The 56,223-nt window shown below is 61.0% G+C and carries 53 protein-coding genes and 2 riboswitches (2 of these 55 running past the window's edge); of the genes, 18 read left to right on the top strand and 35 right to left on the bottom strand.

All coding sequences use genetic code 11. The features are described from left to right. The 3 genes from AC1DNK_RS11545 to AC1DNK_RS11535 form a co-directional block, all read left to right on the top strand. Positions 1-874, top strand: the 3' portion of a protein-coding gene (locus tag AC1DNK_RS11545; RefSeq protein ID WP_477941159.1) for a LysR family transcriptional regulator. Its footprint begins 17 nt before the window's first position; the window shows 874 of its 891 coding nt (coding positions 18-891); its start codon lies beyond the left edge, outside the window; the stop codon is at positions 872-874. Between the two features lie 64 nt (positions 875-938). Then, positions 939-1,175, top strand: a complete 237-nt coding sequence (locus tag AC1DNK_RS11540) for an Lrp/AsnC ligand binding domain-containing protein (protein WP_112385869.1) — start codon at positions 939-941, stop codon at positions 1,173-1,175. Positions 1,176-1,296: 121 nt separating this feature from the next. Next, positions 1,297-2,466, top strand: coding sequence for a glycosyltransferase family 4 protein (locus tag AC1DNK_RS11535; RefSeq protein WP_477941157.1), 1,170 nt, complete (start codon positions 1,297-1,299; stop codon positions 2,464-2,466). Here the strand turns inward: AC1DNK_RS11535 and AC1DNK_RS11530 are convergent. From AC1DNK_RS11530 to epmA, 9 genes are all read right to left on the bottom strand, one after another. Continuing rightward, positions 2,463-5,768, bottom strand: coding sequence for an alpha/beta fold hydrolase (locus AC1DNK_RS11530; RefSeq protein ID WP_477941155.1), 3,306 nt, complete (start codon positions 5,766-5,768; stop codon positions 2,463-2,465). The genes AC1DNK_RS11535 and AC1DNK_RS11530 overlap by 4 nt on opposite strands. A gap of 69 nt (positions 5,769-5,837) precedes the next feature. Next, positions 5,838-7,013, bottom strand: a complete 1,176-nt coding sequence (locus AC1DNK_RS11525; protein WP_477941413.1) for a glycosyltransferase — start codon at positions 7,011-7,013, stop codon at positions 5,838-5,840. 13 nt (positions 7,014-7,026) lie between these two features. Beyond that, entirely contained in the window at positions 7,027-9,504 is a 2,478-nt protein-coding gene (locus tag AC1DNK_RS11520) for a glycoside hydrolase family 2 protein (protein WP_477941153.1), read from the bottom strand. A gap of 16 nt (positions 9,505-9,520) precedes the next feature. Then, positions 9,521-10,483: a DUF1839 family protein gene (locus AC1DNK_RS11515; protein ID WP_477941152.1), complete on the bottom strand. Its 963-nt coding sequence runs from the start codon at positions 10,481-10,483 to the stop codon at positions 9,521-9,523. A gap of 8 nt (positions 10,484-10,491) precedes the next feature. Then, a complete protein-coding gene (locus tag AC1DNK_RS11510) occupies positions 10,492-11,400 on the bottom strand; it encodes an amino acid--[acyl-carrier-protein] ligase (protein WP_112540445.1) in 909 nt (302 codons plus the stop codon). 5 nt (positions 11,401-11,405) lie between these two features. After that, on the bottom strand, positions 11,406-12,587 hold the full coding sequence (locus AC1DNK_RS11505; RefSeq protein ID WP_477941149.1) for an acyl-CoA dehydrogenase family protein: 1,182 nt from the start codon (positions 12,585-12,587) through the stop codon (positions 11,406-11,408). Beyond that, positions 12,587-12,838, bottom strand: coding sequence for an acyl carrier protein (locus AC1DNK_RS11500; RefSeq protein ID WP_112385876.1), 252 nt, complete (start codon positions 12,836-12,838; stop codon positions 12,587-12,589). Before AC1DNK_RS11500 ends, AC1DNK_RS11505 begins: the two co-directional genes overlap by 1 nt. A 256-nt stretch (positions 12,839-13,094) precedes the next feature. Further along, positions 13,095-14,147, bottom strand: coding sequence for a lysine-2,3-aminomutase-like protein (locus AC1DNK_RS11495; protein WP_477941147.1), 1,053 nt, complete (start codon positions 14,145-14,147; stop codon positions 13,095-13,097). Then, a complete protein-coding gene (gene epmA / locus AC1DNK_RS11490) occupies positions 14,144-15,208 on the bottom strand; it encodes an EF-P lysine aminoacylase EpmA (protein ID WP_477941145.1) in 1,065 nt (354 codons plus the stop codon). Before epmA ends, AC1DNK_RS11495 begins: the two co-directional genes overlap by 4 nt. Before the next feature lie 150 nt (positions 15,209-15,358). Here epmA and efp point away from each other — a divergent pair, with 150 nt between their 5' ends. Continuing rightward, complete coding sequence (gene efp, locus AC1DNK_RS11485; RefSeq protein ID WP_112385879.1) at positions 15,359-15,928, top strand: elongation factor P; 570 nt, start codon at positions 15,359-15,361, stop codon at positions 15,926-15,928. Positions 15,929-15,980: 52 nt separating this feature from the next. On the opposite strand, the gene AC1DNK_RS11480 is transcribed toward efp, so the two are convergent. The 6 genes from AC1DNK_RS11480 to metA all read right to left on the bottom strand — a co-directional run bounded on the left by AC1DNK_RS11480 (position 15,981) and on the right by metA (position 21,862). Then, positions 15,981-16,709 (bottom strand): SIS domain-containing protein, encoded by a 729-nt coding sequence (locus AC1DNK_RS11480; protein WP_477941143.1) that lies wholly within the window; start codon positions 16,707-16,709, stop codon positions 15,981-15,983. Between the two features lie 2 nt (positions 16,710-16,711). Continuing rightward, the gene (nagA, locus tag AC1DNK_RS11475; protein ID WP_477941142.1) at positions 16,712-17,863 is read right to left on the bottom strand and encodes an N-acetylglucosamine-6-phosphate deacetylase; all 1,152 of its coding nucleotides are present in this window, start codon (positions 17,861-17,863) and stop codon (positions 16,712-16,714) included. Beyond that, entirely contained in the window at positions 17,863-18,894 is a 1,032-nt protein-coding gene (locus tag AC1DNK_RS11470) for an SIS domain-containing protein (RefSeq protein ID WP_477941140.1), read from the bottom strand. Before AC1DNK_RS11470 ends, nagA begins: the two co-directional genes overlap by 1 nt. Beyond that, positions 18,891-19,664: a GntR family transcriptional regulator gene (locus AC1DNK_RS11465; RefSeq protein WP_477941138.1), complete on the bottom strand. Its 774-nt coding sequence runs from the start codon at positions 19,662-19,664 to the stop codon at positions 18,891-18,893. The genes AC1DNK_RS11470 and AC1DNK_RS11465 overlap by 4 nt, the downstream gene beginning before the upstream one ends. A gap of 114 nt (positions 19,665-19,778) precedes the next feature. After that, positions 19,779-20,801, bottom strand: coding sequence for an aldose epimerase family protein (locus AC1DNK_RS11460; protein ID WP_477941136.1), 1,023 nt, complete (start codon positions 20,799-20,801; stop codon positions 19,779-19,781). A 137-nt stretch (positions 20,802-20,938) separates the two neighbouring features. Then, positions 20,939-21,862 (bottom strand): homoserine O-acetyltransferase MetA, encoded by a 924-nt coding sequence (gene metA, locus AC1DNK_RS11455; protein WP_477941134.1) that lies wholly within the window; start codon positions 21,860-21,862, stop codon positions 20,939-20,941. A gap of 65 nt (positions 21,863-21,927) precedes the next feature. Next, a riboswitch (SAM riboswitch) is annotated at positions 21,928-22,005 on the bottom strand. A gap of 146 nt (positions 22,006-22,151) precedes the next feature. Between metA and AC1DNK_RS11450 the strand changes: the two genes are divergently transcribed. Further along, positions 22,152-23,990 (top strand): ABC transporter ATP-binding protein/permease, encoded by a 1,839-nt coding sequence (locus tag AC1DNK_RS11450; protein ID WP_477941411.1) that lies wholly within the window; start codon positions 22,152-22,154, stop codon positions 23,988-23,990. A gap of 3 nt (positions 23,991-23,993) precedes the next feature. Here the strand turns inward: AC1DNK_RS11450 and AC1DNK_RS11445 are convergent, their stop codons facing one another. The 4 genes from AC1DNK_RS11445 to AC1DNK_RS11430 all read right to left on the bottom strand — a co-directional run bounded on the left by AC1DNK_RS11445 (position 23,994) and on the right by AC1DNK_RS11430 (position 27,771). Continuing rightward, positions 23,994-24,617, bottom strand: coding sequence for a hypothetical protein (locus AC1DNK_RS11445; RefSeq protein ID WP_477941132.1), 624 nt, complete (start codon positions 24,615-24,617; stop codon positions 23,994-23,996). A 100-nt stretch (positions 24,618-24,717) separates the two neighbouring features. Continuing rightward, a complete protein-coding gene (locus tag AC1DNK_RS11440; RefSeq protein ID WP_477941130.1) occupies positions 24,718-26,541 on the bottom strand; it encodes an ABC-F family ATP-binding cassette domain-containing protein in 1,824 nt (607 codons plus the stop codon). 3 nt (positions 26,542-26,544) lie between these two features. Then, positions 26,545-27,195 (bottom strand): thiamine diphosphokinase, encoded by a 651-nt coding sequence (locus AC1DNK_RS11435; RefSeq protein WP_112385888.1) that lies wholly within the window; start codon positions 27,193-27,195, stop codon positions 26,545-26,547. Between the two features lie 48 nt (positions 27,196-27,243). Then, the gene (locus tag AC1DNK_RS11430; RefSeq protein ID WP_477941128.1) at positions 27,244-27,771 is read right to left on the bottom strand and encodes a MarR family winged helix-turn-helix transcriptional regulator; all 528 of its coding nucleotides are present in this window, start codon (positions 27,769-27,771) and stop codon (positions 27,244-27,246) included. 115 nt (positions 27,772-27,886) lie between these two features. Here AC1DNK_RS11430 and AC1DNK_RS11425 point away from each other — a divergent pair, with 115 nt between their 5' ends. From AC1DNK_RS11425 to AC1DNK_RS11405, 5 genes are all read left to right on the top strand, one after another. After that, positions 27,887-29,422: an MDR family MFS transporter gene (locus tag AC1DNK_RS11425; RefSeq protein WP_477941126.1), complete on the top strand. Its 1,536-nt coding sequence runs from the start codon at positions 27,887-27,889 to the stop codon at positions 29,420-29,422. Between the two features lie 54 nt (positions 29,423-29,476). Next, a riboswitch (TPP riboswitch) is annotated at positions 29,477-29,591 on the top strand. Between the two features lie 48 nt (positions 29,592-29,639). After that, entirely contained in the window at positions 29,640-30,662 is a 1,023-nt protein-coding gene (gene thiB / locus AC1DNK_RS11420) for a thiamine ABC transporter substrate binding subunit (protein WP_477941124.1), read from the top strand. After that, positions 30,662-32,299 (top strand): thiamine/thiamine pyrophosphate ABC transporter permease ThiP, encoded by a 1,638-nt coding sequence (gene thiP, locus AC1DNK_RS11415; RefSeq protein ID WP_477941409.1) that lies wholly within the window; start codon positions 30,662-30,664, stop codon positions 32,297-32,299. Before thiB ends, thiP begins: the two co-directional genes overlap by 1 nt. Next, on the top strand, positions 32,286-32,996 hold the full coding sequence (locus AC1DNK_RS11410) for a thiamine ABC transporter ATP-binding protein (protein WP_477941123.1): 711 nt from the start codon (positions 32,286-32,288) through the stop codon (positions 32,994-32,996). The genes thiP and AC1DNK_RS11410 overlap by 14 nt, the downstream gene beginning before the upstream one ends. Before the next feature lie 252 nt (positions 32,997-33,248). Beyond that, a complete protein-coding gene (locus AC1DNK_RS11405) occupies positions 33,249-34,793 on the top strand; it encodes a M48 family metalloprotease (protein WP_310296464.1) in 1,545 nt (514 codons plus the stop codon). 54 nt (positions 34,794-34,847) lie between these two features. Here the strand turns inward: AC1DNK_RS11405 and AC1DNK_RS11400 are convergent, their stop codons facing one another. The 5 genes from AC1DNK_RS11400 to AC1DNK_RS11380 all read right to left on the bottom strand — a co-directional run bounded on the left by AC1DNK_RS11400 (position 34,848) and on the right by AC1DNK_RS11380 (position 41,083). Then, positions 34,848-35,711, bottom strand: coding sequence for an RNA polymerase factor sigma-32 (locus AC1DNK_RS11400; RefSeq protein ID WP_112385893.1), 864 nt, complete (start codon positions 35,709-35,711; stop codon positions 34,848-34,850). Positions 35,712-36,086: 375 nt separating this feature from the next. Beyond that, entirely contained in the window at positions 36,087-36,659 is a 573-nt protein-coding gene (locus tag AC1DNK_RS11395; protein ID WP_112385894.1) for a CarD family transcriptional regulator, read from the bottom strand. A gap of 397 nt (positions 36,660-37,056) precedes the next feature. Further along, positions 37,057-37,395, bottom strand: coding sequence for a ferredoxin FdxA (gene fdxA, locus AC1DNK_RS11390; protein WP_310296467.1), 339 nt, complete (start codon positions 37,393-37,395; stop codon positions 37,057-37,059). A 193-nt stretch (positions 37,396-37,588) separates the two neighbouring features. Further along, complete coding sequence (locus AC1DNK_RS11385) at positions 37,589-37,993, bottom strand: RNA-binding S4 domain-containing protein (RefSeq protein WP_112540431.1); 405 nt, start codon at positions 37,991-37,993, stop codon at positions 37,589-37,591. Positions 37,994-37,996: 3 nt separating this feature from the next. Then, positions 37,997-41,083 carry a helicase-related protein gene (locus tag AC1DNK_RS11380; protein ID WP_477941120.1) on the bottom strand — a complete coding sequence of 1,029 codons (3,087 nt, stop codon included), beginning with the start codon at positions 41,081-41,083 and terminating at the stop codon, positions 37,997-37,999. A gap of 729 nt (positions 41,084-41,812) precedes the next feature. On the opposite strand from AC1DNK_RS11380, the gene AC1DNK_RS11375 reads away from it, so the two are divergent. Both AC1DNK_RS11375 and AC1DNK_RS11370 read left to right on the top strand, forming a co-directional pair. After that, positions 41,813-41,968: a DUF3309 family protein gene (locus AC1DNK_RS11375; protein ID WP_112385898.1), complete on the top strand. Its 156-nt coding sequence runs from the start codon at positions 41,813-41,815 to the stop codon at positions 41,966-41,968. Between the two features lie 28 nt (positions 41,969-41,996). Further along, positions 41,997-42,290, top strand: coding sequence for a YMGG-like glycine zipper-containing protein (locus AC1DNK_RS11370; protein ID WP_112385899.1), 294 nt, complete (start codon positions 41,997-41,999; stop codon positions 42,288-42,290). A gap of 100 nt (positions 42,291-42,390) precedes the next feature. On the opposite strand, the gene phbB is transcribed toward AC1DNK_RS11370, so the two are convergent. Both phbB and AC1DNK_RS11360 read right to left on the bottom strand, forming a co-directional pair. Next, positions 42,391-43,116, bottom strand: a complete 726-nt coding sequence (phbB, locus tag AC1DNK_RS11365; RefSeq protein ID WP_112385900.1) for a beta-ketoacyl-ACP reductase — start codon at positions 43,114-43,116, stop codon at positions 42,391-42,393. Between the two features lie 59 nt (positions 43,117-43,175). Beyond that, positions 43,176-44,357, bottom strand: a complete 1,182-nt coding sequence (locus AC1DNK_RS11360) for an acetyl-CoA C-acetyltransferase (RefSeq protein ID WP_477941119.1) — start codon at positions 44,355-44,357, stop codon at positions 43,176-43,178. Between the two features lie 239 nt (positions 44,358-44,596). On the opposite strand from AC1DNK_RS11360, the gene phaR reads away from it, so the two are divergent. Further along, entirely contained in the window at positions 44,597-45,169 is a 573-nt protein-coding gene (gene phaR, locus AC1DNK_RS11355; RefSeq protein ID WP_112385902.1) for a polyhydroxyalkanoate synthesis repressor PhaR, read from the top strand. A 26-nt stretch (positions 45,170-45,195) separates the two neighbouring features. Here the strand turns inward: phaR and AC1DNK_RS11350 are convergent, their stop codons facing one another. From AC1DNK_RS11350 to mtgA, 4 genes are all read right to left on the bottom strand, one after another. Next, positions 45,196-45,603, bottom strand: coding sequence for a hypothetical protein (locus AC1DNK_RS11350; protein WP_112385903.1), 408 nt, complete (start codon positions 45,601-45,603; stop codon positions 45,196-45,198). A 144-nt stretch (positions 45,604-45,747) separates the two neighbouring features. Then, entirely contained in the window at positions 45,748-45,933 is a 186-nt protein-coding gene (gene rpmF, locus AC1DNK_RS11345; RefSeq protein ID WP_006724402.1) for a 50S ribosomal protein L32, read from the bottom strand. A gap of 153 nt (positions 45,934-46,086) precedes the next feature. After that, positions 46,087-46,734, bottom strand: coding sequence for a glutathione S-transferase family protein (locus tag AC1DNK_RS11340; RefSeq protein WP_477941118.1), 648 nt, complete (start codon positions 46,732-46,734; stop codon positions 46,087-46,089). 72 nt (positions 46,735-46,806) lie between these two features. After that, positions 46,807-47,553: a monofunctional biosynthetic peptidoglycan transglycosylase gene (mtgA, locus tag AC1DNK_RS11335; protein ID WP_477941115.1), complete on the bottom strand. Its 747-nt coding sequence runs from the start codon at positions 47,551-47,553 to the stop codon at positions 46,807-46,809. A 134-nt stretch (positions 47,554-47,687) separates the two neighbouring features. On the opposite strand from mtgA, the gene AC1DNK_RS11330 reads away from it, so the two are divergent. Both AC1DNK_RS11330 and AC1DNK_RS11325 read left to right on the top strand, forming a co-directional pair. Continuing rightward, positions 47,688-48,602, top strand: a complete 915-nt coding sequence (locus tag AC1DNK_RS11330) for a polyprenyl synthetase family protein (protein ID WP_477941113.1) — start codon at positions 47,688-47,690, stop codon at positions 48,600-48,602. 113 nt (positions 48,603-48,715) lie between these two features. Next, positions 48,716-49,354, top strand: a complete 639-nt coding sequence (locus AC1DNK_RS11325) for a LysE family translocator (RefSeq protein ID WP_477941112.1) — start codon at positions 48,716-48,718, stop codon at positions 49,352-49,354. Between the two features lie 10 nt (positions 49,355-49,364). Here the strand turns inward: AC1DNK_RS11325 and ispG are convergent, their stop codons facing one another. The 3 genes from ispG to AC1DNK_RS11310 all read right to left on the bottom strand — a co-directional run bounded on the left by ispG (position 49,365) and on the right by AC1DNK_RS11310 (position 52,730). Beyond that, positions 49,365-50,615, bottom strand: coding sequence for a flavodoxin-dependent (E)-4-hydroxy-3-methylbut-2-enyl-diphosphate synthase (gene ispG, locus AC1DNK_RS11320; protein WP_112517835.1), 1,251 nt, complete (start codon positions 50,613-50,615; stop codon positions 49,365-49,367). A 95-nt stretch (positions 50,616-50,710) separates the two neighbouring features. Further along, on the bottom strand, positions 50,711-51,904 hold the full coding sequence (locus tag AC1DNK_RS11315; RefSeq protein ID WP_477941110.1) for an MFS transporter: 1,194 nt from the start codon (positions 51,902-51,904) through the stop codon (positions 50,711-50,713). Positions 51,905-51,953: 49 nt separating this feature from the next. Continuing rightward, a complete protein-coding gene (locus tag AC1DNK_RS11310; RefSeq protein ID WP_477941407.1) occupies positions 51,954-52,730 on the bottom strand; it encodes a DeoR/GlpR family DNA-binding transcription regulator in 777 nt (258 codons plus the stop codon). 247 nt (positions 52,731-52,977) lie between these two features. Here AC1DNK_RS11310 and AC1DNK_RS11305 point away from each other — a divergent pair, with 247 nt between their 5' ends. The 3 genes from AC1DNK_RS11305 to AC1DNK_RS11295 all read left to right on the top strand — a co-directional run bounded on the left by AC1DNK_RS11305 (position 52,978) and on the right by AC1DNK_RS11295 (position 55,283). Beyond that, on the top strand, positions 52,978-53,748 hold the full coding sequence (locus AC1DNK_RS11305) for an amino acid ABC transporter substrate-binding protein (protein WP_112385912.1): 771 nt from the start codon (positions 52,978-52,980) through the stop codon (positions 53,746-53,748). A 96-nt stretch (positions 53,749-53,844) separates the two neighbouring features. Then, positions 53,845-54,525 (top strand): amino acid ABC transporter permease, encoded by a 681-nt coding sequence (locus AC1DNK_RS11300; protein WP_112385913.1) that lies wholly within the window; start codon positions 53,845-53,847, stop codon positions 54,523-54,525. Then, positions 54,522-55,283, top strand: a complete 762-nt coding sequence (locus AC1DNK_RS11295; RefSeq protein ID WP_112385914.1) for an amino acid ABC transporter ATP-binding protein — start codon at positions 54,522-54,524, stop codon at positions 55,281-55,283. Before AC1DNK_RS11300 ends, AC1DNK_RS11295 begins: the two co-directional genes overlap by 4 nt. A 24-nt stretch (positions 55,284-55,307) precedes the next feature. Here AC1DNK_RS11295 and AC1DNK_RS11290 read toward each other — a convergent pair whose 3' ends face one another. Together AC1DNK_RS11290 and pyc are read right to left on the bottom strand one after the other, a co-directional pair. Further along, entirely contained in the window at positions 55,308-55,868 is a 561-nt protein-coding gene (locus tag AC1DNK_RS11290) for an NADPH-dependent FMN reductase (protein ID WP_310296496.1), read from the bottom strand. A 169-nt stretch (positions 55,869-56,037) separates the two neighbouring features. Then, positions 56,038-56,223, bottom strand: the end of a protein-coding gene (pyc, locus tag AC1DNK_RS11285) for a pyruvate carboxylase (RefSeq protein ID WP_477941109.1). Its footprint extends 3,279 nt past the window's final position; 186 of the gene's 3,465 nt are visible here — the last part of the coding sequence; its start codon lies beyond the right edge, outside the window; its stop codon occupies positions 56,038-56,040.

Here is a 56,223-nt window from a genome sequence, read left to right as displayed (position 1 = left end):
ATTCCTGCCCTCGATATCGCTGCTCGCGGCCTTCGAGGCCACTGCCAGAACCGGCAGCGTCACTGCCGCCGCCCGCGAACTTGATCTGACGCAGAGCGCCGTCAGCCGGCAGATCAAGGCTCTGGAAGAGCAGCTGGGCGTCGAACTCTTCCTGCGCGAACGCCAGACCGTCAGGCTGACGCTGGCAGGCGATGGCTATGCGAGGGAAATCCGCGAGGCGCTGCGCCGCATCTCGAGTGCCTCGCTGAACCTGCGCGCCAACCCCTATGGCGGAACGCTGAACCTCGCCATTCTACCGACTTTCGGGACCCGCTGGCTGGCGCCAAGGCTCGGCCGCTTTCTCAGCCAGAATCCCGGCGTCACCATCAATCTCGTCACCCGGCTCTCGCCCTTCGATTTCCGTCTCGATTCGATCGACGCCGCCATCCATTTCGGTCACCCCCATTGGCCGGGTGCTGAACTGACGCTGCTGATGTCGGAGAAGACGGTTCCGGCCTGCAGTCCGCAATTTCTGAGGGATCACGGCATCCGCGAGGCGCACCATCTACTGGATGTGCCGCTGCTGCATCTGACGACCCGGCCGGATGCCTGGGAGGCATGGTTTGCAGAAAACGGCGTTGCCTTCCAGAGCCTTCACGGCATGCTCTTCGACCAGTTCGCCACCGCCGCCCAGGCGGCCGTCGCCGGGCTTGGCGTTGCGCTGCTGCCGACCTTCCTCATCCAGGACGAGCTGAAGCGCGGCGATCTCGTCGCTGCCATCGATGGAGAAATCGAAAGCCGCGAGCGCTACTATCTCGCCCACCCGTCCGAACGCGCCGACTATCCGCCGCTTGCGGCCTTTCGTTCGTGGATCGAGACCGAGGCGAAGTCTTGAGCTTGCATCATGGGAGCGGTTTCGCGCATTATGTGCGCAAACATTCACTCCGCAGGAAATCCCCATGAAGCCCATTTTCGTCCAGCTCCAATGCGCCCCCGGCAAGACCTACGAGGTTGCCGACGCCATCTACCAGACGGAACGTGTTTCTGAGCTCTACTCAACCAGCGGCGACTACGACCTGCTGATGAAGGTCTATATCGAAGAAGGCCAGGACATCGGCAAGTTCATCAACGATAACATCGCCAATATCCCCGGCATCGTCCGCTCCCTGACGACGCTGACCTTCAAGGCATTCTGATCTCCAGGATTAACTCTCTTCCGGAAGATTTCCGGCTGCCGGGCGCTCCGTAAACCGGGCCTTAAGGCGATCCGGTATCTCGTCCGGCACTATGGCGCGGCCCGTTCCGGGATCAGGGAGCATGGCATTGGAAGCAACGGCAGAGCAGGCAAATGCAGCACCGCTGATCGTGCATGTCGTGCGCCAGTTTCTGCCGAACCGCGGCGGGCTCGAAGATGTCGTTGCTAACCTGGCCCGCGAGACCGTCAAGCGCGGCTACCGCGTCCGGGTCGTCACACTCGACACGCTGTTCACGGCGCGCGACCGCAAGCTTCCGTCGCATGAGATCATCGACGGTATCGACGTCGTGCGTATCCCCTGGTCCGGCAGCACCCGCTATCCGATCGCACCGCAGGTCCTTCGCCATCTCGCGGACGCCGATCTTGTCCACGTCCACGCGATCGATTTCTTTTTCGACGCGCTGGCACTCAGCCGCGTCCTGCACCGGAGACCGATGGTCGCGACGACGCATGGCGGCTTCTTTCACACGCAGAAGCATGCGGCCCTCAAGAAGATATGGTTCCAGACGCTGACACGGTTCTCGGCGATGAACTACAAGCGCGTCGTCGGCTGCAGCGCCTCCGATATCGCCCAGTTCTCGCAGATCGCCGGCAATACCGTGCTGATTGAGAACGGCGTCGATATCGGCAAGTTCGCAGACAGCGCATCACGCCAGCCGCACCGCCGGATCGTCACCATCGGCCGCTTCTCGGTCAACAAGCGGCTCGACCATCTCCTCGATGCCATGCAGGTTCTGGCCGCCCGTGATCCGGAATGGCATCTGGATATCGTCGGCTCGGAATCGGATCTGAAAGGCGCCGATCTCACGCGCGAGATCGCGGCCCGCGGCCTCGATCGTGCGGTCGGCCTTCATGTCGGCATCGCCAATCCGGAGATACGGTCTCTGATCTCGGCGGCATCGCTCTTCGCCTCGGCATCCGAATACGAAGGCTTCGGCCTCGTAGCACTGGAAGCGATGAGTGCCGGCCTCTATCCGGTTCTGAACCGCAATGCCGCCTATCTGGCGCTAGCCGAACGCAAGATGCCGCTATCGATTGCCGATTTCAGCGATCCGGAAAATGCAGCGGCAGCACTCGAGCAGGCCTTCGCGGCGATTTTGACGGAACCGGCGGCAATGCGCGATGCGCTGATCGCTTCCGCCAGACCCTATTCATGGGATCACGTCGCCGGGCTCTATATCGATCTCTACAGATCGCTCGGTATCCCGGCTTTCCAGCGGATTGCCGCTTAAGCTTTCGCCAGCTTGGCGATCTCATCCAGCACGATCCGGCGCGATTCCAGCGGCGTCAGATTGTGGTCGGCATCCTCAAGCATCACGAGACGCACGTTCGGATAGCGCGCCAGCTTGCGGCCACCCGGACCGAAGTGGAAATACATATGATCGAGGCCGACATCCGCTTCGCTGTAGATCAGCGTCAGCGGCACGTTGCGCTTGCCGAACGATGCGAAGGCCTGTTTCACCTCGCGCGCCACATGCCCCTTGTGCGGTAACAGCTCGATCAGCGGCGCGAAGCGATGCGAAACCCGGCGGCCGAGGGCGATGAAGATGTTCTGGAAGGCCGCCTTCACATCGACCTGACCACGGAAAAGCCGCTTCAGCGTCTCGATGTTCATCAGCCGCTGGCTGTAGTCGTCGACGCTGCGCGGCACCGAGACCACATGCTCCTTGGCGACCTGAACGGCGGGGTCCCAGTAATAGACGAAGGGATTGATCGAGACGACCGCCTTCAGGCGCTCATCGGCGATGCCGGCACGGAAAGCTACATAGCCACCACTGCAGCGCCCGGCGACCATCACGGGGCCAGGAACATGGGTCTCCAGGAGATCGAGCGCAGATACAGCGTCATCGATCTGCGTCTGCGAGTAGAGAATCTGATCCGGAGCGTCGGGACGCGGAACGCTGTCGCCGACATTGGCGGAATCGAAGCGCAAAGACGTCACGCCTTGGCGTGCAAGTTCGCGCGCCATGTCGACGATCGCGCGGCCCCAGCCGGCGTGGCGGTCATAGGCGGTCGTGAGGAACATCACCGAATTGCCCTTGGACGCCCTGACCGGCCGGCTGATGACGCCGACGAGATGGTGATGCGCACCGAAACGCACCGGCACTTCTTCAAAGCCATCGCCGTACAGGATCTGGTTTTCGGCGGGAACCACCGAATTTGCCGCCGTGGCATCCGGCACCGTGTTCGTCTCGATCCAGCGCGTCAGTTCGGCAACGACGCGCATCGGCGTCTTGGCAAACAGCGGATTGGTCGCCAGCTCGTCATACCCCTCGAACACAGTCTCGTCGACGGTCGCGCCGAGTGATCTGAGGGCAGTGGCAAAGCTGGAATCGCCGACGCGTGACGGGTGCTCGAAGATCACATAATGCGATGCAGCCAGGCTCTCGGGCGCCGTCAGATTGAGCTTGCGGATTTCCGCGGCAATCGCTTCAGGCATGAACAGACCGGCGATCGTTACCTGATCGGCCGGAGCGTGCTCCTTGCTAAGGCCGAGGTCGGCGTGAATGATCTTCGCCCACATGTTCAATTCGCGCAGATAGCCGCGTCCGCTGAGAACCGGCGCCAGCATCGCGACGCCGCTCACACCCGGAATCGTCGCGCCGATACGCTGCACCAGCGCGGCGCCGATCCCCTGGGCGATCAGGATGATCTGGTCGCAACCGCTCAGCGATTTCAGCTCTTCGGCCGCAGCACGAACCGATGCTTCCCAGCTGGAGAGCGTTGCCGGCTGATTGCCGAAATCAAGCGCGTCGCCGGTGCCCAGATAATCGAAGCGAAGGCTGGGAACGCCAATATCCGAAAAATGCTCGGCAGCGACACGATAGAATTTGCGGCTGCACATTTCCTCGAAGCCCCAGGGGCTGACGAAGAGGACAGCGGAGGACCGCTTGGTGACCGCAGGATTTTCGGGCATGAACAGCCCGATCGTGCCATCGAAGGCAACCGGGAAGGCGGCGCTGCGGCCAGCACCTTCAGCCGGCTGGTGAACGGCCTCGGTTGGCTTTTTCTGATCATTCTCCGACTGCAGCGGCGCGATGAATTGCGCGGCCTTCAACGCCGGACCGCGCAACGCAGACGGCACCTTGCTGAGGATCGAGCGAATGACAATTGCGTCTTGTCTCGGAATGACCTTGAGAAGTTTGAGTGCGAGCAGATAGGCGACACCGCCTGCGATGATCGCCAGCACCAGGCCAAAAGGATTGTGGACGAGCTCAAGGACCGCGAGAGCGGCCAATGCGCAAAGCACGGCCGCCACCGTCACCTTCGCGAGGCTGACATAGAGGGTCGAAAGCTGACTTCCAAAGCCGGTCTGTTTGATCATGATCACGCACATCACGACAAAAACAGCGATGCGAACGACCGCAGCGCCTTCCGCCGCAAAAGTAGGCACCAGGAGTAAACAACCGCCTACCATGACAAGGCCACCAATCACACTGGTCTTCAGGCGATCCCGCACCCGGTCCATGGACAGCAGGTAGAGGCTGAGGATCTGCATGAAGGTGTAGGCAGGGGCGGCCAGCGCCAGAAGCATGACGACGGGACCGCTCGGGCGGAAGGCTTCGCCGAACACGCTGACAACGAGAACACCCGAGATCGCCGCCAGTCCAAAGCTCATCGGCATGATGATATAGGCCATGCTGCGGGTGACCGCGGCAAAGACCTCGACGGGCAGCGTCGAATCCTTGCTGTTGTGCCGCTGCTCCGAATAATAGGGCAGCAGGCTGCCGGTCATCTGGATCGGCAGCTGCAGGGCGATATTGGCGACCGACAGACCGATCGCGTAGTAACCGACCATCTCGACCGACCAGAATTGCTGCAGGAACAGCAGTTCGAGGCGATTGATAAAAACGGAATCGATCAGGAATTGCGTCGATATGATCACCGACGACGAGGCGAGAACGCTAAGTGAAATATCGCATCTGTCCCGCTTGGTGAGCAGGATCGGCATCGTCGCGACGAAAAACACCAATTGGCCAAGCGCATAGCCGATCAGCACGCCCTCTACGCCGTAAAGCACCGCGCCGATCGCGACGCCACCGAGCTGCAGAATCGAAACGCCAACGGTGAGCTTGAAGAAATCACCGAGGCGCTTTTCGCCGATCAGGTAGAATTTGACGAAAGAGCCGATCGCCTGAATGAAGAACAGCGCGCCTGTCACCATTGCCACCGACGGCGCCGTTTCGGCCCAATGCATCTCTTCCGACGACAGGAAGAAGATGCCGTAGAGCCCGAGCAGCACCACCGTCGAAAACAGCATGAAGGTGACGAGGATAGAGGCAAAGCCCATGCGGCGCTTGCTGTCGTAGCCTTGCACATTCAATTGCGGCAGGGTCTTCAGAAGCGTGATGCTGGAGCCCAGTTCGGCAATTGACGCGCCGGTGACCACAAGCCAGAGCGAAAAGGCAACGATGCCATTTGCCTCCGGGCCAAGCAGGCGGGCGGTGATGATCGACGATGCAAAACCGGTCGCCAGCAGCAGCATACCCGCAGCCGCGTTCATCACCGAATTCGCTATGATCCCGTTCGACATCCGTGTCTTTCCATTGGCTTCTCAGCCACTCCTAATGTGAAACCGTTAAATAAGGACAGAGGAGTTCGGTTAACGGCCCGCACCGGCAAGCGCCTGCAGCGCTTTCTCGTAGGTATTGGCCTCCAGATAGGCGACCAGGAAGCGTTTGGCGCGAGCGGCCTTTTCCTTCGCCGCCTGCGGGTCGGAATAAATCTGATCGAGGTAGCCCGCCGCCACTTCAGGCGACGGATCGGCCCAGACTGCACCCTTCAGCGCCGCAAATTCCGGATGCGTATCAACGACCGGGATCAGCGATGGCGCGACGTTCCAGGTATTTTCAGGGTCGCAGAAATCGACGGTGCCGGACCATCCCGTGGTCACGACAGGGGTATTGTGAATGATCGCTTCTGCAACGGTCAGGCCGAAACCCTCCGAACGGTGGAGCGAGATATAGGCATCGGAATCGCGGATCAGCCCGTTGATCTCGCTGCTCGCCAACTTGTCCGTGACGATGCGAATCCGGCTATTGCCCTCGGCCGAACGGTAAAGGGCTGCAAGGCCGGGATCCTTCGCCGGATCGCCGCTTCCCTTCATCAGCAGGAAAGCCTTTGGGCAGCGCCGCTGAAAGATCTTGAATGCGTCGATCACCGCCTGAGGATTCTTGCGGTTGATCGACGATCCCGCGCTGAAGATAAAGCTGACCAGAAACGCGTCGTCCTCGACGCCGAACTTCGCTCGCATCCCGTCGGCAGCCGGTTTCTCCGTCACTGGATGCGGCACGACGACGACAGGCGCGCTGGTCAGCGGCGCAATCGCCTTGCGGGTAAATTCGGAGGGGACGAAAACCGCGTTGACATAGCGCGCGCCGTTCCGCCACTCCGGTGGCACGATCTCCAGCTCCCAAGCCCAATAGCCGATGTTGTAGGCGCGGGCGAATTCCCGCAGTCCGGTACTGAGCACCGCACGCGGCAGCATTGGCGGATTGAGGTGCCAGATGCGCGTTCCCGGTTGAGCGGCATTGACTGCCGCAGCCTTCCATTCGACGGACGCGCCTTCATCGGCATGCGTGCTGACATCACGCAACGAAATCCGGCGGCCGCCCGCCGCCAGCGCGTCGGCGCAAAGCCGCGCGGACTCGCCTACACCGGCCATCATCGACAGATAGCCGGCAACTTCGATCGGCCGTGCCGGATCGAAAGCCACCCGGGATTTCGGGATCAGCCGCTGCAGGACATGGGAGCGGAAGGCACGGTAGAGAGATCGGATAGGCATCTGTTTTTCAACCACCCGCGCCGAAAGCAAAGCGGCGCATACTGCCGGCGCAGAGCACCTCGCCGTGAGGCTCTCCCGCCTCAGTACCGACAGGCGTCAACCGGATACGGCGCTGGATGCCCGGGGCCAGATGAAACCAGTCGTCAGCCGGGCGGTAACCCGCGGCATCGATGTGAAGCGACTGGGCAAGGCAATTGGCGGAGACATCGAGTGCCCATGCGCCGCCGTCATCCACCAATGTCACGGCAACATCGGCATCGTGAAACGCCTTTGCCCGACCAAGCGGAAAGTGGAACGCCTCGGCCAGCAGGTCACCTTCCACCGAGCGCAGCCGCGCCACCGTAACGTCATGCGACGGCGGGCCGAAACGGAAGGCGTAAGTGGTATCGAAGAAGGCGCCGAAAAGTTCGGTCGCCGCGATCTTCTGCTTGCTCCGCGCTGCGATCGTCAGGCTCTGGCTGCCGCTCGCCGCCTGCTGCCTGCCGTTGCGGAAGCAGATAAGCTCCAGTTCCACGGCAAGGTCATTAGATGTCTCGTTGACCACATGCACATCCAGACCATTGGTCCCTTCGTCCGTTAGCACCACCTGCAACGGCCGGAAGGCCCGGCGCATTGCATGCCAGACGGGCTTGGGTTCGCCGGTGGAATCGATCACCCCCCAACCCGGTCCGGGCAGCAGATCCTGTAGCGTCCAGACCAGCGCGCCGTCGCAACGCGATCCGCTGCGGCGCCATTCGGCAAAGGTCTCGGTCAGCACTTCGCCCGTGACGGCACGGGAAAGATCGAGATAGCGTTCCGGATTTTCGCGGCGAAGCCTGGCCGGATCGGTATCGTAGAGCAGCCCGAGATAGTGATCCCTGATATCCTCGAAATCCCAGGACGCGCCGCGGTCGCGCGGCACCCGGGCCTTCCAGAGAGGGCTGTGAACGGAGGGCACGTCGAGATGCCGCTGCAACGTTCTCTGCTGCGGGACATGCGCGAAGGCAAGGCTTTCGGCGGCGAAACGCACATCGGCCCGGCGCGCATCGTCAAGCGGGCGCATATAGGCGCCAACACCGTAGTAGTGCGTGACCCCTGCATTCGGCGAAAACGGCATGGCCCCGCCATAGGGCGAATTCGGAACGTAGGGCACATCCGGCCGCAGCCGCGAAGCGATCGCCGGGATCACTTCGTCACTCACCGGACCGCCCCAGAACTCCCGCGGCAACCCGAGCATCGCCGCCTGTTGGTGCACCTCGCTGCCACCGCAGAGCACGGCAAGCGAGGGTGAGGCCTGAACCCCATGCAGGAACCCTTCGACTTCGGCATGGACGTGACCGATGAAGGTCTTGTCGTTGCGTGGATAGTCGAAATTGGCAAACATGAAGTCCTGCCAGACGAGCAGGCCGAGCTCATCGCAGAGCGCAAAAAAATCGGGCGCCTCGTACGCCATCGTGCCGCCGACGCGGATCATGTTCATGCCGGCTTCGGCAGCCAGCCGCAGGAACGGCTCGTAATCGGCCCGCGCGCCGGGAAGCCGCACGATATCGGCGGTGGTCCAGACAGCACCTCGGCAAAAGATGCGCCCGCCGTTGACGCAAAGCCCGAAGCCGTCGCCATCGGCCCCGCGATCGACGGTGATCGTGCGGAAACCGGTCTTGCCGAGCGGGTACTCGACATCGTCGGAAACCAGCGCCAGATCGTAGAGTTCAGGCGTTCCGTGCGTGTGCGGCCACCACGGCTTCACATCGGCGAGCTTGAGGATGGCCGAATAGTGGTTCTCGCCGATCTTCTCAAAGGCCGTCTCTTCCCCGCCGCAGCGCAGCTGAAGGATCGGATCCTCCGCAGCGGAATAAAGCGAAACGCCGACCCGCCCGCTGCCATCGTCATCCAGAACGCTGCGGATCGAGACATTGTCGATCGAAACAGGGCCGCTGCGCACCAGCGATATCGCCCGCCACGGTCCGACGGCATGGATCTCCGGGCACCAGCCCGGCATATGGCCGAGCACGGTTGTGCGGACATTCTTGAGGCCCGGCGGCGTGATCATCTGCGGGCGCCAGCGGGCGCGTGGCCCGGGCTCGGTAAGCTTCGGCGCAAGTGCGCGGAAGCACAGCGCAAGCTCGTCGCCGCCGGCAAGCGTCACCGGAATTTCGTGAGCGGTGAACATGCTCTCCGAAAACAGAAGCTCTTGGCCGTTGACGAACACGTGGCAAAGCGTTGCCAGTCCCTCCAGCCGCAGGATCCAGTCTCCCGGTTCCGTATCGAACAGGCGGCAGACATACCAGGCATCCCGGGTGTTCAGAGACTCCGGATTTTCCCTGTCGAACAGACCGGCTCTCTCGAGAGCTTCGGCAACGGTTCCGGGCACCGATGCGGCGATGAACTGCGACGTCGGGGGGATATCATGCGGCACGGCATAGGCATCGGGTTCCGAGAGAACGAGGTTCCAGCCTTCCGAAAGCAGGACCTCTTCTGCGCCGACGCTCGCCAACCTGCCCCGCATGATCAAGCCTCCGGTGTCACAGCCGCTCGGAAATCGAAGCCATCATGGAATCCCATGCATCGGCAGCCGGATCAAGCGCGGTCTGCAGCGGCTCGAATTTCTTGCGGGTCACGGCCCGCGCCAATTGGAACTGCACGGATTTGGCCGTCTCGGAAATCTGCCGGGCATCAGCCTCGGCGCTGCCGAATTGCCCCGGCGCAAGCCAGGCGAGATGATCCGCCGCCAGCTCGAAATTGGCGCCGAACTGGCGAAGCGTGTTGAAGGCATATTTGTGGAAGAAGCCGAAGGGCCGCTCGGCAATTTCCTCGACCTGCTGCGGGAAAACCGAGGCAAAGGCGCGGATCGGATTGCGGGCCGGGCGGCGGGCGAAATGCTTTCTGAAGATCGTTTGGGAGGCCGCCCGCATCTCCGCATCGCCTGGAAGCATCACCGGAAACTTGGCAAATTCGGTGTAGGGCAGAAACAACGCTCCGTCCGCGCCTGAATTCAGCTGAAACAGACCGTCAAAATCCTCGCCATCCAGCGCGAAGAACCCGGCATTGTGGAAATACTCGACGCGCTTCGCATCGAAATCCAGCCGGTTGATCGCCACGGTCGTCTTGCCGTGCTCGGTGCGGTAGGCAGTGCCCTGGGTGTCGGGCATGTAATAAGAATCCATCTCGATCAGGCAGAGCCGCCCGCGGCCGATCTGCGTTTCGATATGGCGCTCGACGCGATCGAAGATCGCCAGTTCGCTGACGCGAATGCCGTAGAGCGTTTCCAGATCTTCCAGCGGCACCTTGAAGAAGGTGAACTGGTCGCCCTCAAAATCCTGCGTCATGGTAAAGCCGAGCATCGCTTCCGGCGGCAGGCCGAGCGTGTTCAGTACCTCGATCCAGAGATCGATATAGCAATTGGTTTCCGGCCACATGCGCTCGCTGGAATGGAGCGCATGCCTGACGTAGCCATCCGGAGCGATAGCCGGGAAAACAGCCTTCATCGGACGTCTCAGCCCCAGAGCGCCTTGCGAACGTTTTCCGGCCATTCCTTCACGTCGAGACCGTGATGGTGGAACAGCGCAAGCGCGATACGTTCCAGACCGAAGCCGACGCAGGCGGTATGCGCCACGCTGCCATCCTCAAGGTTCAGACCCCACTTCAAGCCAAACGAGTCCTGATGGTAGTTGAAGCTCATGCAGGCAGTCGGATTGGCGGTCGAGGTGATCGGGATCAGCAGCTCGAACTTGAGGTTCTGGTCGCGCTGGTTGTTGACCATCATCTTGCCGGCGCGGCCGAAGAATGGATCGTTCGCCACGTCGATGACCACCTCGAGGCCAACCAGCTTCATCATCTCGACGCCACGATCCATCCAGCGCTGGCGGAAATCCGTCACGTGGCTCTCGGTGCCCATGCAGACATATTCGCGCATGCGGAACAGCTGCTGGCGTGCCGGATCCTTGGAAGGCTCATGGCGGAAGCAGTAGGACTGCAGATCGTAAAGACCGCCCTTTGCCGGCAGGTTGCCGCGCTTGGCGACCGTCGGGTAGAGCGGATAGCAGGCCGCCGGCGTCAGTACGATCTCGGTCGCTTCCTGGCCCTTGGTCCAGTCATCGCCGACTTCCATGCATTGCAGCAGGTTCATGTGATCGAGCTCGGCGCCGCAGAAGCTGTGCACCGTACCCGCAAGCTGCGGGAAGCTCTTCATATAGCCGCTTTTCTCGAAGATCGCCCGGTTCATGCCTGGCGGAAAGCGCATGGCTTCGGCGCCATCGGCGCCACCGAACCTGTCTATCAGGCGCTCGAAAGCGGAGATTACGTCTTCGAACTGGCCGCTGCGGCCGTAGAGGCCGTCAACGCCGGTATCGATCAGCAGGCCGGATTCGAAAAGCCGGTCCAGAAACGAGGTCTGCATATCCATGTGAGTCACCCCAGTAGGCTAGTGTCCTGCTTGTGGACGAGAAGCATGCTCGACGTGTTGCCGAGGATGCGGTCATTGGAAATCATCAGCTGCGCGGAATGCGCATCGCGAAGGTGACGGCCGACGCTGAAAGGCGTGCCGTTCTTGTAGCCCATGATGCCGCAGATCAGCATGACGTGGTTGACGATCTCGAGGATCGTTTCCGACGAGGCGATCTTCACGTTGTTCATGGCAACGGCAAAACCCATCGACGACAGCTTGTCGGGATCGGCCTTTGCGTCCTCATAGGCCTTGAGGCCCGCGACGACATTCGACTTGACCATCTGCAGAAGGTTCGAAACCTCGGCAAGACGTAGCGCACCGGGCGGCGGAGCGCCGGGCGACTTGCGGGCGGCAGCGCGAACGAACGCCTGCGCGCGGCAGACGGCATCGACCGCGATGCCATACCAGACGCCACTCCAGAGGAGATGCGAAGAGGCAAGCATCGACTGCGCCGCGATTTCTGCAAAGGGTTTCGGGAGTATCTGCGCCGCAGGCGCTTCGCCCTTGAAAAGGAAGCCGTCGGAGCAGGTGCCGCGCATGCCGAGCGTATTCCACACATGGGTTCGCTCGAGCGTATACTGGTCCTTGAGGAAAGCCGTCAGCACCTGATCCGAAGACGCGGCCTCCGGGCCGCTGCGCGACGTTATCAGGATCGCGTCGGCATGTGAGCCGTAAGAGATCACGGTCGCGTCCTTTTCGAGACGGCAGGTACCGCCGGTGATCTCGATGGCGCAGATGCTATTGCGCAGGTTGCCGCCAATGCCGCCTTCGGTCGTCGCCGAGGCGATCAGCAGCTGTTCGGCCGCGATACGCCGCATGAAGCCCGCATGCCACTCGCTTTCCGCGCCGTGCTCGACAAGGCTCGAAAGCTTGATGTGATGCATGGCGAAAACCATCGCGCTTGCAGCGCAGGCCTGGCCCAGAACGGAGCAGAGTTCAGCGATTTCGGTCGTGGTCGCGCCTTCGCCGCCAAGGTGGCGGGGGATCTGAATGCCGAGCAGACGTTCGGCCTTCATCGCATCGGCAGCTTCCCGTGGGAAACGGCCTTCGGCATCGACGGTATCGGCGTGCTTAGCCGCAATCTCGGCGACGCGCGCGGCCCGTGCCGCAAAGCTCTCTTCCGTGATCTTGACCGGGAAGTTCATCAGGCGACCTTCCGGCTGTCCTTGATCATATCGACGGTCTTTTCGATCGCCGAGATGCTGGCGAAGGACTTCCGGTTGAGAAGATTGTCGGGGAATTCGATATCGAAGGCTTCTTCGATCGCCAGCATCAGCTGGACCGATGCAAAGGATGTCAGACCCGCCGCGTAGAGATCGGCGTCGTCGGCGACCTGGTCGATCGACGCGGGAAGCTTGCCGAATTTGGCTATAATATCGCGGATTGTCTTGTTCATCCGAACATCTCCAAGATTGTCATGATCCAGAGCAGGCGTTCATCGCCTTCATCATGAGCGCTCTTTTAGGCCGGAAAACCCAATATTCCGCTAATTTGTCTGGTTAAAGATGAGCAAGATTCACACTTAAAGTTTTATCGAGTATCGCGCCCTGATTGAATTTCGCCGTTTCTGCTCAAATACTTGCCTCGCCAGTTTGGCGTAATACAGGAGCGGCGCGAAGGACTTCCCAGTGCAGAAATGGAACGGAAATCTTCTATCCCGCCGGTGGATAGCTGTGCTCGCCGCCCCTGTAATCAGAGACCGAGAAGCAACCGTCGGCGGTTTTGCGAACGCCGCTTTCGGCGATCACGGTCTTTCCGTAGCCGCCCGGAATATCCAGAATATAGGCTGGCTGGCAGAGGCCGGATATGCGGCCGCGCAAGGCTGCGACGATCGCCTGCCCTTCCTCGATCGACAGCCGGAAATGGCTGGTGCCGGGCGCAAGGTCGGGATGATGCAGGTAATAGGGCTTGATACGGTTCTCGACGAAAGTCTTCATCAGCGACGCAAGCACATTCGCATCATCGTTGACGCCCTTGAGCAGCACAGATTGGCTGATCATGACGATACCGGCATCGACGATCCGGGCGCAGGCCGCCCGCGCTTCGGCCGTAAACTCGCGCGGATGATTGGCGTGCAGCGCGATGTAGACGGTCTTGCCGCTCGCCTTCAGCGCGTCGATGAGCGCCGCATCGATCTTGCGCGGATCGACCACGGGCACGCGGGTATGAAACCTGACGATCTTGACGTGATCGATCGCCGAGAACTCCCGCATGATGTCTTCCAGCCGCCGCGGCGACAGGATCAGCGGATCGCCACCGGTGAGAATGACCTCCCATATTTCGTCATGCTGGCGGATATAGTCGAAGGCTGCCTTCATCGCCTCCGGTTCGAGCGTGCCGAGACCTTGCGGCCCGACCATCTCGCGGCGGAAACAGAAACGGCAATAGACCGGGCAGACATGCACCGCCTTCAGCAGCACACGATCCGGATAGCGATGCACGATCCCTTCAACAGGGCTGTGCGGGAGATCACCGATTGGATCGTCCCGCTCTTCCGGTGTCGTCTGCAGTTCGGAAACATCGGGCACGAATTGGCGAGCAATGGGATCGGCCGGGTCTGCACGGTCGATCAGCGCCGCAATCGATGGCGTCAACCCGATCGCATAGCGCGCCGCGACATCTTCGAGCGCCAGCCGGTCGGCGTCCCCGATCAAGCCTGCGCTCGACAGGTCATCGACGCTCTTGATCGGCCTGACGATATTCATCGGCCATACTCCGCGACGGGCGCCCACAGCACCTGATCGATGCGCGAAGCACCGGTCGCCAGCATCACCAGCCGGTCGAAACCGAGCGCGATACCGCTCGCCTCCGGCATGATCTGCAACGCCTCGAGAAAATCCTCGTCCAGCGGATAGCGCTCGCCATAGATGCGTGCCTTCTCGGCCATCTCGATCTCGAAACGGCGCCGCTGTTCGGCAGCATTCGTCAGCTCGCCGAAACCATTGGCGAGCTCGACGCCGCAGGCGTAGACCTCGAAGCGCTCGGCAACCCGTGGATCCCGGCCTGACGGCCGCGCCAGAGCAGCTTCCGAAACAGGATATTCGTCGAGAATGGTTATGCGGCCGAAACCGAGATGCGGCTCGATTTTCTCGACCAGCGCGCGGCTAAAGAGATCGGCCCAGCCATCGTCTTCGGCGACACGCAGGCCGTTGCGGCGCAATTCGGCCGCCAGATGCTCGCGATCGGTCGAGCCATCGGCAGCAACGGAGCCAAGCAGATTGATCCCGGCATGGCGATCGAAAGCCTCGGCAACCGAAATCCGCTCCGGGCCGGCAAAAGGATCGGCCTCGGCACCGCGATACGTCAGTTTGGATGCCTTGGCGGTCTCGGCAGCGAGTGCTGCGATCCGCACGCAATCCATCATCAGCGTCTCGTAGCTTTCTCCCGCCCGGTACCATTCCAGCATGGTGAATTCAGGATGGTGCAGCGGCCCGCGCTCGCGGTTGCGATAGACATGCGCGAAGCACGCGATCCGCTGTTCGCCCGCCGAGAGGAGCTTCTTGCAGGCAAACTCCGGCGAGGTGTGCAGATAGAAGGGTGCCGGCTGGCCATCCGTCGTCAGCGCCTCGGTGGCGAAGGCATGCAGATGCGCCTCGTTGCCCGGTGACACCTGCAGTGCGGCCGTATCGACCTCGACAAAATCTTCGCCGGCGAAATAAAGACGCAGTGCCGCCTGGATCGCGTTGCGCCCGATCAGGAACGGGCGGCGATCCGCATGGACGTCGGGCGTCCACCAGGGCGAGGCTTTGGCGCTCGTCAGGCTCATTCTCCGCTTTCTTCACCGCGACGGCCAACGCTGGGCTGGCTTTTCGCCGGATTTTAAGTTAGTTGCCGCCCCAAAGGAAAATTAATCGCGTCTAGAGGGCTATTGCGACAGTCCTCTACGACGCCGAAGGCTGAGTTACAAGGAAGTCTTATGGTCAAGATCATCGCCTCCTCCGTCCGCAAGGGCAACGTTCTCGAAGTGGATGGCAAGCTGTATGTCGTTCTTACGGCCAACAACTTCCATCCTGGCAAGGGCACGCCGGTGACCCAGGTCGACATGCGCCGCATCGTCGATGGCGTGAAGGTGTCCGAGCGCTGGCGCACGACCGAGCAGGTCGAGCGCGCATTCGTCGAAGACGTCAACTTCCAGTTCCTTTACGAGGACGGCGAAGGCTTCCACTTCATGAATCCCGAAAGCTACGATCAGGTCGTCGTCGACAATGAGACGATGGGTGATCAGAAGGCCTATCTTCAGGAAGGCATGACCTGCATCCTGTCGATGCACGAAGGCATTGCGCTGGCTCTCCAGCTGCCACGCCATGTGACGCTCGAAATCACCGAGACCGAGCCGGTCGTCAAGGGTCAGACGGCATCGTCCTCCTACAAGCCGGCAATCCTTTCGAACGGTATCAGAACGCTGGTTCCGCCGCATATCGATGCCGGCATCCGCGTTGTCATCGCGACGGAAGATAACTCCTACGTCGAGCGCGCCAAGAACTGATTGTCCGCAGGGGCAAAGCAAAAGGCCGGCTGAGACGCCGGCCTTTTTCGTTTCAGAGATGCGGGTTGCGCGGCCGGTAGCGTTTGACCAGCTGCTGGTTCACCTCTGCAGCGCCCGGCATGTTGGCGCTGAGATAAACCGGCGCATCGCCTGACTTGGCGAGCTCCGAGGCCACCTCGGCAAAGATCGCATTGAGCACGGTCGCCCCGACTGCCGTCGAGACCGGCCCGACCTTCAGCCCGCTCCCTTCGATTTCGATGACGGCATCCCCCGGCGGAAGGCCGTTGTCGAGGACGATATCGGCAACCTCGGCCAGCCTGCGGCGGCCGTTGGCGATCGCCTTGGAATATTCGATCGAGGTGATGGCGATCACCTTGGCGCCGATCTCATGGCCGTAATCGGCGGCCTCGATCGGCGCGGCGTTCACGCCGGAATTCGACGCGATGATGATCACGTCGCCAGGCTGCATGCCATAGCGCTCGAGCACCGGACGAACGAGACCTTCCGTCCGTTCGTAGACCGAACTGATCACCGCACCCTCGTGCAGCATCGCAGAACCGACGAGTACGGGAACAGTGAAGGCGAGCCCGCCAGCCCGGTAATGCACCTCTTCGGCCAGCATGTGAGAATGCCCGGTACCGAAGACATAGACCCGCTTGTCGGTGCGGGCCGCTTCGAGGATCGCCGCGGCGGCCCGCTGCATTGGAACATCGAGAGCCGACTTCAGCTGGCCGAGCCGCTCGATCAGGTTCGAGAAATAAGCATCGGTGATCGCAGTCATCGCTACTTCCTCTCCCCGCCGATCCAGGCCGCGGTGACCTCGATCTTATCGGTCAGGTGCACGAAGTCGGCGCGATACCCCGGAGACAGGCGGCCGTAGCCCTCGAGACGAAGGAAGCGCGCCGGGTAAAGCGTCGCCATGCGCAGCGCTTCGGCCAGCGTCAGGTCGAGATAGGTCACGCAGTAACGGATGCTGGACGCCATATCGACATCGGACCCTGCCAGCGTGCCATCATCCAGAACTACCCTGGAGCAGAAACTGCCGCTCTCGCGATGAACGTTGCGGCCATTCAGCGTGAAGCTGTTCTTGTCGGAGCCGACAAGCGACATCGCATCGCTGACGAGGAAAAGCTTTCCTTCGCCGCGCTTCGCGCGCAGCGCCGTGCGCAATGCCTTCGGATCGACATGGTGGCCATCGGCAATCACGCCGCACCAGGTCGAGGGGTGATCGATCGCGGCACCTACGAGACCCGGAGCGCGATGCCCCATCTGGCTCATCGCGTTGAAGAGATGCGTGACGCCACGGGCGCCGGCATCGAAACGCTCTTCCGCTTGCTCGCTGCTGCAATCGGAATGTCCGATGCTGACGATCACGCCGGCTTCGGCAAGCGCGCGCACCTGCTTCACGCTCACCTGTTCAGCCGCCATGGTAATGAGCAGCGTGCCGATTGCTTCACGCGCCGCAATGAACGCCTTGACGTCTGCGTCTTCGACCGGGCGCATCAGCGACGCCAGATGTGCGCCCTTGCGCGCCGGTGCCAGATGCGGCCCCTCGAGGTGCAGACCGGCGACACCGCGGTTGGTCTTGACCGCGTCCTTCGCAGCCTCGATCGCTGCCTTGGTGGCATCAGCCGTGTCGGTGATCAGCGTCGGCAGCAGCGCTGTCGTGCCATAGCGGCGATGGCCGTCGGCGATGATGTACATCGAGTCCGGCGATGGCTCGTCGTTCAGCATCCGGCCGCCGCCGCCGTTCACCTGCGCGTCGATGAAACCGGCGGAGAGAACGCCACCGTCAAGCACCACGGTCTCGCCTTCGGGTAGATCGTTGAGTGCCGCGATGGTCTCGACGCGTCCGTTCGAAACGACCAGCGCCCTTTCGTCATGGAAGCGCTCGCCGTCGAAGATCCTGGCGCCGGTGAAGATCTTGCGGGACATCAGACGGTCTCCGTAACCTTGAGCAGGTTTGCCGGCTTGTCGGGATCGAAACCCTTGCGGCGCGTGACCGACTCGATGAGGCGATAGTAGACGAGCAGCGAAACCAGCGGATCGAGAAGACCGTTGCCGGTCGATGGAACGCGCAGGTTGACCCCGGAAAGCGGCTGTGTCGAGAAAGGCACGGTCGTCGCTCCGAGCTTCTGCAGGCGCTCCAGCGCCTGGACGTTGTTGGCATAGGCGGCATCGTCAGGCGCGAAGGCAACGATGGGGAAACCTGGCTGCACGAGACGCATCGGACCATGCATCAATTCAGCCAGTGAGAAGGCTTCGGCATGCAGGCCGGACGTTTCCTTTGCCTTGAGCGCAGCTTCGAGCGCAATCGCGAAGGCCGGTCCACGGCCGGCGGTGTAAAGCGAGCTGGCGTTGAAAAGCACATCCTCTGCCGCGGCCGTATCGATGCCCGATGTGGCCGACAGGGCGCCCGGAAGCTTCTGAAGCGCCGCCTGCAGATCAGCCTTGCCGCCGATCACTGCCGTTACGCCGGCAAGTGCTGCAACCGAAGCGATGAAGGATTTCGTTGCGGCAACGCTTTTCTCCGGTCCGGCATTGAGGCCAAGCACGATGTCGGCCTGATTGCCCAGCGGGCTATCGGTGACGTTGACGACGGCGATCGTCGTGGCGCCGCCCTTCTTCGCGGCTTCTTGCAGGGCAACGATGTCAGGGCTGGCGCCCGACTGCGAAACCGTGAAGTGAATGCCGCCCTTCAGATGTAGCGGCGCGCCATAGACTGACGCGATCGACGGGCCGACGGATGCGACCGGAACGCCGCAGGTGATTTCGAAAAGATACTTGAAGAAGGTGGCGGCATGGTCGGAAGACCCGCGCGCGGCCGTCGTTACCACGCTCGGCCGCGCCGAGGAGAAAAGCTTGGCGATTTCGGCAAAAGCCGGCTTTTCCTTTTCGAGCAGGGTCGCCACGACCTCCGGCGACTGGCCGGCTTCCTGCAGCATCAGCGACTTGTTCTCACTCATAGTTCATCTCCAATTCTCAATTCTGCAACGAAATCATAAGCATCGCCACGATAGTGCGAGCGGGTATATTCAGCGACGCGCTGATCTTCGAGGCGGGATATCCGCTCGATCAGCAGGGCCGGCGCACCGGCCTTGACGTTCAGCATCGCGGCCGAGGATGGGTCGAGCGTCACGGCCGTCAGCCGCTGCAGCGCCCGCACCGGCTTGTGGCCGTTGGCAGCCAGGGCGTCATAGAGCGAACCCTCGCCACCCGCCTGTTCGCCGACGAACTTGACCGGAACGACGGCGCGCTCGATCGCCAGCGGCAAACCATCGGCAAGACGAAGACGATCGAGCCGCAACACCGGCTCGTCCTGACCGAGCCCCAGCAGGAAGCTTTCTTCCGGCGATGGCTGATTGATTTGCCGGGAGAGGATTTTCGCCGCCGGAGAGCGGCCGCGCGAACGCATGTCGGCCGAGAAAGACGAGAGCCGCCAGAGCGATTGCTCCATGCGCTCGACACGCGCCGAAACGAAGGTACCGCTGCCGTGTCGTGATTCAAGCGCGCCTGAAGACATCAGCTCGCGATAGGCGGTGCGCACCGTGACACGCCCAAGCTTCAGGGCCTCAGCAAGATCGCGCTCACCTGGCAGTGCGGCGCCGGGCTTCAGCAATCCTTCCTGAACGAGACCGGTCAATGCCAGGGCCAGCCGCTTGTAGAGCGGTCCGGTCGAGGCCTCGTCGCGCAGTCCGCGCGCATTCAGCTCTGCTATCAGACTGGTTCTATCCATAGGCGCACATTAGAACCTATTTAGAACCAGTCTTCAAGCTGAATCTACGCCGCAAAAAAGAAACCCTCGTGACGGATCACGAGGGTTCGTAAACCAGCGATCAAATCGAACGCGTCAGTTCTTGGTGAAGATGTAATCCGTTTCCTGCCGCAGGACCTCGCCCGGCCGCAGCACGGCATTCGGGAAGCCCTCGTGATTGATCGCATCCGGCCAGACCTGGGTCTCCAGGCAGAACCCGGCAAACGGTCCGTACTTGCGGCCGTCCAGACCGGGCACGGCGACATTCAGCTTGAAGCCGGCATAGAACTGCACGCCAGGTTCGGTCGTCCGCACTTCCATCGACACGCCGGAATTGAGGCTGCGGGCCAGCACGGCGGTGCGCTTGGCGACACGCTCCTTCGACAGGCAGAAATTATGATCGTAGAGCGCCTGTTCCGAACCTTCGAAACGCTTCATCGGCGCCATTTCGCGGAAATCGAAAGCCGTGCCGTCGACCGGGCGCAGTTCCCCTGTCGGGATCTGCCGCTCGTCGGTCGGCAGATAGTGATCGGCCGCGATCATGATGTCGTGGCCAAGCGCGTCATCGCGGCCGTCCAGATTGAAATAGGCGTGCTGGCAGACATTGGCGAGCGTCGGCTGGTCGGACGTCGATTCATAGACGATCGAGAACTCGCCGTTACCGTGAACCCGGTAGGTGGCCTGGATCGTGCAATTGCCCGGATAGCCGGCGCGGCCATCGGGATCGACGATCTTCAGGACAACGCGATCGACGGCATGCTCGACAATCGTCCAGTTGCGCTTGGCAATGTTATCGCTGCCACCATGCAGATGCGAGACTCCCTTTTCGTTGAGCTCCAGCTGGTAGTCCTTGCCATCTAGCGTGAACTTGCCACCGCCGATGCGATTGGCGCAGCGCCCGGGCGTCGCACCGAAATAGGAGGAGTAGGCCGGATAGTCGGAAAACTTGTCGAAGCCGAGCAGCAGCGGGGCATCGTGGCCGTCGAGCCTGAGATCCTGGATGACAGCGCCCCAGCTCATGATCTTGGCCGTCAGACCGCCGCCTTTGATCTCGACGCGATAGACGGTTTCTCCGTCTTTCGTCGTTCCGAAAACTTCCCGCTTGAGCTCTTCCGCCATTATACCATCGTCCTGAAATCTGTTCGCATCCGGCAGCGAAACTGCCCCCATTTGCCGCGAACCGCAACTGCCAATGCCAAAAAAGAAATGCCGCTGCGGCAAAGGCAGCGGCATAGCATCAACAGATTGATAAGCCGTCAGATTTTCGTGCCGATCTCGTTGAGGTCGTAGGACGTCGTCTGATAGATTTCATTGATCCAGTTGCCGAACAGCAGATGCGCGTGACTGCGCCAGCGATTTTGCGGCGGCAGCGCCGGATCATTATGCGGGAAGTAGTTGTGCGGCATCTTGATCGGCACGCCAGCATTCACGTCGCGGAAATATTCGTCCGACAGCGACGTCGAATCGTATTCGACATGGTTGAAGATGTAGAGGCGCTTGCTTGCCTCTTCCTGAACCAGACAGACGCCCATCTCGCTCGATTCCATAAGGATCTCAAGACCCTGCGCCTTCTCGATGTCGCCGCGGCGCACTTCCGTCCAGCGCGACACCGGAATCTCGAAATTATCCGAGAAACCGTTGAGATAGACGGAGGACGGCTTCAGGTTCTTGTGGCGATAGACGCCGAATGCCTTCTCCTTCAGCTCATGCTTGGGAACGCCGTGGAAGTGGTAGATCGCCGCCATCGCGCCCCAGCAGACATTCATCGTCGAATGCACGTTGGTCTTCGTCCACTCGAAGATTTCCTGCATCTCGCTCCAATAGTTGACGTCTTCGAAGGGCATCAGCTCGATCGGCGCGCCGGTGATGATGAAGCCGTCGAACTTGCGGTGCTTCACCTCTTCCCAGGTCTGGTAGAAGGCCAGCAGATGGTCTTCGGAGGTATTCTTGGCCTTATGGTTGCCGACCCTGATCAGCGACAGCTCGACCTGCAGCGGCGAGGCACCGACAAGGCGCGCCATCTGCACTTCGGTCTTGATCTTGTTCGGCATGAGGTTGAGAAGCCCGATCTGAAGCGGGCGGATATCCTGGCGGATAGCCACTGTCTCAGTCATCACCCGCACACCCTCCTGAACGAGGGTTTCGAAAGCGGGCAGCGTGTCAGGAATCTTGATGGGCATTGCATTCACTCGATCGAACAGGACAACCGGCAAATAAAAAAACCGGTGGCGAAAAAAGAATCGCTACCGGTCCGCACGCGGCCCTTTAGCGACTTATTTAACGTGGCTGCAAGCCGGCCGGCCAAATCACCACAATCCTCTAGATAGCGCTGACAGCGCCGCGAATCAATCGCGATTCGCAACCTGCACTTTGAGCTAGGTAACTCACGCATTAATGACTGGTAGAATCTGTTGATGGACAGCACGCGCTACCATGTTAATCAGGGATGATGCTGTACAGGAATGCATGATGACGGACGACGCCAAAGGCGGGGCTGTCGGCCAGCGGCAAGATAGGGTCGGATACGATCTCAGCCTCGGCTATCGCCTCAAATTGATGTTTTTAGCCTTCTGGGCTTCGAAAGTGCGCGGCAAGATCCTGTCTCTCGCCGCTATCCTTATGTTCGTCATCTTGGCGACGGCCTACGGTCAGGTCGTTCTCAACCGCTGGAACGCGCCGTTCTATGATTCGCTGCAGCGGCGCGATGTCGGCGAGTTCTTCCATCAGCTTCAGATTTTCGGCCTGATCGCCGGCTCTCTGCTACTTCTCAATGTCGGCCAGGCCTGGCTGAACCAGATGACGGCGCTCTATATGCGCGAGGGCCTGACCCGCGATCTCGTCGATCAATGGCTGAAGCACAAGCGGGCCCTGCGGCTCGCCTCAAGCGGGCTGATCGGCGTCAATCCGGACCAGCGCCTGCATGAGGACGCCCGCAACCTTGCCGAAAGCACCACCGGCCTCGTTCTCGGCCTCATCCAGTCGACGATCCTGCTCGTCAGCTTCATCGGCGTGCTCTGGGAGCTGTCGAGCGGCTTCGTCTTCCACTTCCGCACCTATTCCTTCGCCATCCCCGGCTACATGGTCTGGGCCGCCGTCTTCTATGCCGCGTCGGCATCGATCCTCAGCCAGATCGTCGGCAGAAAGCTGGTGCCGATCAACGCCGAGCGCTTCTCCAAGGAAGCCGAACTCCGCTTCTCGCTGATGCACGCCAACGAGAACATGCCGGCGATTACCGTCGCCAGAGGCGAGGAAAACGAGCGCCAGCGCATTAATACCGATATCAGCACGGTTCTCGCTGTGCTCAAGCGGCTGACCATGGCCAATACCAACCTGACCTGGGTTTCCGCCGGTTACGGCTGGCTGGTCATCGTCATCCCGATCATCGTCGCCGCGCCCGCCTATTTCTCCGGCGGCCTGACCTTCGGTGAGCTGATGATGTCGGTCGGCGCCTTCAACCAGGTCAATACGGCGCTGCGCTGGTATGTCGCCAATTTCGGCCCGATCGCCGAATGGCGCGCGACGCTCAACCGCGTCACCGACTTCCGCCATGCGCTTGAGCACATGGATGAACCGCTCAATCCGAAGAACGTCATCGCCTACGAAGACACCGCCGCGGACAGGCTTGTGATGAAGAACGTCACCATCGCCGCCAAGTTGGGCGAAGAGGTCGATCAATGCGGCGGCTTCCGCCTGCACGAGCCCGATGTGACGCTGAAGGCCGGCGAAAAGGTGATGATAAACGGCGATCACAACGTCAATCGGAAGCTTCTCTTCCAGGCGATGGCCGGCCTCTGGCCCTGCGGCAGCGGCACGATGGGCCTCCCGCCCTCCGACGACATCCTGTTCGTCCCCCAGGTCGCCTATATCCCCGGCGGTACGCTGCGCGAGGCGCTCTCCTTCCCCGAACCGGCCGGCTCCTACAAGAACGAGGATATCGAAGCGGCGATGGAAAAGGCCGGCCTGCGCCAGCTGATTGGCCGCCTCGACACGCGGGCGCGCTGGGACAAGGTTCTGGATTCCGACGAACAGAAGGCCATCGGCTTTGCCCGGCTTCTGCTCGTGCGGCCGCGCTGGGTGGTGTTCGACGAAGTGCTTGAAGGCCTGGAGCCGGAATGGCAGGCGACGCTTACCAACCTGCTGACGGCGCTGCCGGAAACATCGATGATCTATATCGGCCGCTCGGAGATCTACATGGAGATCCTGAAGCCGAGGGTTCTCCATCTGGAAGCGATCGCCTCCAAGACGGAAGAACCACCGCCACCGCCGAAAACCGGCACCGGCCGCCCAGCGGCGGCACCGGTTATCTAACGATTACATCGGCTGAACGCCGCTGAGACCGACCGAGACCTGTTTCGAGGAGACGCTGCCGTCGGCAGCCTTTTCGGCGTTGACGATCACCGCCGCGCCTGGCTTCAGATCGTCCTTGGTCGCCGTAGCGATGGTGACGACCTGTGTGCCATCAGGGATGGCGATGGTCTTTTCCTTGCCCTGATAGGTCAGCGTGATCGTCTTGCCGTTGATCGCCTTGACGGCGGTGCTGACGGTCGCGTTGGTCATCTCGGTATTCGGCTTGGCATCCCAGGGGCGGTTGCCCTCGCCGGTACCCTTCATCGATGCCGGAAAGATCATCACCTGCAGCGCGTCATTCGGCCCGCTGCCCTTCGGCATCGAGCCGACGCCAACGAAATCGCCCGGCTTGATGTCATCGACGGCCGCCCGCTGGATGCCGCCAACCCGGAAGCCCGATTGCATGGCGATCGACTGGTCGGTTCCGTCGCGGGTCTTGATGGTCAGCACATCGCCGTTGAGGCTCTCGACGATGCCGCGAATGCGGACGCGCTGCGTATCGTCGGCCTGGCTGGACTGAACGGCTGAAAAGGTGATGGCTGCGGCGGCGAGCGCCGTCAGAAATGCGGAAGAAAGCTTGCGAGACATATGACTATTCCTTGTCGCCACGATAGCAGGCATATCCCCGGCTGCCGGAGCGGACTCTAGAGCCGCACCGGGACACCGGCGAATCAAGGAAACGTGAGAGTCAGCCTTCGATTTCTTCGCGGAGCATTTCCAGCTCCAGCCATTCCTCTTCCATCTTCGTCACGCTGTCGCGCAGCTTTTCCATCTCGGCGGCAAGCTTGTTGAAGGTTGCCGGATCCTTGGTGAAGAGGTTCGGATCGGCCATCTTCGCTTCGCGCTTGGCGATTTCGGCCTCAGCCTTGGCCATTTCCTTCGGCAGGTTCTCGAGTGCGAACTTCTGCTTAAACGAAAGCTTGCCCTTGCCCTTCGGCGCCTCGGCAGAAGGCGAAGCCTCCGCCTTTACCTTTTCGGCCGCCTTCTCCGCCCTGCGACGCTCATCCAGAGCGCCTTTCCGCTGCGCCATCATGTCGGAATAGCCGCCGGCATATTCGATCCACCGGCCATCAGGTGCATCCGGAACGGCAGGCGCAATCGTCGAGGTCACGGTGCGGTCGAGGAAGTCACGGTCGTGGCTGACGAGAATGACCGTGCCCGGAAAGCCGGCGACGATTTCCTGCAGCAGGTCGAGCGTTTCGATATCGAGGTCGTTGGTCGGCTCGTCGAGGATCAACAGGTTTGTCGGTCGCGACAGGATCCGGGCCAGCATGAGACGGGCACGTTCGCCGCCGGAGAGGTTCTTGATCGGCGTGCGCGCCTGCTCGGGCTGGAACAGGAATTCCTTCATGTAGCCGGTCACGTGCCGCTGCTCGCCGTTGACAAGCAGGTTTTCGCCGCGGCCATCGGTTAGGTAATTGGCCAGCGTGTCGTCGAGGTTGAGTTCCTCGCGCTTCTGGTCGAGCGTCGCGATCTCGAGATTCGTGCCAAGCTTCACGGTGCCGCTGTCGGGCGCCAACTGGCCGGTCAGCATCTTCAGCAGCGTCGTCTTGCCGGCACCGTTCGGGCCGACGAGACCGATGCAATCACCGCGATGCACGCGAATAGAAAACGGCGTGACGATGGGCCGCTCGCCATATGTCTTGGTGATCTTGTCTGCCTCGATCACCAGCTTGCCGGATTCCTGCGCATCCGAAACGCTCGCCTGGACACTGCCCTGCGGGCCCTTGTGGCCGCGATATTGCGAGCGCATGGTCTGCAGTTCACCGAGGCGGCGCATGTTGCGCTTGCGGCGCGCGGTAACGCCATAGCGCAGCCAATGCTCTTCGCGCTCGATCGCCTTGCCGAGCTTGTGCTGTTCCAGCTCCTCGGCCTCCAGCACCTGATCGCGCCAGACTTCGAAATGCCCGAAGCCACGATCCAGACGCCGCGACGTGCCGCGATCGAGCCAAACGGTTGCCGTCGAGACCTTTTCGAGGAAGCGGCGGTCGTGCGAGATCAGCACGAGGGCGCTGCGCGTCTTCTGCAGCTCGCCTTCCAGCCATTCGATGGTCGGCAGGTCGAGATGGTTGGTCGGCTCGTCGAGCAGCAGGATATCCGGCTCCGGCGCCATGACGCGGGCAAGTGCTGCGCGGCGGGCTTCGCCGCCGGAAAGGTTCTTCGGGTCTTCCTCGCCGGTGAGGCCGAGATGCGACAGCAGATAGGTGACGCGATAGGGATCGTCGCCCGGCCCAAGCCCGGCCTCGGCATAGGCCTGCACCGTTGCAAAACTTCCGAAATCAGGAGCTTGCTCAAGATATCGGACCGTTGAGGATGGATGCCGGAACAGCTCGCCGGACTGCGCCTCGGCAATGCCGGCCGCGATCTTCAGCAGCGTCGACTTGCCGGAACCGTTGCGGCCGACGAGGCAGATCTTGTCACCCGGCTCGACCTGCAGGCTTGCGCCCGCCAGCAACGGCGCGCCGCCGAAGCTCAGAAAGATGTCGTCCAGTTTGAGAATGGGAGGCGCCAAGGATCAGACTCCGGAAAGGTCATAGGGGCGGGCAAGGACGATCGCGCGGCCACTGCCGAGCGTGAACCGAACCTTGCCTTCTGCCACATTGGAAATGGTACGCGACGAGCCGAACGGCAAATGGAAATCCGAGAGCGGATAGCGCGCGTTTTCGATGAAGAGACCGCGCAATTCGCTGAAGCCCGGCACCGAAAACAGGCTGTTCTTCGGCAGGTCGAGCTCGATGGAACCTGAAAGAAGCGGAACTGCTTCCTCCAGCCCCGAAGTGAGCAACAGGTCGATACCCTGTTCGGCGAGGCTGACGGCATAGAGGAGGTGCTGAAGCGCATGATCGGACCGTTCCCCCGCCAGCGCACCGGCAAGGATCAGCCGTTTCGCGCCACGGGCTATCGCTTCCGAAACGGCGATCTCACCATCCGTCGAGGCTTTGGCCGCGGGATAGGGCTGCTTCGGCACGCCCGGAAACGCACCTTCGAGATCCGGTGCGGTGGAATCGAAATCGCCCACCCAGAGCTCCGGCACGACACCGAGCTCTGCCGCATGCCGCATGCCGCCATCGGCCGCGATGAACCGGCTGCCGGCAATCGCACTGCGCAGCCGCTCTGTCGGCGTCAGCTCACCGCCGAGCAGGATCGTGAAGGTCGTCTGGGTCATGGGCAATGCCCATAGCGCAAAGCAGGGGTCGAGGGAAAGGGGCGGGGCTTAACCGGGCGTGCCCTTATCGCGCCGTTCGAAGGCTTTTTCATAACCGTCGATAAAGCGCTCATAGAGTGCTGCGAAGGCATCGACGTCCGTCTCGCTCCAGCCGTCGAGGATTTCTGTGATCAACGACAGCTTCTGCGCCCGGATTTCCGACAGCAGCCGCTGGCCGATCGGCGTCATCACCACGACGATGCGCCGCGCATCGGCTTGCGATGCTTCGCGGCGAAGAATGTTGCGGCTGACCATGTCGGCCACCACGCGGCTGGCGCGAGACGGATCGATCCGCAGCATTTCTGCAATCATCCCGACCGTCACTTCATCGGCCGGCTGCGCACGGCGCACGGCGTCAAGAACATCGAGATGCGAGAGCTCGAGATCCGGCGCGACGCTCTGGATTGCCAGACGCCCGATCAGCCGGCGCCCTGTCATCAGCTTCATCCGGGTCATGCTCTGGCCGATGCTGGAAACGCTTTCGTTCTCCAGTGACAGCGGATCAAGCTCGTGAATGCGGGCGGGTTTCTCGTTCATGCGCCGAGCATAACAGAAGGCTTGCGCGAAGGAAATATGCCTGCGTCATTCTGGTGTCATTGACATTTATATGCTTTTGTCACATAAATTGGCGATCAAGATTGGAACTGTCTTCATGGATATGCAGCTTGCCTCCCAGCCGCTCGTGACGGATCCCCGCCGCAGGCTTATTCTCTTCCTGTTTCTGATGACCGCGATGTTCATGGCAACGCTGGACAATCAGATCGTCTCGACGGCGCTGCCGACCATCGTCGGCGAATTCGGCCACCTCGAACGCTTCGGCTGGATCGGCTCCGCCTATCTGCTGTCGCTGAGCGCCGTTATGCCCGTCTATGGCAAGCTCGGTGACCTCTTTGGCCGCAAATACGTGATGATGACCGCAATCGCCATCTTCACCGTCGGCTCCGCCGTTTGTGGTCTCGCCGTCTCGATGAACACGCTGATCGCCGCCCGCGTGCTCCAGGGCCTCGGCGGCGGTGGCATCATGGTATCGATCTTTGCCGTCAATGCCGATCTCTTCGAGCCGCGCGAACGAGCCCGCTACCAGAGCTATTCCAGCCTGGTTCTGATGGCCTCGAGCGCCATCGGCCCCGTTCTCGGCGGCATGATGAGCGATCTCTTCGGCTGGCGCTCGATCTTCCTCGTCAACGTGCCGATCGGTTTCATTGTCTTGATCGGCCTCGCGCTGATGCTGCCCTATCGCAAGCCGCACCGCCGCCCGAAGATCGATTATGCCGGCGCCCTTCTGCTCGCGATGACGACGACGAGCATCGTGCTGATGGCCGACGGCAGCGAACTGTTCGGCTCGATCCTGGCGCCGCAGAGCCTGGGGATCATCGGTATCGGCGCGCTTTGCGCCATCGCCTGGGTCTTCGTCGAGCGCCGCGCCGCCGAACCGATCGTGCCGCTGTCGCTGTTCCGCAACCCGACCTTCCCGCTTCTCCTGATCATGTCGATCACCGGCGGCGGCATCGCGATCGGCATGGCAAACTACTTCGCGCTGTTCCTGCAGACGACGACGGGCCTGTCGCCCTCGCATGCCGGCCTGCTCTTCGTCATGTTGACCGGCGGCCTCGTCTGCGGTTCGCTCTTTGCCGGGCGCATGATCTCGCGCACCGGACGCTACAAGCCCTTCGCCATCGCCAGCCTCTCCTGCAGCGCTGTGGCCTTTGCACTCCTGACGCAGGTCCATGCCGGTACGCCGCTGCCGATTATAGGCTTGCTGATGATGCTGCACGGCATCGGCATCGGTCTGTCGCAGCAGGTGCCCGTCATCGGCGTCCAGAACGCCGCTCCGGCGCGTGACGTCGGCGCCGCCACCGGTTCCGTCACGCTGTCGCGCATGGGCGGCGCCTCGATCGCCATCTCCATCTACGGCGCCATCATCGGCTCGCAGCTGGCGAAGGTCGGCATCTCCATCCCCGGCGTTACGGATATCGAGCAGCTGACGCCGAAGATGATGGCAGCCCTCCCGGAAGCCAGCCGCCAGGCTGTCGCCGATGCCTATGCCAGCGCCTTCACGCCGCTGTTCATGACCTCCTGCGCCTTTGCTCTGATTGGATTGATTGCAGCGCTTTCGCTGAAACCGGTCCAGTTGCCGCGCCACGGCGAGACCAAGAACACGGCCGCAGCCGCCGAAGCCGCCGAGTAGCGGCAAGGGCGCGCTGCGCCCTTGTCATAAAGCCTGCATCACTATACATCTGCCAACGCTCTAACGGGGTGCCCTGTATCCGCAAGGATATCTGGCTGAGAGGCTTTCAAGCCAACCCGCGGAACCTGATCCGGCTAACACCGGCGGAGGGATTAGACGCGTGACACCAGGCACCGCCCTTTTCCCCATGAAACAACTTTTTAGGAGGAGGCGCGCCATGCCCGGCCGCAAACCATTGATCGCATCATTCGCCACGGCTTTCCTTGCCGCAACCGTCACTCTGTCGCCGGCGCAGGCCGCCGACAAGACGCTGACGGTCTACACCTACGAGAGCTTCACCTCGGAATGGGGCCCCGGCCCCAAGGTCAAGGAGGCCTTCGAAAAGACCTGCGCCTGCACGGTCAATTTCGTCAGCGTCGCCGATGGCGTGGCGCTTCTCTCCCGCCTCAAGCTCGAAGGCGCCTCGACCAAAGCCGACGTCGTGCTCGGCATCGATACCAACCTGATCACCGAAGCCAAGGACACCGGCCTGTTCGACGTAAGCGGCGTCGATACCAGCGACCTCAAGGTACCGGGCGATTTCAAGGACGATGTCTTCGTTCCCTATGACTATGGCCACTTCGCCATCATCTACGACACGCAGACCATCAAGAACCCGCCGAAGAGCATGCAGGAACTGGTCGACGGCGATCCATCGCAAAAGATCGTCATCGAGGATCCGCGCACCTCGACGCCCGGCCTTGGACTGCTGCTCTGGGTAAAGTCCGTCTATGGCGACAAGGCGCCGGAGGCTTGGGCCAAGCTCAAGAACCGCATCTTGACGGTGACCCCCGGCTGGTCGGAAGCCTATGGCCTGTTCACCAAGGGCGAAGCGCCGATGGTCCTGTCCTACACGACCTCACCGGCCTATCACATGGTCGCCGAGAATACCGACCGCTACCAGGCTGCAGCCTTCTCCGAAGGTCACTACATCCAGATCGAAGTCGCAGGCCTGCTGAAAAACGCTCCCGACAAGGACCTCGCTCGTGACTTCCTGAAGTTCATGGTGACGCCGGGTTTCCAGGACACGATCCCGACCAACAATTGGATGATGCCGGTCTCGGCCACCTCCACGCCGCTGCCGGATGCCTTCGGCAAGCTGGTCAATCCGTCCAAGACCTTCCTGATGAGCCCCGATGACGTCGCCAAAAACCGCAAGACCTGGATCGACGAGTGGCTGACAGCCATGAGCATGAACTGATGCTGCAGACGGCGGCGGAACGGCGAAATGCGCTGGCGGGCGGGTCAATCGGCCTCGCCGCCATCCTGCTTTTCATCGGCATAGCCGCCATCTCGCTTGCTGCCTCCGGCGGCAGCAATGCGTTCGCCGGCATCATCTCAGATCCCTACATTCTCCGCGTCCTGCGTTTCACGCTGCTGCAGGCCGTCCTTTCGACCTTGCTCTCCGTTCTCCTGGCACTCCCGGTCGCGCGGGCACTTGCCCGCCAGCCAAACTTTCCCGGCCGTATCTGGATCATCCGGCTGATGGCCGTGCCAATGGGATTGCCCGTTCTGATCGGCGCGCTCGGGCTCATCGGCATCTGGGGACGGCAGGGCCTGCTCAATACCGCATTGCTCAAGCTCGGCCTGTCCGAACCCGTCAGCATCTACGGCCTGACCGGCATCCTGCTCGCTCACGTCTTCTTCAACTTGCCGCTCGCCTGCCGGCTGATGCTCGCCGGCCTGGAGAGGCTGCCGTCCGAATACTGGCTGATGGCAAGTAATCTCGGCATGCGCCCGCGCGCCGTCTTCCGCTTCATCGAATGGCCGGCGATCCGCGGCCTGATCCCCGGCATTTCTGGGCTGATCTTCATGCTCTGCGCCACCAGTTTCACGCTGGTGCTGACGCTTGGCGGCGGACCAGCGGCAACGACGATCGAGGTGGCGATCTACCAGTCGCTGCGTTTCGACTTCGATCCGGGCCGCGCGGTAGCTCTGTCCTTGCTGCAGATTACCCTGACCGGCCTCATCCTCGGCGCCATGTCGTTTCTCCCCGCCAGCCGTGATGAAGGGCTGACCGCCGGACGCCACTCCATGCGTTTCGATGGCAGAATGCCAATGGCAAAATTGTCGGATGGCCTGCTCCTCGTCCTCGCCACGGCTTTTCTGCTTTCGCCATTGCTTTCCGTGTTGGTGGCGGGCCTGAGAGCCGACCTCCCAAAGCTGGTCGGCGAGCCGGTCTTCTGGCAAGCCGCAGCGATGAGCTTCGGCATATCCCTTTCTGCCGCCACATTGACCCTTGTCGTATCAGCAGCCCTGATCCGCGCTCGCCAGACCATCAGTGGGGAAAGGCGCTCCGGGCGCGGCAGCCGCGCCCTCTACGCCGCGATGGGCGGAGCCTCGTCAATGGTGCTGCTGGCGCCTCCCGTAGTGCTTGCGACCGGCTGGTTCATGGCGCTCAGGCCATTCGGCGACGCCTCTGTTTTTGCGCCCGTCCTCGTCGTTCTGATCAACATGCTGATGGCTCTGCCCTTCGTCATGCGCGTGCTTGAACCGGCCTATCTCGTCCATCAGCGCCGCACCGCGCGCCTCTCGGCAAGTCTCGGGATAACCGGCGCGGCGCGGCTGCGGCTTGTCGACTGGCCGGGGCTGCGCAAGCCGTTGCTGACCGCCCTGTCTTTCGCTATGGCGCTGTCGCTCGGCGATCTCGGCGCTGTCGCCCTGTTCGGATCCGATGGCTTTGTCACGCTTCCATGGCTGGTCTACAGCCGCATGGGAAGCTACAGAACCAACGATGCCGATGGCCTTGCGCTGATCCTCGGCGTCATTTGCCTATTGCTGACGATTGCCGGAACATCCGGCCAGATGCGAGGACATGGTGCCGATGACGGCCGCTGATATCACCGTGCAGAACGTTCGCCTCACGCTCGGCAGCCACGCCTTCCATTTCGATTGCACGCTGCCCGGCGGCCAGATCATTGCCGTGACAGGCCCATCGGGCGCCGGCAAGTCGACCTTCCTCAATCTGCTGGCAGGCTTCGAGACGCCGGAGAGCGGCCGCGTTCTGCTCGCCGGACATGATGTCACCGGCAGTCACCCGGCCGAGCGGCCCGTCTCGCTGGTCTTTCAGGACAATAATCTTTTCGCCCATCTCGATATCTTCACCAATGTCGGGCTGGGCATTAATCCGGCCCTGAAGCTCACACCGGCGGACCGCAGCCACATCTCGGCGGCGCTGGCTCAGGTCGGCCTGACAGGCTTCGAAAAAAGGCTTCCTGCAACGCTTTCCGGCGGCGAAAGGCAGCGCGCTGCCTTCGCTCGCGCCCTTGTCCGCAAGCGGCCGATCCTGCTTCTCGATGAACCCTTTGCCGCCCTCGACCCCAGCCTGCGCAATGGCATGGCGGAGCTTCTGACGGCGATGCAGCGCGAGACCGGAGCGACCGTCATCATCGTTTCGCACGACCCCGATGAGGTTCGCCGCATTGCACAATATGGCGTTTTCATCGACCATGGCGCGATTGCACTCGCCGCGCCGTTGGGCGAGTATCTGGCTGATCAGAGCACGCCCGCATTGCGGCAATTTCTGCAGCGCTGACGAATATCCACGCCGCGATGGCACTTTCGCCACAATTTCATTGGAGCGAAAGAACTCCTTAACCACGCTAAGCTTGCTAAATTACAACGGCGCCATAATTACGCAGAGTCTCGCTATGCAACCGATGCGGAAATCAGCTACAGCAATGACGTCTGTTCCCCCGTTGTGCAATGCGAGAAGCGGGATGGGCGCCTGTTGAACCCCGTTGGAAGTGGCCGGATCGAACATTTGGCGAGCCGGCCGAAAAGCAAGATGACTCGGAGAGCCAGACTGGACAGCATGACGACGTGGACGAGACCCGCGCCTTCCAGGAACGTGCTATCCGCTTTGCGTCAACGGGGACGGCATGCGCTGCTTTTGACGGCAGCGGCCATGGCTCTCAACGGCTGTCAGTCGATCATCGAACAGTCCTACCAGCCGACGGTTTCCCCCTCGTCCAATCCGCAGATCGTCGATGAGGTCCAGAAGAACGACCCGCGCGCCGCGATGGGTGCCCGGGAGCATCCGCGCATCGTCGCCAGCTATGGCGGCGAATACAAGGATGCCAAGACCGAGCGGCTTGTCGCCCGCATTGCCGGCGCCCTGACGGCGGTTTCCGAAAATCCGAGCCAGTCCTACCGCATCACCATCCTGAATTCGCCGGCGATCAATGCCTTCGCGCTTCCGGGCGGCTACCTCTATGTGACCCGCGGCCTGCTGGCGCTCGCCAACGACGCTTCCGAAGTCGCTGCCGTGCTATCGCATGAGATGGGCCACGTGACCGCGAACCACGGCATCGAGCGCCAGAAGCGCGAAGAGGCGGAAGTCATTGCCAGTCGCGTGGTCGCCGAAGTCCTGTCGAGCGATATCGCCGGCAAGCAGGCTCTCGCCCGCGGCAAGCTGCGTCTCGCCGCCTTCTCCCGCCAGCAGGAACTGCAGGCCGACGTGATCGGCGTGCGCATGCTGGGTGAGGCAGGCTACGATCCCTACTCGGCGGCGCGCTTCCTCGACAGCATGGCCGCTTACAGCCGCTTCATGTCGGCCGACCCCGACGCCGACCAGAGCCTCGACTTCCTGTCGAGCCACCCGAACTCGGCACAGCGCATCGAGCTTGCGCGTGACCACGCCCGCGCCTTCGGCCAGGAAGGCAAGGTCGGCGACAAGGGCCGTGACTATTATCTCGATGGCATCGACGGCCTGCTCTACGGCGACAGCCCGGAAGAGGGCTATGTGCGCGGCCAGACCTTCCTGCATGGCGGCCTCGGCATCCGCTTCGACGTACCGCCCGATTTCACCATCGACAACAAGGTCGAAGCCGTCATGGCGACCGGCCCGGGCGATGTCGCGATCCGCTTCGACGGCGTGGCCGACAGCAACAACCAGAGCCTGACAAATTATATCTCGAGCGGCTGGGTGACAGGCCTCGACCCGTCGACCATCCAGCCGACGACAATCAACGGCATGGAAGCCGCAACCGCCCGCGCCAGCGCAGATCGCTGGGATTTCGACGTAACCGTCATCCGCAACAACCAGCAGATCTTCCGTTTCCTGACGGCCGTGCCGAAGGGCAGCACAGCGCTGCAGCAGACGGCCGACGTGCTGAGAGCGAGCTTCCGCCGCATGACGCCGGACGAGATGTCTTCGCTGAAGCCGCTGCGCATCCGCGTCGTCACTGTACGCGCCGGCGACAACATCACCACGCTCGCGGCCCGGATGATGGGCACCGATCGCAAGCTCGACCTTTTCAAGCTGATCAACGCCCTGCCGATGGGCGCGTCCGTTGCACCCGGCGACCGCGTGAAAATCATCGCCGAATAAAAAAGGCCCGGTGCGAACCGGGCCAGTCTGTGCTTCTGGGAGTAAAGACTACTTTCAGGCGTAGGCGGCCATATGCGGATCGGCGCTGACAAGCGCGCTGCGCAACTTTTCCATCGCCCGGCTCTCGATCTGGCGCACGCGTTCCTTCGAAATTCCTAGATCGGCGCCAAGCTCTTCGAGAGTCGCTCCGTCTTCGGCCAGGCGCCGTGCACTGATGATCTTCATCTCGCGCTCGTTGAGATGCGTCAGCGCCGAGGCCAGCCAGACGCGGCGGCGCTCGCCGTCGATCATGTTCGTCACCTGCTCGTCCGGCAGTGGCTCGTTGCTGACGAGGAAATCCATCTTCTCGGCGCTATCGGCGTCCCCGGAGACCGAAGGCGCCTGCAACGACGCATCGTTGCTGGAGAGCCGCGCATCCATCGTCTGGACGTCCGCAAGGCTGACGCCGAGCGCAGCAGCGATCTCCTGATGGATCGACTGTACGGTCAACTGGGTGTCGCCACGCGCCAGCTTGGCGCGCAACCGGCGAAGATTGAAGAACAGCGCCTTCTGCGCTGAGCTTGTGCCGCCGCGAACAATCGACCAGTTTCGCAGGATATAATCCTGGATGGAGGCACGGATCCACCAGCTGGCATAGGTCGAAAATCGCACTTCGCGTTCGGGCTCGAACCGCGCTGCAGCTTCAAGCAGACCGACATACCCTTCCTGGACAAGATCGCTCATCGGCAGGCCGAAATTGCGGAACTTCCCGGCCATCGAGATGACAAGACGCATATGCGCCATGGCGATCTGGTTGCGCGCGCCGCGGTCGTCATTGTCCTTCCAGCGGATCGCCAGCTGATGCTCTTCCTCGCGGGCAAGATAGGGAGCCGCCATCGCAATTTTGATCATGCGCCGGTCTGCAGACATGTTCCTCATATCGGTCTCCTAAAATCAGGCCTCGCGCCCAAACAAAAAACAACGAAGGTTCGTTTCCGGAACGTAGCCGCCCGGATCAAATTCAGCTCTCGAATGCAAAAGGCCTCTCTCCTGGACTTTTCAGGAGGAGGCCCTATCTCTTCAACAAGTACCGGTCAGACGGTCAGGCAGGATCTGATTCTTCAAGTTGCCGTTCCGGCAAAATGTGGAAGCCATGACCCACTCCTCGTCCAGCGTTCAAACCAGCGGACGAACGGTGGACTCCACCGGTTTTTTGTCCGCACTTACGAGATTTAAACGCGTCAGCGCGGAAAAAGTTCCAATAAAAAACCCGGCTCGAAGGCCGGGTTTTTTGCAAGGAAAAACAAAGTGCTATTATGCGGCTTCGTCCTGGGAGTCGTCTTCTTCGATTGCCTTGCCGCGCTTCGGACCCTTGTTGAGGTTGGTCTCGACGAGACGGACGGCTTCCGTTTCCGACATCTTGTTCACGGCAGCGATTTCGCGAGCCATACGGTCGAGGGCAGCTTCATAAAGCTGACGCTCGGAATAGGACTGCTCCGGCTGGTTTTCGGCACGATAGAGATCGCGCACGACTTCTGCGATGGAAATCAGGTCGCCGGAATTGATCTTGGCATCATATTCCTGCGCACGGCGGGACCACATGGTACGCTTGACACGAGCCTTGCCCTGCACAACCTTGAGCGCGCGCTCAACGAAGTCGGTTTCCGACAGCTTGCGCATGCCGATGCTCATCGCCTTTGCGACCGGAACCTTCAGACGCATCTTGTCCTTTTCGAAATCGATAACGAAAAGTTCGAGCTTCATGCCGGCAACTTCTTGCTCTTCGATAGCGGTGATGGTACCGACGCCATGAGCGGGGTACACGATCGATTCACCGGTCTTGAAGCCGTGGCGAGCTGCTGAAGGTTTTTTCTGCTGGGTCGTCATACTAATCAAAAACTCCCTGTTACGCTTCCGGCGGCGGCCGGAGCCGGGTCAGTCAGGCCCGGATGAGACGGTAGAATTCCCGTCGGGTGACTTCACTCTGGTCCCACCAGACATAAGCAAAGAAATTCGTGCACGCGATTAACGATCGGACAGCTCAACTCGTTGATATGTCACGGAAACCGCGTACGGATTTAATTTGCTTTCGTGATGGTTTTGGGCACGCCTCGTGCCTCAAATGGGTCAGTCTCTAGAACCTATCACAAAAATATGAGGAAATCAATAATTTGGTGCGTGTGAGTCATGCGGGCAACACATGGCTCACATATTAGTGAAGCATCACTTGAAACGTTTAAGCGCCTTCTTAACCCGATTTCAGGCGGATTTCAGCAGCTTGAACTCAATCGCCCGCGCCGGGCTTTTCGGAGAAGTACTTCTCGAATTTGCCGGTCTCGCCGTCCATTTCCTTGGCCTCGGGCATCGAGTCCTTCTTGACGGTAATATTGGGCCAGACGCTGGCATATTCAGCGTTGATCTTGAGCCATTTGTCGAGACCCGGCTCGGTATCCGGCTTGATTGCCTCGGCAGGACATTCGGGTTCGCAAACGCCGCAGTCGATGCATTCGTCGGGATGGATGACGAGGAAATTCTCGCCTTCATAGAAGCAATCGACCGGGCAGACTTCCACGCAGTCGGTATATTTGCAGCGAATGCAATTGTCGGTCACGACATAGGTCATGATGAACTCCAGGATTTCACGCGAGCGGGGAGACGAACCTGGAACGTCGCGTCTTTCCCTGTGCCGGAGGAGCAGCGTTGACTGGCTTGGGAGGCAAGAACGCAGTCCGGCGAGTTGATTGTGACGTATCGGCTTTACAGGCTGATTTCAAGGATTATCCATCTTCAAAAACCGGTGGCGCAGACAGAGTTTTCTAATCCTCGCCCGACTGGAGCCTGTCGATTGCCCGCCGCTCTTTCTTTGTCGGCCGTCCTGCCCCCGCGCCGCGGATCGCTTGCTCGTAGGCGGTGAGACGTTTCGTCTCATCTTCAGGCGGCGTGATGTTCTCGTAAAGGCGCTGCGCCTCTTCGAAAGGCCCCCGCCGCTCGCCCGGCAGCTTGACTAGAAGGACGACGTCCCGGCGATCGAGTTGCAGCTCGACGCGATCGCCCGCCTTGACTGTCTGGCTGGGCTGGATGGCACGCTCGCCGTTGATGCGAACGTGCCCCGATTGCACATGGCTTTGCGCCAGGGAGCGGGATTTCACCATGCGCGTGAAGAACAGCCACTTGTCGATGCGCTGGCGCGAACCGCTTGCTGGCTGTGTCTCCCCGCCCATCGATTACTTCTTCATCTGCTCCTTCAAGGCAGCGAGCTTGGCGAAGGGCGAATCCGGATCGATCGGCTTCTCCTTGCGCGGCGGCTTGGCCTCGAAGCGCAGCGGCTGGGCGCCGCCACGGTTGTTGTTGCGGTCGTTGCGATCCTTCCGGTCACCACGATCCTGACGGTCGCCACGCTGTTCGTTGCGATCGCCACGGCCCTGATGCGGCTTGCCGCCATCGCGGCCGCGCTGCTGGCGGTTGCCATCGCGGCTTTCGCGATTGCCTTCGCCGCGGTTGTTGCCTTCAGCGCCTTCGGTCGCGCCGCCCTGACGACGGTTGCCCTGCTGGCGCTCGCCGCCGCGGCGTTCGCCGTGGTTGCGCACCGGGCGCTGGTTGTCGTTGCGGCCGCCGAGGCGCCACAGCAGAACCGGCTTCGGCTCCTGCGGTTCGCCGCTTTCGGCTGTCACTTCGGCAGCTTCAGCAGGCGCTTCGGCAGCAACAGGCGCAGCCTCGGCAGCGGGTGCTTCTGCAGGTGCTTCCTCAGCACCATCCGCATCGTCGTGATCGGCCTTGTCGGACGCTTCTTCGGCTGGTGCCTCGCTCGCGGCCGGTGCAGCCGACGCATCTTGCGTGGCAAGATGGGCGGCAGCCTCTTCGGCCTTCACGGCATCCGCACGGTAACCGAGACCCTTGAGGATCTCTTCCATGTCCTCAAGCGTCGCGCCGAGGATGGAGAGCATCGCGGTCGTCGTCGTAAAGCGGCGGCCGTCATAGGCACCCTCGGGACGGTTTGCCTGACCCGGCTTCCACTGCAGCAGCGGACGGATGATATCGGCAAGCCGCTCGAGGATATCGATACGAACAGCCCGCTTTCCGAGGAACCGGAAACCGGCGAGCTTGTAGAAGGTGCGCTCGAAGCTCGGATCAGTGACGACAGACGTACGGCCAGCGGCCAGAACCGGAATGAGGTCGCCGTAACCTGGCTTGTCGAGGCCGTCGTTCTTCAGCGCCCAGAGGAGCGTGATCAATTCGGCAGGTGCCGGCTTCAGAAGTGCCGGAACGAAGATGTGGTAAGCGCCAAACCGCACGCCGTAGCGGCGCATCGAGGCACGGCCATCCTGATCCAGCGACTTGACGTCGTCGGCGACGTCGCGGCGGAACAGTACGCCGAGATTCTCGACGAGCTGGAACGCCAGACCCTTTGCCAAGCCCTGCAGGTCTTCGGCGCGAGACAGATCGTCGAGCGGCTTAAGCACCGTGCTGATATGATGATTGACGAAGCGCTCGACGCGGGCGGCGACATGATCGCGCGCATTTCCGGTCAACTGCTCGTCGGCAAGCAGTAGCACCCGCGGCCGCATGATGTGATCGCTGCCCGAAAGCCGCGCCACGGGATCGCCGAGCCAGCGCACAAGGCCATCGGCGCTGATCGCCAGATCGCCATTGCCGGCAGCATGCATGCGCGCAGCGCGCGCTTCGAATTCCAGAGCAAGCGCCTTTTGTGAAGCAGCCTGTACGGCCTTGGCGTCCGGTCCATCCGTTCCACCGATGGGCGTGAAGCGGAAACCGCTCAACTGACCCACATGATGTCCCTCCACGAAGACATCACCATTCACACTGATTTCAGCTTCCAGCATCGCATTCTCTCTCAGGCGCTTCATGAGCACAGATGTCCTGCGATCAACAAAGCGTTTCGTCAACCTTTCATGTAACGCATCGGACAATCGATCTTCGATTTCCCGCGTCTTTTCCTGCCAGTGTGTCGGATCGGCAAGCCAACCGGGCCGGTTCGACACATAGGTCCAGGTTCTTATCTGCGCGATTCGCGCCGAAAGCGTGTCGATTTCACCGTCCGTCCGGTCCGCACGATGCACCTGCTCCGCGAGGAAATCTTCGTTCACCGTGCCACGGCGGACGAGATCAGAAAAGAGGGTCGAGATCAGATCGGCATGCTGGGCCGGTGCAATACGCCGGTAATCGGGCAGCGCACAAGCTTCCCAGAGCTTTTCAACCCTTTCCGGCTTGGTCGCAAGATCAATAATTTCCGGATATCGTGAAAGATGTTCCAGCGCCTGCTGATCGACCGAAGGCAGGGATCGCGTCAGCCCCTGGACGCTCGGCGGCTTTTCCAGGCTTGCGCGCAGCGATTGTATCGAGGCGAAGTCGAATTCCTTGGTCCGCCATTGGAGAACCTTGACGTTGTCGAACTCGTGCGCCTCGATCCGCTGCACCAGTTCATCATCAAAAGGTGCGACCTGCCCGGTGACGCCGAAGGTGCCATCGCGCACATGGCGGCCGGCACGCCCGGCGATCTGGCCAAGTTCTGCGGGATTGAGATTGCGGAACTGGTAGCCGTCGAATTTCCGGTCTTGCGCGAAGGCGACATGATCGACGTCGAGATTGAGCCCCATGCCGATCGCATCGGTGGCGACCAGATATTCGACATCGCCCGCCTGATAGAGCGCCACTTGCGCATTGCGCGTCCGCGGGCTGAGCGCGCCAAGAACGACGGCCGCACCACCGCGTTGGCGCCGGATCAGTTCGGCGATCGCGTAAACTTCGTCAGCCGAGAAGGCGACGATCGCCGAGCGCTGCGGCAGCCGGGTAATCTTCTTCTGCCCGGCATAGAGCAGCTGCGACAGTCTCGGCCTCTCGATGACGGTAATTCCGGGCAGTAGCTGCTGGAGAATGGGGCGCATCGTGCCGGCGCCGAGCAGCAGCGTCTCGTCGCGGCCGCGCAGATGCAGGATGCGATCGGTGAAGATGTGCCCGCGCTCGAGATCTCCGGCGAGCTGCACTTCGTCGATCGCGACGAAGGCCGCCTTGGTTTCGCGCGGCATCGCCTCGACGGTGCAGACCGAAAAGCGCGCATTGGGCGGAGAAATCTTTTCCTCGCCCGTGACCAGCGCGACATTGTGCACACCGACCTTCTCGACGACCCGGCTATAGACCTCTCGCGCCAGAAGGCGCAGCGGCAGCCCGATCACGCCGGTGCCATGCGCGACCATGCGCTCGATGGCGTAATGCGTCTTGCCGGTATTGGTCGGCCCGAGCACCGCGGTCACACCGCGTCCACTCAGTATCATCGGCTGCGAATTCAGTGTCATGGTCCATGCAAGTGAGGCGGGGAGCCCCAGGGTCAAGTCAGCAGACAACACATGGACAGGGCAACCGGCAAACGCAAGAGCCGGATGATGCGAATGCGCTGCTAATTTGATTCAACAAGCGGCGCTAAGCCTCTGTTTTGAGATTCGGAACAGCTTGAGAACGAATCAGCGACGAATCGCAGACTCGCGGTGATTCAGCTTTTGTTCACGGCTAAGTATTGGTTTTGAATCAGCTTTTCCCACTAGATGCTGAATCACCGGAATCCGGCAATTTGCAGCAGGCGGCCTTGGACGGCCTCTTTTCATCTAGCGTCAACCGCAAAGACGGAAAACCCCGAAAACCACAGAATTAACCTTCGGGTCAAAGCCGGAACGAATCACAGACGAATCGCCGACAGCCGCAAATTCCGCTTTTGTTCGCCACTGCATATTGATGAACTGCGCGAACGGGCGCTATATGCAGCCTCCTTGATTGCAGGATCAGCATTGAAAATCGGGCGCCATTAACACTTTCCGCCCTGAGTTTGATGTTTCGTTAAAATTTTCTGCGGAACAGCGGAACCTTTTTGAGCCTGACGCGTTTATACCGTCCGGTAGAATATAAGTTCCGGCACCATCAAGAAAACTCCATCCTGAAATTGCACGCACATAAGTTTAGCCGGGAACAAAAACCCGGCTACCGTGTTTATTGTCCATTCGTAACTCGCGGTGAGTTGAAGGACAGAAAACATGCTCAGTACGATACTTCTTATTATCCTTATTCTGCTTTTGATCGGCGCTCTGCCGAATTGGGGTTACAGCCGCGCTTGGGGCTATGGACCTTCTGGCGGTTTGGGGCTAGTTCTCGTCATTATCATTATCCTTGTCCTGATGGGCCGCATCTAAAGGCCATGTAACTGGGGAGTTGTAAGTCATGATGAAGAAGGTTGTTCTCGTTGCAGCACTCGTGGGTGCGCTTGCATCGTGCACGGCAACTGAGCAGGGCACCGCAATCGGCGCTGGCTCTGGCGCCCTTATTGGCGGTGCGGTTTCCAACAGCTGGGGCGGCGCAGCCGTCGGCGCCGTTGCAGGCGGCCTGGTTGGCGCTGCAGTCGGTAACTCGGTCGATCAGCGCAATGGCCGCTATTCGGGCCAGCGCGTCTATCGTGACCGCTACGGTTGCTACGTCGCCTACTCGAACGGCTCAACGCGCCGCGTTCGCTGCTAACAATAGACTGATATTTTGAAAACGGGCGCCTTGGCGCCCGTTTTTGTTTCAACCGTTTGCGCTAGATCCCGGTGAGTGAACTCCCGGAACCTCGGCGCTTCTAGACGAAAAACTGTCCGCCATTCGCCGTCAGCGTCGAGCCGGTGATGAACCCGGCGTCATCCGAGGCCAGGAATACCACACAGCGCGCGATCTCTTCAGGCTCGCCAAGACGGCCAACCGGGATCTGCGGGATGATCCGCTCGTTCAACACCTTTTCCGGAACCGCAAGAACCATCTCCGTGCCGATATAACCGGGGCAGACGGCGTTGACCGTGATGTTCTTCGCCGCACCCTCTTGCGCCAGCGCCTTGGTGAAGCCGAGATCGCCGGCCTTGGCAGCGGAATAGTTGACCTGCCCCATCTGGCCTTTCTGGCCATTGATCGACGAGATATTGACGATACGGCCGAAGCTGCGGTCACGCATGCCGCCCCAGACCTGATGGGTCATGTTAAAGAGGCCGGTGAGGTTGGTGTTGACGACCTCATGCCACTGCTGCGGGGTCATCTTGTGAAACATCGCGTCGCGGGTGATACCGGCGTTGTTGATCAGCACGTCGATGGGGCCGAGCTCGGCCTCCACTTTGGCGATGCCCTCGCCGCAAGCGGCATAGTCGGAAACATCCCACTTGAAGACCGGGACGCCGGTGAGGTCGTGAAAGGCCTTGGCCTTCTCGTCGTTGCCGGCGTAGTTCGCCGCCACCTTGTAACCGGCGTTCTTGAGCGCCACCGAAATTGCTGCACCGATGCCACGTGTGCCACCGGTGACCAAAGCCACTCTGCTCATGTTTCGCTCCCCTTGTTATCGCCTTCGATCACGTCATTAAGACATTGATCGCATGCTATTTAAAGTGCTTCTAGGCACATCGCGACGCCCATGCCGCCGCCGATGCAGAGTGTTGCCAATCCCTTCTTCGCGCCGCGGCGCTTCATTTCGAAAACCAGCGTATTCAGAACGCGGGCACCGGACGCACCGATCGGATGGCCAATGGCAATTGCGCCACCATTGACGTTGACGATCGCCGGATCCCAACCGAGATCACGGTTGACGGCACAAGCCTGTGCCGCGAAGGCCTCGTTGGCCTCCACCAGATCGAGATCGCTGACCGACCAGCCTGCTTTCTCGAGCGCCTTGCGCGATGCCGGGATCGGGCCTGTGCCCATGACCTGCGGGTCGACACCCGCGGTTGCCCAGGAGACGATGCGCACGAGCGGTTGGATACCGCGGCGCGAAGCTTCAGCTTCAGTCATCAGAACCGCTGCAGCAGCGCCGTCGTTGAGACCAGATGCATTGGCGGCAGTTACCGTCCCGTCCTTGTCGAAAGCCGGGCGAAGCTTGGTCATCGCTTCGATCGTTGCGCCGTGGCGGATATACTCGTCGGCATCAACGGTCACGTCACCCTTGCGGCCCTGGATGACGAAAGGAACAATCTCATCCTTGAAGCGGCCGGCCTTCTGCGCGGCCTCCGCCTTGTTCTGCGAGGAAACAGCGAACTGGTCCTGCTCGTCGCGCGAAAGCTGCCACTGGCGGGCGATGTTTTCCGCCGTGATCCCCATGTGATAACCGTAGAAGGCGTCGGTGAGGCCGTCCTTGATCATCGTATCGATCATCTTCATGTCGCCCATCTTGGTGCCGCCGCGAAGATGCGCAGCATGCGGCGCCATCGACATCGATTCCTGGCCGCCGGCGACAATGATCTTTGCATCTCCGGTTGCGATCTGCTGCATGCCGAGAGCAACAGCGCGCAATCCGGAACCGCACAGCTGATTGACACTCCAGGCCGTCGCTTCCTTGGGAACACCCGCCTTCATCGCCGCCTGACGCGCCGGGTTCTGACCCTCACCGGCCTGCAGGACCTGGCCGAGAATGACCTCGTCCACCTCTGCGGCATCGACGCCGGCGCGCTCGAGCGCACCCTTGATGGCCGTTGCTCCGAGTTCGTGTGCAGGAACTGTGGCAAAGGCGCCGTTGAAAGAGCCGACCGCTGTGCGGGCTGCGCTGGCGATGACGATGGACGTGTTGCTCATGGAAAGCCTCCTCGCGTTTCAGCACTTTATATAGGTCGAAACTGGCAAAGCTTTTAGCCCGAGTCAAACGCCAAGACCGTCATATGGCAATTTTAGCCCGTACTTACGAAGACGCGAAATATGACGGGAATAAAAGGGGTTGCCGCATCGCACAAAGAGATTGTCACCGGCGTTCTTTTGCGTCTACATTCGATATTGGAGGAATTTCCACATCATCAGACGGGGTTCAGGAGACTGATATGGCGAAGAATGAGGGTCAGATTGTCATCAAGAAATACGCCAATCGCCGACTCTATAACACAGGCACCAGCACCTATGTGACGCTGGAAGACCTGGCGGAGATGGTGAAGAAGGGCGAGGACTTCACGGTCCAGGATGCCAAGTCCGGCGATGACATCACCCACTCGGTATTGACCCAGATTATTTTCGAGCAGGAATCGAAGACCGGCAACACTCTGCTGCCGATTTCCTTCCTTCGACAGCTGATCACCTATTATGGCGATCAGATGCAGATGGTCGTTCCGAGCTTTCTCGAACACTCCATGAAGGCCTTCACCGAGCAGCAGTCGCAGATGCGCGAGCAGGTGACCCGCGCCTTCGGCGAAACGCCGATCGGCAAGAACCTGCAACTTCCGATGCAGATGGTCGAGGAGCAGGTGCGCCGCAACACCGAGATGTTCCAGCAGGCGATGCAGATGTTTTCACCCTTCATGACCCCTCCTGCCAAGGAGACCAAGAAGGCTGAAGCCAAGGACATCGACGAGCTGAAGGAACAACTGAGGGCGCTTCAGAACAAGCTCGACAATCTCTGATCTCCCGAGCGTTTCGAGGAAACGCTCTAAAGCCCGATCGAGACGTCTCGCCCCGCGGTGCGGATCGAGACGGCAAAGCCGCCGATCACATCGATCAGCGCAATCGTCATCAAGATGAAGAACACCTGGGTCGCCGCATCCTGGACGAGCAGAAACTCGACCAGGAAGGCGATGAAGACGAGCATCGACAGCATGTGATTGATCAGGCTGCCGGAGCCGTTGCGCGTCGCCTTCAATATCTCGAAGAATAGCACCACGAGCGCGATGACGATGAAGAGATCGCCGAGCGACATGCTCCAGATCGCGCCTGAGATCATCGACAGAACGATGATGTCGTGCTGAAGCGCGGGAATACCGCCGCTTCCCATCAGGCCGAGCATTGCCATGTTGTAAAGAATAAATGGAATGATCATCAGCGGCATTGCACCAAGCATCTCGGTCTGTTCTCCCTCTATTCAGGGAATACTGCCGTAGATCGCCGTCTCACTTCAAGACAATTGCGAATATCGTGGTGCGCAAACGCAAAAAGACCGGCTGAAAGCCGGTCTTTCAATCTGGAAAACCAGAAACAGGAAAGCTTATGCGCTTTCCTTCGGCGTCAGAACCTGACGGCCGCGATACATACCGGTCTTCAGATCGATATGGTGCGGACGGCGCAGCTCGCCGGAGTTCTTGTCTTCAACATAGGTCGAAGCCTTCAGTGCGTCTGCAGAACGGCGCATACCGCGCTTGGACGGGCTCGTTTTTCTCTTCGGTACAGCCATTTCTCGTACTCCACTTCACGGGCAACACATTTCCGGCCAGACTGGCGGCCGAAACGACATGTCGCGATTTCGGAAATTTTGCGCGCTTATACATGCGATAAACGGCCTTGACCAGTCCCTAAACAGATTTTTTGAGAATCCTTTGATTCCCGTTCAAACCTCATCGTGCGGCACGATCCACGGTTCGGCGCGCGCAGCCTCTTCCCACTTCCGCCAGGCGGGATGCGCCTTGACGGCCGCCATATAGCTCAGCGTATCGCCGGATGTCACGAGGTCATAGACATCGAAGCGATTGACGACAGGCGCAAACATTGCATCGGCAGCCGAAAAACTCCCAAACAGGAACGGTCCACCGGATTGCTCCCGCAACTCCCGAAAGATCGTCTCGATACGCAGGACGTCGGCCATCACGCCATCGACAAGCGCAATCTTGCCTTTCGTACGGCGAATGTTCATCGGGCAGGCATTCCGAATGGCCCGGAACCCGGAGAGCATCTCCATCGAAACGGAGCGGGCGGCGGCTCGCTTCGCACGATCCTTTGGCCATAGCCCGGCTTCGGGATAGAGTTCGGCAACATACTCGATGATCGAGAGCGATTCCCAGACGCGGACGTCACCATGATGCAGTGCCGGAACACGGCCGGTTGGCGAAAATTCCTTGAAGCGCGGATTGCCTGCCTCGAAGTCGAAGGGAGTGAGAACTTCCTCGAAGGGAATGCCCGCTGCCTCCATCGCGATCCATGGCCGGAAGGACCAGGAGGAATAGTTCTTGTTGCCGATATAGAGCGTGAGCTTGTCCATGAGCCGATCCATGCGCTGTTTCAGCTCTATCTACCGGCCGCCGCCCCTGCTCACCAATGAATTATTAGCAGCTCAATCATAAATGCATCTGATGTAATCGCCGGCGCCCTGCGCGCGGCGCTCGATCACCGCCGCAAGCCGCCTCAGGCCGCGGCCGGGCTTGCCGGCATTGCGGTCGATCGGGTTGGGCAGCGAGACGGCCAGCAGCGCCGCCTGACGGCGTGACAGCTTGGAGGCCGGAACCTTGAAATGATAGCGCGCCGCCGCCTCGATGCCGTAGATACCCGGCCCCCATTCCGCGATATTCAGATAGATTTCCATCAACCGCCGCTTGGTCCAGACAAAATCGGAGGCGACGGCCAGGGGCAGCTCAAGACCTTTGCGCACAAAGGAGCGGCTGTTCCAGAGAAACAGGTTCTTTGCCGTCTGCATCGGGATCGTGCTGCCGCCGCGCGTCGAGGCACCGTCCAGCGTATCTTCGATCAGCATCCGCATTTCACCCCAGTCGACACCGCCATGGAAGCAATACTGCCCGTCCTCGGACATCATCACCGACTGCACCAGCGCCGGCGAGATTTCGTCCAGTGACACCCATTGGCGATCGTAGCCGCGCAAAAGCACGAGATCGCGCAGCATCAGCGTCGAGACCGGATGAATAAAGGGAATGAGATAGAGGATGATCAGCGCATAAGGCAGGACGCAGAGAGCCAGGATGCCAAGCACAATGCGGGCAGGCAGCGAGCGGCCGCGCAGCCATGCATACATCCGCCGATGAGCCGGCATGGCGATGCTTTCCTCTCTCTCCGGCGTTATATCCAACGTCTAGCCCAGACCTGTTCCCTGCGTCCTCCATACCGTCTGAGAAAGGCCAAGGCCAGAGCACAACGGAAATCTTGATCTCTCCATCTACAATTCCGTTGCGCCGCGGGCTTTGCTCATGCCAAACAGCGGCCATGAACGCCAGTCCAGACCCATTTTCCGAACGGTTGAAAAGCAACGCCAGAGAGATCGAAGCGCTGCTGGAAGCGCTGCTTTCGAAAGACGTTCTGTCCGACGAGATCGCCCGGCCGGAGAGCCTGCGCGCCGCCATGCACTATGCCGTGCTGAACGGCGGCAAGCGGCTGCGTCCGTTCCTGGTTATCGAAAGCGCTCTTCTACTCGGCGGCGACAGAGAGACTGCGCTGCGCGTCGGCGCGGCACTTGAATGCGTTCATTGCTATTCGCTTGTTCACGACGACCTCCCGGCCATGGACGACGACGATCTGCGCCGCGGCAAGCCGACGGTGCACATCGCCTTCGACGAAGCGACCGCCATTCTGGCCGGCGACAGCCTGCTGACCTACGCTTTCGACATCATCGCAGCGCCTGAAACCGCGCTTTCGGATGCTCAGAAGACGGCGCTGATCCTGGCGCTCGCTCGCTCGTCCGGTCTCGGCGGCATGGCAGGAGGTCAGGCACTCGATCTGGCTGCCGAGAAGACCATACCCGACGCATCCGGGATTGTTACATTGCAGGCTATGAAAACTGGCGCATTGATCCGCTTTGCCTGTGAAGCCGGCGCTATCGTCGCGGGTGCCGGCGAAGAGGACCGCAGACGCCTGCGGAGCTTCGGCGAGAAGATCGGCCTGGCCTTCCAGCTCGCCGATGACCTGCTGGACATCACCTCGGACGCCGAAACCATGGGCAAGGCGACTGGCAAGGATGCCAGCCGCGGCAAGGGCACACTGGTTGCCCTCAACGGTATCGAATGGGCCGAAGCTGAACTCCGTCGCCACGTAAACGACGCTGTGGAGCTTCTGGCCCCTTACGGCGAGAAGGCAGACACGCTGATCGCCACCGCCCATTTCATCGCCGACCGCAAGAGCTGAAAAGGAGCGGGGGGACCGCAGACCGGCAAAACGCAGCCTGCCGAAGACGTGTGGGTGACGGCGCCTACGTTTTATGACAGTGTCCGCGCGTTAAATCTTACGAGCGCCCCATCATGCACGAGACCCTTACCTATCTGCCGCAGATCCTTCCGGCCTACATCGCCTATGTGATCGCCGTCATCAGCCCCGGCCCGGCGATCATGGCAATCGTTGCCACCTCGATGACACAGGGGCGCAAGGCGGGGATGACGATCGGCGTTGGCATTTTTGGCGGCTCTTTCACCTGGGCCTGCGCGGCGGCCCTCGGGCTGGCGACGCTGCTTCATACCTATGCGATCGCGCTAGAGATTTTGAAGGTCTTCGGCGGGCTTTATCTGCTCTACCTCGCCTACAAGGCCTTCAAGGCGATGCGTGCTGGAAATGACCTTCAGCAAGCGCAGGAAGTGAAGCCGCTATCGGCGCGCGCCCTGCTGCTCAAGGGTTACGGTATCCACGTCACCAATCCGAAGGCGATCTTTGCCTGGCTCGCCATCATCGCGCTCGGCATGCCGCAGGGCGCACCGGGTTCGGTGGCGGTCCTCATCGTCGCCATCTGCCTGACGACAGGCTTTGCGATCTTCATGGGATATGCGGTGCTGTTTTCGACCCCGCATGCGCTGAAGGTCTACCAGAGCCTGCGCCGCTGGATTGAAGGCGCAATGTCCGCCTTCTATTGCTTCGCCGGGCTGAAGCTCCTCACCAGCCGCATCTAGCGGCTGGCTCTTACTCGGCCGCGGTCTTCTGGCCGAAACGCTTCTCGATATAGTCGGCAACCAGCGCCTCGAAATCGGCGGCGATATTCGGGCCGCGCAATGTCAGCGCCTTCTCACCGTCAATGAAGACGGGCGCGGCCGGCGTCTCGCCGGTGCCCGGAAGCGAGATGCCGATATCGGCATGCTTGCTCTCGCCCGGGCCGTTGACGATGCAGCCCATGACAGCAACGTTCAGCGCCTCGACGCCCGGATATTTCTCGCGCCAGACCGGCATGTTCTTGCGGATGTCGTTCTGAATGTTCTGCGCCAGTTCCTGGAAGACCGTCGACGTCGTGCGGCCACAGCCGGGGCAGGCGGCAACGACAGGAATGAACTGCCGGAAGCCCATGACCTGCAAGAGCTCCTGCGCCACCTGCACTTCACGCGTCCGGTCGCCATTCGGCTCCGGCGTCAGCGACACACGGATCGTATCGCCGATACCATGCTGCAGCACATAGCCCATGGCGGCCGACGAAGCGACGATGCCCTTCGAGCCCATGCCGGCTTCGGTGAGGCCGAGATGCAGGGCATGGTCAGAGCGCTCCGACAGCATCGAATAGACAGCAATCAGATCCTGCACCTGGCTGACCTTGGCAGACAGGATGATGCGGTTGCGCGGCAGGCCGATCTCTTCGGCGAGATTGGCAGAGATCAGCGCCGACTGGACGATGGCCTCGCGGGTCACCTGGCGTGCTGAAAGCGGTGAGCCCGCCTCGGCATTCTGGTCCATCAGCGCCGTCAGCAGATCCTGATCGAGCGAACCCCAGTTGACGCCGATGCGGACCGGCTTGTCATAGCGGATCGCCATCTCGATGATCTCGGCGAACTGCTTGTCCTTCTTGTCCTTGAAGCCGACATTGCCGGGGTTGATGCGGTATTTCGCCAAGGCTTCGGCACAGGCGGGATGATCGGCAAGCAGCTTGTGGCCGATATAATGAAAGTCGCCGATCAGCGGCACGTCCATGCCAAGACGCAGCAGGCGCTCGCGAATCTTCGGAACAGCGGCGGCACTTTCGTCGCGGTCGACGGTGATGCGGACCATCTCCGAGCCGGCCTTGAACAGCGCGGCGACCTGGGCAACCGTTCCGTCGATATCGGCGGTATCGGTATTGGTCATCGACTGTACGACAACAGGCGCGCCGCCTCCGACAATCACTCCGCCGACATCGACGGCAACGGAAGAACGGCGCGGTTTCGGATCAAAATCCGTGGCTGAAGACATGAAGAGAGCTCTTGGACCCTTTGAAAATCGTGCCTTTCAGGTGGATCATGCCTGCCTGCTTGTCAACCGCCCCGCGCTTCACTTTTGTTGGCGGCCTAGTGGCCGCCACCCGAGGCGCCGTCGGCATAGCGCGCCAATCTCGAGAAAATCAGAACGACAACAAGAAGGGCCGGCAGCGCCATGAACACCGTCGAGAAGCCGATATGCTCGGCGACGAAACCGATTGCAGAAGGCGCAACCAGCATTCCGGAATAGCCCATGGTCGTCACCACCGAGATGCCAATCCCCGGCCTCAGGCCCGGCACGTTGCCGGCCGCCGAAAAGGCGATCGGCACCATGTTGGAAATGCCGATCCCGCAGAAGGCGAAGCCGACGATCGCAAGCTCCGCAGTCGGGGCAAGGGCTGCAATCAGCATGCCGACGATCGCAAACAGCGTGCAGACACGCAGCGTCTTCACGCCGCCGAACCTGTCGCGCACAATATCGCCGGCAAAGCGCATGATCGCCATGGTCAGCGAGAAGGCAGCGAAACCAAAGCCCGACAGAGCGACAGATGCGCCCATTTCCTGGCGCAGATACAGCGCGCCCCAATCCAGCACCGCGCCTTCCGGCACCATGGAGAACAGCGCCATCAGGCCGAGCAGCCACGGCAGCGGCACCATCGGCAGGCGGGTCTTTTCCTTCTTCTCATCCGGATGCGGCGGGTCCGAAAGCATCATTGGCCACGCGACGGCAAGAAGGGCTGCGGCAAGCACCGTCGCAAGCCCGGCGTGACCGAGCACGCCGATTTTCGAAATCAGCAATCCGCCGAGCCCGGAACCGATCAACCCGCCAAGGCTCCAGAAAGCGTGGCAGGACGACATGATCGCCCGGCGCATCGACTTTTCGACAACTACCGCATTGGCATTCATGGCAACGTCCATGGCGCCGACGAAGCCGCCGAACAGGAAAAGCGCAATGCTGCCGGTGATGACATTGGGAGCAACAGTCAGCGCCAGAAGGATCGGCAGCAGGCAGACGGCCGTCGCCAGCGAGACGACGCGCGAGCCATGCTTTGCGATCTTCGCACCGGCAATCGGCATCATCGTCAGGGAGCCGACCCCGAAGACCAGGATCATCAGACCGAGCTCGAATTTGCTGATGCCGAGCCTTTCGGCAAATTCCGGAATTTTCGGTGCCCAGCAGCCGACCAGGAAGCCGTTCATCAGAAACAGCAGCGAAACCGCGACCCGGCTCTTCGGCATGAACCCGCGCTGCACGCCCGGCATCGCATGTAGTTGATTATCCATTGTCCCGTCTCATTCACTATCGCCTGCCTCTTTGGCAGGTCATGTCAATTCAATTCGCCGCCGCGGCCTTGACCGTGCGGCATCCCCGCTCGCGATAGGCCGCGAGCAATGTTTCATCGGCGTCATGCTCAACCACAAGGCATTCGCAATGCGCCACCGGCAGCACGCTATGGGGTGCTGCCGTTCCGAACTTCTCCGATGTCGCAGCGACCAGAACCTGACGGCTCTTGGAGGCTGCAAACCGCTTGAACTCGGCATCCTCGAAGCCGAAGGTCGTGACCCCCGCTTCCAGATCGACGCCGCAGGCACCGAGCACGCAGAGATCCGGAGACAATTGCTCCATGTCGCGCAGCGCCTTGGCACCGAGCGCGCCGCCGACCTGCCGGTCGATCAGCCCGCCGATAAGGATGACGTTGATACCCGTCTTGTCGAGCAGCGCTGCGGCAATGGCCGGCGCATTGGTGGCGGCCGTCAGCAGCATCTCCTGGGGAAGGGCGTTGGCGATCGCGAGATTGGTGCTGCCAGCGTCAAAGAAAACGGTCGATCCCGCCTTGATCTGCGAGACTGCCGCTTGTGCCAGCGACTGCTTGCGCTCGAAGGCGACGCTCATCCGCTGCTTCAGACTGCCGCCCGCCGGCGAAATCGGCAAAGCGCCGCCATAGACGCGCTCGCAAAGTCCAGCCGCCGCCATCTCGCGGAGATCGCGGCGTACAGTATCCTCGGATACGCCAAATTCGGCGGCAAGCTCCGCTGCCAGCACGCGGCCATGCGTCTGCAGCTTCAGCGAGATGATGCCTTGCCGCTCCCGCAGCAACATTTCGTTCACATTCATCCTCGATCCCGACATGAACAGGCGCAAACAAACACAAACGTGCATAAACATATAATCGCATGCATGCAATGGGGTCATCGGCACACGTTTATTGACGCCCTGAAACAAGCCGCGCTAAAAGTGCGGCAAATGAGAAAAATATTCGCAGTTGCCGATTTTCTTTGCAGTTTTCTACGCTTCGCCCCGCCTTGTTTTCTGCGATCAATGCGGCATTGAATTTCCTCCTTTACGGAACAGAAAAATGAAAATCCTGAAGACCATCGCCACCGCAGCCCTGATCTCCGCCGCAGCCTTTGCTGCTCATGCTGGCGAAAACCTCGCCGCCATCAAGTCCGCGGGTGTTCTCAAGATCGGCACGGAAGGCACCTACGCGCCCTTCACCTATCACGATGACAGCAACAAGCTCGTTGGCTTCGACGTCGAGATCGGCGAAGCCGTCGCCGCCAAGCTCGGCGTCAAGGCCGAGTTCGTCGAAGGCAAGTGGGACGGCCTGATCGCGGGTATCGACGCGAAGCGTTACGACACCGTCATCAACCAGGTCGGCATCACCGATGCGCGCAAGCAGAAGTACGACTTCTCCGAGCCCTACATTGCCTCCAAGGCCGTTCTGATCGCCCGCACCGACGACGACAGCATCAAGTCCTTCGCCGATCTGAAGGGCAAGAAGGCCGCTCAGTCCCTGACCAGCAACTTCGGCAAGCTTGCCGAGCAGTCGGGCGCCGAGCTCGTCGGCACCGATGGTTTCGATCAGTCGATCCAGCTCGTGCTGACGAAGCGTGCAGACGCAACCGTCAACGACAGCCTCTCCTTCCTCGACTTCAAGAAGCACAAGCCTGATGCGCCAGTGAAGATCGTCGCCCAGCAGGAGAATGCCGATTATTCCGGTATCATCATCCGCAAGGGCGAGCCGGAACTGCTTGAAGCGATCAACAAGGCTCTCGTCGACATCAAGGCCGACGGCACCTACAAGAAGATCGCTGACAAGTATTTCGGTCAGGACGTTTCCAAGTAACTCCGTTGCGCCGGTTTTCCCGCGCATCGACATGATCTATAGAGTGTAGAGCGTCCGGCGATTTCGCCGGACGTATCTTTTTCAGAGGGTCGTCCCGTGCCTCATTGGCTTCAACTGATGGCGGAATCGCTGCCTACCCTTTTGTGGGGCGGCATCAAGTTCACCATCCCGCTTACGCTGCTCTCATTCTCCTTCGGACTGATCCTCGGACTGGCAACGGCCGTCGCCCGGCTGTTCGGCCCGGCACCCTTTGCGGCAATTGCCCGCTTCTATGTCTGGATCATCAGAGGCACGCCGCTGCTCGTCCAGCTTTTCGTCATCTTCTACGGCCTGCCCAGCATCGGCATCCTGCTCGACGCCTTCCCGGCTGCCCTGATCGGCTTCACGCTCAATATCGGCGCCTACAGCTCCGAGATCATCCGCGCCGTCATCTCATCGGTGCCAAAGGGTCAGTGGGAAGCCGCATATTCCATCGGCATGAACTGGCGCCAGGCGATGACCCGCACTGTCCTCCCACAGGCAGCCCGTGTCGCGGTGCCGCCGCTCTCGAATACGTTCATTTCGCTGGTCAAGGACACCTCGCTTGCCGCCGCCATCACCGTGCCGGAACTCTTCCAGGCCGCGCAGCGCATCGTGGCGACGACCTATGAGCCGCTGATCCTCTATATCGAAGCCGCTCTCATCTACCTCGTCCTCAGCTCCGTCCTTTCGACGCTGCAGGTGCGGCTGGAGCGCCGTTTTGCCCGCTATGGCGGCATGCTGGAGGCAAACGCATGATCGAGCTCTCCAATATCGAAAAACGCTTCGGCGACGCCGTCATCCTGAAGGATATCAGCATCCGCATTCCCGAAGGCAGCGTCACCGCGCTCGTCGGCCCCTCGGGTGGTGGCAAGAGCACGCTGCTGCGCTGCATCAACCTGCTGGAAATTCCAACGGCCGGTTCCGTCCGCATCGGCGAGGAGACGCTGGATTTCGCGCCCGGCAAGCGCACCGGCTGGCAATCGATCCAGAAGATCCGCCGCCAGACCGGTATGGTTTTCCAGAATTTCCAGCTTTTCCCGCATCAGACCGCGATCGAAAACGTCATGGAAGGACTGGTCACCGTTCTCAGATGGCCGAAAGAAAAGGCCCGCGAGCGTGCCATGGAGCTGATGACCAAGGTCGGCATGGCCCACAAGGCGGATGCCTGGCCCTCGACGCTGTCAGGCGGCCAGCAGCAGCGCGTGGCAATTGCCCGCGCTCTCGCCCCGTCGCCACGCGTGCTGCTCTGCGACGAGCCGACCTCGGCACTCGACCCGGAACTCTCGGCCGAGGTGGTCGATGTTCTCGGTAAGCTTGCAAACGAGGGAACCACGATGGTGATGGCGACGCATGACCTGCGTCTCGCCTCGAAGATCGCCAACAATGTCGTCTTCCTGGAAGCGGGTAGCGTCGTCGAAACCGGCAGCGCCAAGGCAATCTTCACCGCACCCGAGCGCGAGCGCACCAAGCGCTTCATCTCGACAATAAACGCCGCCCATACCTACGATATCTAGGCACGGGCGGCGCAAGATCCGGTCTTAGCCAGCGCGCGCAGCCTTCAGTGCCTTGCCCCACCAGATCAGCTGGTCGAGCTGGTTCTTTGCAGCCTCGGCAAGATGCGGATAGTCATTCAGGCTCTTCCCATCCTTGGCGACGGAAAGATATTCCGGGAAACTGATGTGAACGCCGGTCCTGACCGACGCGGCGCTCATTTCCACGAAGACCAGCCGCAGATGCTCGACCGCACGGGCACCGCCGACGCCGCCATAGCCGACGAAGGCAACCGGTTTCTGGATGAAGTCGCCAAGGTCGATGGCGTTTTTCAGCACGGCCGTCGGGGCGTGATTATACTCGGCGACCGTGAAGATGTAGCCGTCGAATTCACGCAGCTTCTTTTTCCAGCGCTCGGCCGTCTCGCTTTCGGCCTCGCTTGCAGATGCTTCACCGAAGAATGCCATCGGATAATCGAGAAGATCGAGCACCTCGACATCCAGCTCCGGACGCTCGGCGGCGATCGCGGAGATCCACTTCGCAGGATGATCGGCAAAACGCCCGATACGCGTGCTTCCAACGATAACGGCGATTTTGAGCTTGCTCATTGTGACTCTTTCCTGATCCGCAAATGATTGGAAATGTCTGGATACTAGGCCAAGGCTGAAACCCGGCAAGCCCAAAGACGTCAAAGACGTCAAAGACGGCGTGGCCGCGATAGTTTATTGCAGCAAGACGAGATCGGGAGGCGGGCGACAGGCCCGCCTCCCGTAAGACTTAGGCTGAGTAGGATACCAGCAAATCCTTGGCATCGATCTGGTCGCCGGCTTTGACGAGAACTTCGGCGATCGTGCCGTCCTTCTCGGCGTGGATCGCCGTTTCCATCTTCATCGCTTCGATCGACACCAGCACATCGCCGGCATTGATCGCCTGACCTGGCGACACGAAGACGCGCGAGATGAC

This window comes from Rhizobium sp. 01N424 (assembly GCF_056399485.1).
This window is presented reverse-complemented; position numbering and strand designations above follow the sequence as displayed.

What these genes read in the sequence shown, in the direction of transcription:
- AC1DNK_RS11540 (WP_112385869.1), top strand. Translation starts at nt 939, where the DNA reads ATGAAGCCCATTTTCGTCCAGCTCCAATGCGCCCCCGGCAAGACCTAC.
- AC1DNK_RS11535 (WP_477941157.1), top strand. Translation starts at nt 1,297, where the DNA reads ATGGCATTGGAAGCAACGGCAGAGCAGGCAAATGCAGCACCGCTGATC.
- AC1DNK_RS11530 (WP_477941155.1), bottom strand. Translation starts at nt 5,768, where the DNA reads ATGTCGAACGGGATCATAGCGAATTCGGTGATGAACGCGGCTGCGGGT.
- AC1DNK_RS11520 (WP_477941153.1), bottom strand. Translation starts at nt 9,504, where the DNA reads ATGCGGGGCAGGTTGGCGAGCGTCGGCGCAGAAGAGGTCCTGCTTTCG.
- AC1DNK_RS11515 (WP_477941152.1), bottom strand. Translation starts at nt 10,483, where the DNA reads ATGAAGGCTGTTTTCCCGGCTATCGCTCCGGATGGCTACGTCAGGCAT.
- AC1DNK_RS11510 (WP_112540445.1), bottom strand. Translation starts at nt 11,400, where the DNA reads ATGGATATGCAGACCTCGTTTCTGGACCGGCTTTTCGAATCCGGCCTG.
- AC1DNK_RS11505 (WP_477941149.1), bottom strand. Translation starts at nt 12,587, where the DNA reads ATGAACTTCCCGGTCAAGATCACGGAAGAGAGCTTTGCGGCACGGGCC.
- AC1DNK_RS11500 (WP_112385876.1), bottom strand. Translation starts at nt 12,838, where the DNA reads ATGAACAAGACAATCCGCGATATTATAGCCAAATTCGGCAAGCTTCCC.
- AC1DNK_RS11495 (WP_477941147.1), bottom strand. Translation starts at nt 14,147, where the DNA reads ATGAATATCGTCAGGCCGATCAAGAGCGTCGATGACCTGTCGAGCGCA.
- epmA (WP_477941145.1), bottom strand. Translation starts at nt 15,208, where the DNA reads ATGAGCCTGACGAGCGCCAAAGCCTCGCCCTGGTGGACGCCCGACGTC.
- efp (WP_112385879.1), top strand. Translation starts at nt 15,359, where the DNA reads ATGGTCAAGATCATCGCCTCCTCCGTCCGCAAGGGCAACGTTCTCGAA.
- AC1DNK_RS11480 (WP_477941143.1), bottom strand. Translation starts at nt 16,709, where the DNA reads ATGACTGCGATCACCGATGCTTATTTCTCGAACCTGATCGAGCGGCTC.
- nagA (WP_477941142.1), bottom strand. Translation starts at nt 17,863, where the DNA reads ATGTCCCGCAAGATCTTCACCGGCGCCAGGATCTTCGACGGCGAGCGC.
- AC1DNK_RS11470 (WP_477941140.1), bottom strand. Translation starts at nt 18,894, where the DNA reads ATGAGTGAGAACAAGTCGCTGATGCTGCAGGAAGCCGGCCAGTCGCCG.
- AC1DNK_RS11465 (WP_477941138.1), bottom strand. Translation starts at nt 19,664, where the DNA reads ATGGATAGAACCAGTCTGATAGCAGAGCTGAATGCGCGCGGACTGCGC.
- AC1DNK_RS11460 (WP_477941136.1), bottom strand. Translation starts at nt 20,801, where the DNA reads ATGGCGGAAGAGCTCAAGCGGGAAGTTTTCGGAACGACGAAAGACGGA.
- metA (WP_477941134.1), bottom strand. Translation starts at nt 21,862, where the DNA reads ATGCCCATCAAGATTCCTGACACGCTGCCCGCTTTCGAAACCCTCGTT.
- AC1DNK_RS11450 (WP_477941411.1), top strand. Translation starts at nt 22,152, where the DNA reads ATGACGGACGACGCCAAAGGCGGGGCTGTCGGCCAGCGGCAAGATAGG.
- AC1DNK_RS11445 (WP_477941132.1), bottom strand. Translation starts at nt 24,617, where the DNA reads ATGTCTCGCAAGCTTTCTTCCGCATTTCTGACGGCGCTCGCCGCCGCA.
- AC1DNK_RS11435 (WP_112385888.1), bottom strand. Translation starts at nt 27,195, where the DNA reads ATGACCCAGACGACCTTCACGATCCTGCTCGGCGGTGAGCTGACGCCG.
- AC1DNK_RS11430 (WP_477941128.1), bottom strand. Translation starts at nt 27,771, where the DNA reads ATGAACGAGAAACCCGCCCGCATTCACGAGCTTGATCCGCTGTCACTG.
- AC1DNK_RS11425 (WP_477941126.1), top strand. Translation starts at nt 27,887, where the DNA reads ATGGATATGCAGCTTGCCTCCCAGCCGCTCGTGACGGATCCCCGCCGC.
- thiB (WP_477941124.1), top strand. Translation starts at nt 29,640, where the DNA reads ATGCCCGGCCGCAAACCATTGATCGCATCATTCGCCACGGCTTTCCTT.
- thiP (WP_477941409.1), top strand. Translation starts at nt 30,662, where the DNA reads ATGCTGCAGACGGCGGCGGAACGGCGAAATGCGCTGGCGGGCGGGTCA.
- AC1DNK_RS11410 (WP_477941123.1), top strand. Translation starts at nt 32,286, where the DNA reads ATGACGGCCGCTGATATCACCGTGCAGAACGTTCGCCTCACGCTCGGC.
- AC1DNK_RS11405 (WP_310296464.1), top strand. Translation starts at nt 33,249, where the DNA reads ATGACTCGGAGAGCCAGACTGGACAGCATGACGACGTGGACGAGACCC.
- AC1DNK_RS11400 (WP_112385893.1), bottom strand. Translation starts at nt 35,711, where the DNA reads ATGAGGAACATGTCTGCAGACCGGCGCATGATCAAAATTGCGATGGCG.
- AC1DNK_RS11395 (WP_112385894.1), bottom strand. Translation starts at nt 36,659, where the DNA reads ATGACGACCCAGCAGAAAAAACCTTCAGCAGCTCGCCACGGCTTCAAG.
- fdxA (WP_310296467.1), bottom strand. Translation starts at nt 37,395, where the DNA reads ATGACCTATGTCGTGACCGACAATTGCATTCGCTGCAAATATACCGAC.
- AC1DNK_RS11385 (WP_112540431.1), bottom strand. Translation starts at nt 37,993, where the DNA reads ATGGGCGGGGAGACACAGCCAGCAAGCGGTTCGCGCCAGCGCATCGAC.
- AC1DNK_RS11380 (WP_477941120.1), bottom strand. Translation starts at nt 41,083, where the DNA reads ATGACACTGAATTCGCAGCCGATGATACTGAGTGGACGCGGTGTGACC.
- AC1DNK_RS11375 (WP_112385898.1), top strand. Translation starts at nt 41,813, where the DNA reads ATGCTCAGTACGATACTTCTTATTATCCTTATTCTGCTTTTGATCGGC.
- AC1DNK_RS11370 (WP_112385899.1), top strand. Translation starts at nt 41,997, where the DNA reads ATGATGAAGAAGGTTGTTCTCGTTGCAGCACTCGTGGGTGCGCTTGCA.
- phbB (WP_112385900.1), bottom strand. Translation starts at nt 43,116, where the DNA reads ATGAGCAGAGTGGCTTTGGTCACCGGTGGCACACGTGGCATCGGTGCA.
- AC1DNK_RS11360 (WP_477941119.1), bottom strand. Translation starts at nt 44,357, where the DNA reads ATGAGCAACACGTCCATCGTCATCGCCAGCGCAGCCCGCACAGCGGTC.
- phaR (WP_112385902.1), top strand. Translation starts at nt 44,597, where the DNA reads ATGGCGAAGAATGAGGGTCAGATTGTCATCAAGAAATACGCCAATCGC.
- AC1DNK_RS11350 (WP_112385903.1), bottom strand. Translation starts at nt 45,603, where the DNA reads ATGCTTGGTGCAATGCCGCTGATGATCATTCCATTTATTCTTTACAAC.
- rpmF (WP_006724402.1), bottom strand. Translation starts at nt 45,933, where the DNA reads ATGGCTGTACCGAAGAGAAAAACGAGCCCGTCCAAGCGCGGTATGCGC.
- AC1DNK_RS11340 (WP_477941118.1), bottom strand. Translation starts at nt 46,734, where the DNA reads ATGGACAAGCTCACGCTCTATATCGGCAACAAGAACTATTCCTCCTGG.
- AC1DNK_RS11330 (WP_477941113.1), top strand. Translation starts at nt 47,688, where the DNA reads ATGAACGCCAGTCCAGACCCATTTTCCGAACGGTTGAAAAGCAACGCC.
- AC1DNK_RS11325 (WP_477941112.1), top strand. Translation starts at nt 48,716, where the DNA reads ATGCACGAGACCCTTACCTATCTGCCGCAGATCCTTCCGGCCTACATC.
- ispG (WP_112517835.1), bottom strand. Translation starts at nt 50,615, where the DNA reads ATGTCTTCAGCCACGGATTTTGATCCGAAACCGCGCCGTTCTTCCGTT.
- AC1DNK_RS11315 (WP_477941110.1), bottom strand. Translation starts at nt 51,904, where the DNA reads ATGGATAATCAACTACATGCGATGCCGGGCGTGCAGCGCGGGTTCATG.
- AC1DNK_RS11305 (WP_112385912.1), top strand. Translation starts at nt 52,978, where the DNA reads ATGAAAATCCTGAAGACCATCGCCACCGCAGCCCTGATCTCCGCCGCA.
- AC1DNK_RS11295 (WP_112385914.1), top strand. Translation starts at nt 54,522, where the DNA reads ATGATCGAGCTCTCCAATATCGAAAAACGCTTCGGCGACGCCGTCATC.
- AC1DNK_RS11290 (WP_310296496.1), bottom strand. Translation starts at nt 55,868, where the DNA reads ATGAGCAAGCTCAAAATCGCCGTTATCGTTGGAAGCACGCGTATCGGG.